This is a genomic window from uncultured Flavobacterium sp. (assembly GCF_963974175.1).
Lineage (GTDB): Bacteria > Bacteroidota > Bacteroidia > Flavobacteriales > Flavobacteriaceae > Flavobacterium.
This window is the reverse complement of sequence record NZ_CAXBBR010000016.1, coordinates 1-57,671: the sequence shown is the minus strand read 5'-3', so window position 1 is coordinate 57,671 and position 57,671 is coordinate 1. Positions and strand designations below refer to the sequence as shown.

Here is a 57,671-nt window from a genome sequence, read left to right as displayed (position 1 = left end):
GGCGGTGTTTCAAAGAAAGTATTTAAATGGACCAACCAATCTTTTACCAACCTATACAGCTCAGAGGTTACAAGCGAGGGTAGTTTAAGTGCGCCTGAACGTTTTAGCAGAACAATTAATTCAAAGTTTCACGAATCTACGCCAGTGTTTACAAAGGACGGGCAAACCATGTTTTTTACAAGAAACAATTATTTAGACGGTAAAAAAGGTAAAGACACCAAAAGGATTACCTTATTGAAATTGTATAAGGCAAGGTTAGAAGCAGATAAATGGGTTGATGTTACTGAATTACCATTTAACAGTGATCAATACAGTATAGCACACCCAGCACTTAGTATAGATGATAAAACCTTGTATTTTGCATCAGATATGCCCGGTACATTTGGACAATCTGATTTATTTAAGGTAAAAATAAATGATGACGGTACTTATGGTGCGCCCGAGAACCTTGGAAAGGCAATAAATACGGAGGGAAGAGAAACGTTTCCATTTATATCTGATGATAATGAATTGTATTTTGCCAGTGATGGACGTCCGGGACTTGGAGGATTAGACATCTATGTAACTAAGATAGAAAAAGACGATAATTTTAATGAAATTAAGAATATTGGAGCACCTGTAAATGGCTCCAAGGATGATTTTGGTTTTTTAATCGACAGTAAAAGTAGAGTAGGTTTTTTTACTTCAAATAGAGAGGGAGGAAAAGGGTATGACGACATTTATAAATTCTCGGAAACACGAAAATTGACATGTGAGCAAGAATTAACGGGGATAGTTACAGACGATAAATCTGGTACAAGATTATCAGAAGTTAGATTAAGTTTGTATGATGATAAATACAATATAATTAAACATACAATTGCTAATGATAATGGTGAGTATAGGTTTGAAGTTGCATGTGGAGAGAAGTATTATGTAAGATCCGAAAAAAGAGACTATGAGACAAAAGAAAATACAATTACAATCCCTAAGTCAAGTGGAGAAAGTAAATTGGCATTTGAATTAGAGAAAAGAATTAAAACAATAGGTGTAGGAGGAGATTTAGCCAAAACGTTAGGTATAGAAATTATTTATTTCGATTTAGATAAATCATTTATTAGGAAAGATGCCGCATTTGAATTAGAGAAAATTGTTGCCGTTATGAAAGCATATCCAAATTTAAAAATAGATGTGCGCTCTCATACAGATAGTCGTCAAACGGCTCAATACAATGAATCATTATCCGATAGAAGAGCTAAATCGACTCGTCAATGGCTGATAATAAATGGTATTGAAGAAGACAGATTAACTGCAAAAGGGTATGGTGAATCTCAACTTTTAAACAAATGTGCTGATGGAGTTATATGCAGTGAAACGGAACATCAGTTAAACAGACGAAGTGAATTTATTATAATTTCTATGTAATAATAAATATTTTTTCTAGGTAAAGTATTTTAAAAAAGACTAAACTACATTATAATCAAAACTGGATTGTAATGTAGTTTTTTTATTGCAAATTTTTAAAACGAAAACTATTAAAAATAGGCTCTCAATTGTACGTTACCTGTATGAATGGCTTGGCTTGTTTCACTTTTTCTTCCCTGATAATTAAAATTAATGTCCAAGAATTGGGTGATATTTTTCTGTAATAGCAGTCTCCAAGTGATGTTTTGTCCCGCTTGTAAACCTTCTAGCATCTGAAAGCCAACAGCGGAAAGTTCATTGCCATTAAATTTATTCTGATAAAAGGAAACCTCACCATTCATTGTGATTTTATTCTCGCCAGCGTAAGAAAAGGAAGTTCCAAATCTGTTTTGAATTAAATTTTCGAAATTCCCAATTTGGTTTTCTTTGTTTTGCAATTCGTAAAAAACATCCCAACTCGTATTTTTAGAAAACAGATAACTGATTTTTGGAGCTAGTTGAAGACCAGTTATTGTATAGTTCTTTTCAGGAAAATTTTCAGAGATTATAGATGTTTGAATCGTTTTTGCGGAAGCGCCAAACAGCCAGCTTTTTTTGTAAAGATGGGAATACTGCAGTTGATGGGAACTGTTGTTAGATTCCTGTGATCCTATGGAAAGTAAATTTTTTGTTTTATTTTCTAAAAATGAATAGGTGACAGAGTGCTTCTGTTTTCCTCTATTGTAAAACAAGCTATTTCTAAAACTGGAACTTAGTCCCAATACATTTTCTTGTGAGGAATTAAAAGGATTCAATTCAAAGTTGCCACCTTCATTTTTCGTTTTACGATCAATAATAAAGGACGTCTGATTGTAAAAAAACGAGCTAAATTTTTTAAATCCTTTTTCGTTTTGCCATTGATTTGGATTTAAAATAATCGATTGAGAGAACTTAGTCTGATGCGTTTTTATATAGACACGATTGGGTAAATACACTCTAATGTATTTTGCCTGATCGATAAATGGAGCCACTTCAAATTCCTGTAATTCTTGAATTCCGTTTGCATTGTAATCATTCCAAGTGTAAATACCTTGTCCCGTGGGAACTTCAAGGTAGGTAAATTCTTGTTGTGGTAGTGTCCCCGAATTAGTTTCATAAGCACTTGTTCCCTGAATCAATTGATTGAAAAAACGGTCATTGTATACGATTCTAGAATTCAGCGAAGGCTCTTTTCTTTTCGAAGAATCTACAAAATCTAAAACGCGATAATTAACATAAACAGATAAGTCGCTTTTTGCTGTTTGAATTAATTTTGACTTCAAATAGTACGTTTGAGAATTATTTACCCTTTGTAATATGCCATTTTGAATACTGTCATTGGTTCTTTTTAGCAAACCCAATTCAATAAATACCTTTGTACTATCCCCTCGACCAGCGAATAATCCATATTCAGAAAAGCGCTGACTTACGTTCGAAAATTGATTGGTGGATTTATTTTTCTCCTGATTGTCCTCAAAACGCTGACTAGTACCAATCCAGTTTTTATCAAAGTGATATCGAATTTGCGATTGGTTTCTAATGAAATTTGAAGTAGTGAGTGCGCCGTCACTTTTTAAATAACTTCCATGGTTTTGAAAACTCCAGTTTTTCAGATTGAAATACCCATTTAGACTATGTCTGTTCCCAGAAAAACTTTCAGAGAAATCTAGCTTTTCAAATTGGTAGTTTAAAACTCCATTCGAATTTGATTTTGAGGACGGTTTTAATTTAAAGTTTAAACCAGAAATTAGTAAACTTTGATTTCCAACTGCTGTCGTACCCAGATTCCAATCTCTATCAAATTCAATGGTGTAGAGCCTTTCGATGGTTCTGAATTCTTTTTGGGTAAATTGATAATTGGCGAAAGCATCAACAATCCATTTCTTTGAAAATAGTCGTTGTTTGGCATTTATTTTTCCGCTTATTCCCTGATTGTTCGAGTCGTCGCTATTTGAGAAAAGATTAGCGTCATTGTTGCTGACTCCTATTTCGAAATCAACAGCCGTTTTTTCGGAAGGGGAATACTTTCCTAAAAAGGTAGCTACTTGAATTTTTGTAGGAGCCACCAGCTGGATAGTTGGGGCATAACTCCCTTGAGGAACGGTGTTTATTGGGGCAGTATATTCATAGATCCTACTGATGCCGGCGGCGTTTTTCAAAATGTAATTTCCCTTATTAGGTGCAACTAGACTAAACCGGACGTTGAACAGCTCTTCTTCAGGATCATTTGAGTATTCGAAAATTTCAATCCCATTCACGATCGTTTTTCTGTAAAGTACTTTGTTGTCAGAGTAAGAATCTGGATATGCAGATGGAGCGATCATTAATTCTGGATTGTCTCCAGCCTCAATCAGTATTTGTGCTTGTTCTTTGGTAAGGTTTTGCTGTAAGGGTTGGTTTTTGATGTCGTTTTCAGAATAGAGGTAACTTCCAAAACTCCATTTTTCATTTTGATGTGTGGCACCTGCATAAGTCACAAGTCGCGTGTAATTTCTGTCGGAGTACTGGTATTCAATTGCGATACGCATTTCAGAAGTTATGGTAAACAAAGGTGTAAATGTGATTTCACCTGCGTTGTAGTCAATCGTATAGTCATTGTTCTCCCCTCTTTCTAAAAGTAATCCGTTTACATATACTCGCTCTGAGCCTGATATTACAAGTACGTATAATTCGCCATTTTGACCTTTTAATTTATAAGGTCCTTGGCTGCCTTCAACTCCCGTGAAATTACTTTTGGCATATTGCCCTCTGACTAAAGCTACGGCAGCGAAGACATTCGTTTTATTTTTAGGGGTGCCAAAATCAAAATTGGCTGAAAGACCTTGAACCTTTTTATTAAAGTTTAAAAATTGGCTAGAATGATTTTCAAGAAAGAGATCTCCTGCCCGTATGTTCCATTTATCACTAAAAAGCTCCATAAAAATGTTGTCAAACTGGTCTAGCTTCTGCGAATAACCGCCGTCTTGTAACGGAATATTACTGTCTTGCAATGAGGCTCTTAAACTAACTTTTTCAGATAGTTTTCCCGTGATTTGCAAGTCCAGGTTGGAGTTTAGAACTGTGTTTTGATTGTTTCCTATTGTTACTCCCCGGGTAATACTTCCTGAAGTTGTTAAACCATCAAAAGGGATATTTTTTTCAGCAGATTTGGTATTGATTTGATATAATTTATCAGAATTAATATCATTGCTTACCACCCGACTGGGGTCGTAAATGCGGTATTCCTTAGTTAGAAAATCAGGAAATTTGAGGTATTGCACCGTAATAGAATCGGAGGCAAGAAGAAGATTATTTTTTAAGATTAAAGTTCCTCTTAGAAAATCTACTTTATAGAAAGCACTGTCTATTGGAGTGCTATTGGCGTCAAGCAATTTGAAAAAAGACGTATTTATGCTTACATTTTCAAGATGTATGGTATCACGAGAAAACGGAATTTTTTTGATTTTGTATAATGAATTGTTTTCCTGGGCATGTAGCCCAGAAAAACATATAATCATCACCAAAAGCAATATTTTTTTTACCATAAAGAGAATAACGTCTATCAGTCAAAAGTAGTGTATTCTATATAATTATGGGCAATGGGTTGCTAAAGCGAGCAAACAATAAATTTAATTTTCGCTAGTCACAATTTGCATTGTTTCAGTACTGATCTGTTTTAAAATCACATTCTTACCTTGTTCTACTGTTTCTGCAGCGGCGTCGTTAAAATGTCTAATGGTATACAAAGTCACATTTTGGCTAAAGTCAACTTTGAATTTTTTTGATAAAATAGCATTCAACTCATTGAAATTATCAAATTTATCTTCGACGCATACGGAGAAGCTAATAGCAGTATTCTGAATTAAATTCACTTTCAATTTAAACTCATGGAATAAAGAGAATATTTCACTGATATTCTCTTCCATAATAAACGAAAAATCAATAGAGGACAGCGAAATCAACAATTGGTTTCTTTTAACGATAAAGCACGGTAAATAGGGTTCTAAGTTTACCCCTTTTGAAACGCTTGTTCCTTTTAGTAAAGGGTTAATAAAGGATTTTACATACAAAGGAATTTCCTTTTTTTGTAAAGGTTGTAATGTTTTTGGATGGATTACTGTTGCTCCATAAAATGCTAATTCAATGGCTTCACGATAAGAAATTTGATTTAGCAAACTAGCATTCTCAAAATAACGCGGATCAGCATTCATAACTCCTGGAACATCTTTCCAGATGGTCACGCTTTCGGCATTCAAACAATAAGCAAAAATTGCTGCTGTGTAATCAGAACCTTCACGTCCTAATGTTGTTGTGAAATTATTTTCATCAGAACCCAGGAACCCTTGGGTAATGTTCAACATTTTTCTTTTTACATTTTTCGAAATATTCTTTTGGGTAAGATCCCAATCTACTGTGGCATCTCTATAATTAGCATCTGTTTTGATGAAATTTCTAACATCTATCCACTCTGTTTTTATACCCATATGGTTCATGAAATGAGCAAGAATAGTGGTCGATATCAACTCACCATAACTCACAACCTGATCATAAACAAAATTATAGTTTGGAGATTTGTTATGCGCTAAAAAATATTCTAGATCAGAAAACTGTGCTTTTACAGCAGTAAAAACAGTATTCTTATCATCTTCAAACAAATCTAATAAGATTTGATTGTGGTATTTTTTCACTTCTTGAACAGAGGACTGAAGAGCTGATGACTTATCAAAATAGTCTTTTATAACTACTTCAAGAGCATTAGTAGTTTTTCCCATTGCAGAGACTACTAATAAAACATCCTCATATCCTACCTTTTGTAAAACGTCATAAACATTTTTAATTCCCTCGGCATCTTTTACTGATGCACCTCCAAATTTGAATACTCTCATAATAATAAAAATTCCAATATTTTAAATTCTAAATCCCACTGTTTAAATGGAAGTTTAGTTCCTTATTTTATTCTCAACAAAATTTTCAACACCTGCCTCGTCCATTTGTACTACATACCAATCTCTAAGTACTTTGGCGCCTGATTTTTCATAAAAATCAATTGCAGGAGTATTCCAGTCAAGGACATTCCATTCCACTCTGCGAACTTGATCTTTTTTACCTTTTTTTATAATTTCTGAATACAAAGCATATCCAGCTCCTGTGCCGCGCATTTTTTCTTTGACTACAAGATCTTCTAAATGTAAAGTCTTGCCTTTCCAAGTAGAGTAGCGATAATAATACAAAGCAATTCCAACAATCTCCGATTCTACTTCAGCTACAAAAACATGAAATAAAGGGTTTGGACCAAATCCATCGCGAATTAAATCATCAACATTAATTAACACGGCATCTGGTTCCTTCTCAAAATCAGCTAATTCTTGAATTAATTCGAGAACAGAGGTCATATCTTCGGCGATTCCTTTTCTAATAATCATAAATTCTTGTTTTAAAGGGTGAAAAATTAAAATATAGTTTTTTCAACCCGTAATTTAGGCATTATATCAGCAAATATACAATAGTGACAAACTAAGTAAATTTTATTCAATTCATTTTCACAAAAAAGCCGATATTTGTGACTTCAATTTAACTACAACGATGTCGTAATGGAAGAACGCAATAAAACCTTAGGGGAATTTATCATTGAGAACCAAAATGCCTTTCAATATTCGTCTGGCGAATTATCCAGAATTATCAATTCTATTCGATTGGCCGCTAAGGTGGTCAACTATAAAGTGAATAAAGCGGGGCTGGTGGACATAACAGGGGCTGCTGGAGCACAAAATATTCAGGGCGAAGACCAACAGAAACTAGATGTTTACGCTAATGAAGTTTTTATTCAAACATTAATAAATCGTGAAATTGTGTGCGGAATTGCATCCGAAGAAAATGATGATTTTATTACAGTCGAAGGAAGTGATAATAGCCATAATAATAAATATGTAGTATTAATGGACCCACTAGATGGATCCTCAAATATAGATGTAAACGTTTCTGTGGGGACTATTTTTTCTGTTTATAGAAGAATAACTCCAATAGGAAGTCCGGTAACTATAGACGATTTTTTACAACCTGGAACGAGTCAAGTTGCTGCGGGTTATGTAATTTACGGAACATCAACTATGATTGTTTATACAACAGGGCATGGGGTAAATGGTTTTACGCTAAACCCCGCTATTGGAACATTTTATTTATCACATCCTAATATGCAGTTTTCTGAAGACGGAAATATTTATTCAATAAATGAAGGGAATTACACTCATTTTCCACAAGGTGTAAAGAATTATTTAAAATATTGCCAATCTGAGGAAGGAGATAGACCTTATACGTCTCGTTATATAGGTAGTTTAGTCTCTGATATTCATAGAAACATGATTAAGGGTGGGATTTATATTTATCCAACAAGTTCTAAAGCTCCAAAAGGAAAATTGAGATTGTTGTATGAATGTAATCCAATGGCTTTTATTGTAGAACAGGCAGGAGGTAAAGCTTCAGACGGGTTTAATAGAATAATGGAATTACAACCTACAGAACTTCATGAAAGAGTTCCTTTTTTCTGTGGTAGCTATAATATGGTAGAGAAAGCAGAAGAATTTATGCTTGAGGCCAAACTGAGTAAATACTAAAATAATAAAAAAAGAGCCCTAAATTTTTAGGGCTCTTTATATTTTATAGATGTTTTTCCATTTCTGAAAGGAAATCATCAATGTCTGCATTTTTGTCTACTAATACAAGTGCTTTAGCTACAACCAAGTCTACGTTTTCTGGAGTGAATCCAATTCCCAGACAAAGTTTTTTCAACATAACTTCTTGTTGGTCTCCCAAAATATGGTCAACATGTACTATTCTGGCTAGGTCGTACAAACGCTCTAACCTCATTGAATTTAAGTAAGGAGGGTTGATTGGGTACTTTGAAGGGTTTTCTAAAATCTCTACATATTCTGCAGGAGAAATTTCAAGCCTAATGGCTAATTTATCTAAAAACTCTTTTTCTTCAGGGGCAAAAACCCCATCTGCTAATGCTAATCTAACAATCGAAGAAAAGTGACCTTTGTTTCTTTGCTTGAATTCGCTATCAAATAAATCTGAAAATGACATAATTAATTGTATTTTTTTATGCTACAAATATAAATCAATTTTTAAACTATTAATTTAATTTCGTTTTAAATTTTATTTAATAATTATTGGGCCTTTTAATTGAAATATAAATGTACGATTTGAGTATTCGATTCTACCGTTTTCAAAATAAATCGTAAGTTTACAAACCCTTTATCAACTATAATTATATTACCTATGTCAGAATTTTTGATTTATTTTCAAATAGGATTAAAACACGTCTTGGATATTTATGCTTACGATCATGTTTTGTTTCTAATAGCTTTGGCTGTACCGTTTTCTTTTAATGATTGGAAACGAATAGTCCTCTTAATAACACTTTTTACGATAGGTCACACTATGGCTTTATTGCTTTCTGTTTTTGGTATTATTGCCATTAAAGTAAATGTTGTCGAGCTATTAATCCCGATTACGATATTAATCACCGCCTTTTTTAATTTGTTTACTGCCGGTAAATCAAATAAAAAAGAAAGTGTAAATCTGATTTTTTTCGTCACTCTGTTCTTTGGAATTATACATGGATTAGGATTTTCTAATTATTTTAAAGCAATACTTGGCGGAAACGCGACATCAAAATTACTGCCTTTAGCTGAATTTGCGTTAGGAATTGAAGCAGCACAAATTGTTGTAGTTTTTGTAGTTTTGATTCTGGCGTATATTGTACAAACGGTTTTTAGATTCTCGAAAAGGGATTGGACTTTGGTGATGTCAGCGTTTATAATAGGTGTAGTATTACCAATGATAATTGAAAATGAAATTTGGACGAGATAAAATGGAAGCAAAAAAATTAAATAAATACGATAAGGCTTATCTAAGAATTGCAACTGAATGGGGCAGTTTGTCTTATTGTAAGCGGAAACAAGTAGGTGCAATCATCGTTCGCGATCGGATGATAATTTCGGATGGATATAATGGAACACCTACCGGCTTTGAAAACTGCTGTGAAGATAATGAAGGGCTCACTCGATGGGATGTCTTACATGCGGAAGCAAATGCCATTCTAAAAGTAGCTAGATCCACGCAATCCTGCGAAGGCTCTACTTTATATATTACACTGTCACCCTGCAAAGAGTGCAGTAAATTAATACATCAATCTGGAATAAAACGAGTGGTATATCATAAAGGGTACCGTGATGATGCAGGAATTCAGTTTTTAATAAAAGCTGGTGTGATTGTTGAGCATATATCGATATTAGAGGAATAGATGAAAACTGAAATTAAATACCTGCCAATACTTATTGGCGCAACTCTTGCGCTTGGAATCGTTATTGGTGGGTGGTTAAATGGTTTCGGCGGCGATCATTTTTTGGTCGAAAACAGTTCTAAAACTAAAATCAATAAACTCATTGATTTTATCGACAATGAATATGTAGATAATGTAAATACAGATTCTATAGTAAACATTACGGTTGACAACATTCTGAGTCAGCTGGATCCACATTCTGTTTATATATCACCTAGTGAGCAAGTGGAAGTTGCTGAGAGTATGAAAGGTGATTTTGTGGGCATTGGAGTTAATTTCTATATGTATAAAGATTCTGTGGCTATAATTAGACCCATTGAAAATGGTCCCTCGGCTAAAGCGGGAATACTGGCTGGGGATAGAATTTTATATGCTGATAAAACAAAATTATTTGGACGTAAATTGCCTAGTGACAGTCTTTTTTCTAAGTTAAAAGGAGAGCAGGGCTCTGTAGTGGAGCTTACTATTTATAGGAAATCAGTTAAGAAACAAATAAAACTAAAAATAAAACGAGGTGTTATTCCTTTAAAAAGTGTCGATGTGGCAGTTCTTTTGAACGATAGTACAGGATATATAAAAATCAATCGTTTTGCAGAAACTACCTTTGAAGAATTTAAAAAAGGCTTGACCAAATTAAAAAAAGATGGAGCAAAAACACTTGTGATCGATCTTCGGGATAATGGAGGTGGGTATATGGAAGAAGCAATTGACATTGCAGATGAATTGTTAAAAGACAAGCAATTAATCGTTTTTACCAAAAATAAAAAAGGCAGCATACAAAAAACATATGCGACTAAAAAAGGTGATTTTCAAACGGGTAAAGTGTTTGTCCTACAAAATGAGAATAGTGCTTCAGCGAGTGAAATTCTAGCGGGAGCGATTCAAGATAATGACCGAGGTACGATTGTAGGGCGTCGTTCTTTTGGGAAAGGATTAGTACAACGAGAAATGGATTTTGCAGATGGTTCTGCAGTGAGATTGACGGTAGCGAGGTATTATACACCTACAGGAAGGTCGATACAGAGGCCATACAATAAAGGCAGTGAAGAATATTTTAAAGAGTCGGAAGAACGTTTTGAGAACGGTGAACTATATGAAAAAGATAGTATAAAAGTTGCCGACAGTTTAAAATTCAAAACGCCAAAAGGGAAAATTGTTTATGGTGGTGGCGGAATTGTTCCGGATATTTTTGTTCCTCTCGAAGTAGAACATGGCAATGAAAATACAGTGTATTTAATGAAATCCGGAATCGTAGGAAATTTTGTTTTCGAACAACTGGATAGAAACAGAATTGCTTTTAAAGGGCTCTCTTTTGAGCAGTTTAAGGGAAAAATGGATAAAACCAATTTGTATTTTAGTGCTTTTCAAAAATACCTTTTGAGAAGTGGATTAGATATAGATTTATCGAAAAACAAAGACATTGTAAAGCGATATCTGGCAGCTGAATTTGCCCGACAATTGTATGGAGAAAGCAAGTATTACGAAATTATTTTAAAAGAGGATGCCATGGTTAAGGCAGTGCTAAAATAGGGTTTTCAATATCAACAGTAAAAATCAATATACCGGCTAATGTTTAGTAAGCTTAGCTCTTGCTTTTAATTTGAAGCCTTTATTCTCTATTTTCTAGTCTCTCCTTCAATCTTCCTTTGCTAGATTGTCCCAGTCTTCCCTGTAGCGAATAAGCTCTTTGTCGATCATCTCTTTCGATGTTTTTAATAGATATTCTACATCATCAGAATATAGAGGAGGGAAATACGTCATTTTTATCTCAGTGGTCCGTTTTCCAAAACATTTTAAAAAATGAGGAATGAAGGTGTCGTTGTCAACAAACGCATCTGTTTTTTCTTTATAATCGATTGCGATAGGAATTACAGCTGCTTTTATCTTAGTAGCCATTGCAAATGAGCCGTAATTAAAGGCAATCGTAGTAGGTAAAACATGTGTTGTTCCTTCCGGAAAATTAATAACTGAATGCCCTTGGTTTAATGCTTCTTTAATGCTTTCGCAAGTATTCTGTCTACTTTCAGGGTCTTTTCTGTCAACAAAAATCACTCCTGATATTTTACAAATATATCCAATAAGTGGCCATGATTCCACTTCCTTTTTTCCTACGGGAAAGGTCTGTCTGTGGTTTAGCATGATTATTGGGTCAAAATATGAGCGGTGATTAGCGACAATCAGTCCTTGAACTACTGGAGGGTTTCCATAAATTTGTAGCCGTATGCCGAGCAATGAGTTGAGTATGCTGATTATAAAATCACGGAATATAAGTGCATTTCGTGAAGTGGTTTCTTTACTCCAAAACAAACTTACTATATAGAAAAGGATAGAGAAGAAGGAAATAAAGAGTATGAAAAGAATCAATCTTGTTAGTCCTAGTAAATATGATAGCATAATGAGTTTTGTAAAAAAGGTAAAACTAACATTATTTTCTAATAATCAAATGGTTTTTATCTAATGCTGTCGTGAACATGTGTTTGAGTACCGTTATTCCAAAGAGTAAGGATATCTGTAGCAACTGCAGCACCACTTCCTGCGGCAATGGTAAGTTGGCTTCTCCATCCTGCAAGAGTTCCTGCTACGTATATGCCGTCGGCAACTTTATGATCGGTATTGTGTAATTGGATTCTTTGTTTTTCGGGTAATGATTTTTGATGCGGCTCGACAAATTGCATTAGACCTTCAATTGAAAAAGTATTTGATGCGCCAATAGTGACTACAATTACTTTAGTTTTATAAGTGTTTTTGTTTGTTGTAATGGTAAAGTCAGGAGATTGTCCTTCAATTTTCAAGACTTTTTCGTCTGGTATTTGAGTGACATGAGGATAGAGTTGGGATAGCTGTTGAGTGCTTTGTGACAATAAATCCGAGCCCAATGTTTCGGCAGGAATTCCATAGGCGTTATTAAAAATAGCTTCCTGGAGAGATGATGATTTTTGATGAGTGAAAATTCCGATTGTTTTTTCAGTTGCAAATTTTTTATTTTTTGCAGAGCCCAATACTAGAGCACATGACATTCCGGAAACGCCACCACCAATAATTAAAACGTCAAACATATTATATGTTGTCGTTCATTTTTTCTTCTATTTTTTTAGACATTCTAAAAATCAAAAGGATTAGAACTGCACAGAATGAAGCTCCGATTCCAACGAATGCTACCATACTGTCTCCTTGAAACGGATGACTAAAATCTAGCAATGTGATATTGAAAATTATAAGCGCCAATGCTAGAAACACTAATATGTTAGTAAAGATTTTCATAAGATGGTATTTAATGCCTGAGTCGTAAAAAACGATTAAAGGAGTGTTTTAATTTAAAACATATCCTAGAAAAATCAGATTATATTTACAGGCTACATTAGGGGGTAAATTTATAAAAAAAAATATTAGAGAAACAAACCTTTAACATTAGCAGCGAATAATTTAACAGCGATTGCTAGAAGAACGACACCAAAAGTCTTGCGAACTACGCCTAGACCGTCTTTCCCTAGCATTCTCTCGATTTTAGAAGATGACTTTAGCACAATGTAAACTAATAAGATGTTTAAAATTATCGCGATAATTATGTTTACGGTATGGAATTGAGATTTAAGCGACAATAAAGTGGTCATCGTTCCGGCTCCAGCAATTAATGGAAATGCAAGAGGGACAATAGAGGCTGAGCTAGCTTCTTCGTCGCGGTAAATTCGAATTCCTAAAATCATTTCTAATGCTAAAAAGAATAAAACAAAGGAACCGGCGACTGCAAATGAGTTGACATCGATACCAATCAGTTTTAAAAGCTCTTCACCCACAAATAGGAATACAATCATGATAAATCCGGATGCTAAAGAAGCTTTTTCAGATTCAATATGTCCAAATTTTGATCTTAGGTCAACGATAATCGGAATGGAACCCACGATATCAATCACGGCAAAAAGCACCATCCCAACAGTAATTATCTCCCTTATATCTAGTTCCATAACGTATTTTTTTATTTGCAAAGGTAAACTAATCAATGGATATCTTAGTAAAGCTAGAAGTTTGTTCGAATATAATTATTTCTCTAATTATGGATTCAATTAAGCTGTTTTTTGATATCTACGCTGCTGCAAATGATTGTAATAAAACTAAAAAACGTATGTTGGGTTTGTGTTAGCTTATATAAAAAGCAACATTTAACAGATAGGCTTTGTCTTAGTTTGACTATCTTTGCACTTTATAATCTCAGTATACCACAATAATGTTTCAACTAGGAAAAACCATCGTTTCAGAAGATATTTTAAGTAAAGATTTTGTTTGCAATTTAACAGCCTGCAAGGGGGCTTGTTGCGTTAACGGAGATGCCGGTGCGCCACTAAGTCTAGAGGAAACAAAAATTTTAGAAAAAATATATCCAAAGGTAAAGCCGTTCCTTCGTAAGGAGGGAATTGCAGTTATTGAGGCGCAAGGAACTTCGATAGTAGGTACAGATGGTGATCTTGAAACGCCACTTATTGACGACAAAGATTGCGCTTATGTAATCTATGATGGTAAAACAGCACTCTGTGGTATTGAGCAAGCTTATAATCAAGGAATAATAGACTGGAAAAAACCTGTTTCCTGTCATTTATATCCTATTCGTGTAAAAGATTTCACTGAATTTGCTGCTGTCAATTATGACAGATGGGATATTTGTGATCCAGCCTGTTCGTTAGGTCAGGAACTTGAGGTTCCAATCTATAAATTTGTCAAAGAAGCCTTGGTTAGAAGGTTTGGCGAAGACTGGTACATGGAACTTGAAAAAGTGGCTGAAGAGCTGAAAAAATAATTCTGAAATAATGCCATTTTTTTATCGCGCCCTATTTTTAAATTTCTATAGTTCACGGTGCTTTAGCGGGTTTTACAAAACTTAAAACCCTGAATAATAAGCACTTGTGGTTTTGTGAAAAACGTTCTGTTTTTCCGTCTTTGTTAAAAACTATGGCCGATTGTGGATAAGTTTGGCTTTTAATTATCGCAATATTTTACAATCTTTGTAAAACACGAAATACTTAAAAATTCGTTAAAATATCAAAAAAACAAACAACAACAATGTCACAAATTGAACCAATATTACAAGAGAATAAAAATCGTTTCGTAATTTTTCCTATCAAGCATCATGATATATGGGAATGGTATAAGAAGATGGAAGCTAGTTTTTGGACTGCGGAAGAAATCGATTTATCGCAAGATTTGAATGACTGGAACAATAAGTTGAATGATGATGAGAGGTATTTTGTGAAACATATTCTTGCTTTTTTTGCAGCTTCAGACGGAATTGTAAATGAAAACTTGGCGGAAAATTTTGTGAATGAAGTGCAATATGCTGAGGCAAAATTCTTTTATGGTTTCCAAATCATGATGGAGAATATTCATAGTGAAACATATTCATTATTGATTGACACCTATGTGAAAGATGAAGCTGAAAAAGATAGACTGTTTAATGCATTGGAAGTTTTTCCAGCTATTAAGAAAAAAGCAGACTGGGCTTTACAATGGATCGAATCTGATTCGTTTGCAGAGCGACTAATTGCTTTTGCAGCTGTTGAAGGGATTTTCTTCTCAGGAGCGTTTTGTTCTATTTACTGGTTGAAAAAACGTGGATTAATGCCGGGATTGACATTTTCTAATGAATTGATTTCTCGTGACGAAGGAGTTCATTGCGACTTTGCAGTGCATTTACACAATCATCACTTGATTAACAAAGTACCAAAAGAACGAATCAGAAGCATTATTGTTGATGCTTTGAATATTGAAAGAGAATTCATTACAGAATCACTTCCAGTAAGTTTAATAGGGATGAATGCTGTCTTGATGACGCAATATTTAGAATTTGTTGCCGATAGATTATTAGTTGAATTGGGTTGCAACAGAGAATATAACACTACAAATCCATTTGATTTTATGGATATGATTTCGCTTCAAGGGAAAACAAATTTCTTTGAAAAGAAAGTAGCCGAATATCAAAAATCAGGGGTTATGAATACTGATGGAGATGCTCAAAAAATATCTTTTGACGCTGACTTTTAATTTTTAGAAGCAAAAAAGTTAAGCTGTAAAGTAAATTGAAAGCTTAGTTTTAGCAGAAAAATTATAATAATAAAAACTTTGAGTCTTTGCGTCTATAGGGGTTAGCGGAGATACATTCCTAAAGCATAAATACATTGTGCCTTAGCGCCCTAGTGGCAAAAAATAAATTACAAATAACAAGAAACAGCGAAGGGATTTTCTGTTTTAAAAACAAACAAAAGTATGTACGTAGTAAAAAGGGACGGCCACAAAGAGCCGGTAATGTTCGACAAAATCACAGATAGAATTAAAAAACTATGTTATGGTTTAAATGATTTAGTAGATGCTGTGAAAGTGGCAATGCGAGTAATTGAAGGACTTTATGATGGAGTTTCTACGTCAGAATTAGATAACTTAGCAGCTGAAACTGCAGCTTCGATGACTATTGCGCATCCGGATTATGCACAATTAGCAGCGAGAATTGCGATTTCAAATTTGCATTCGAATACAACAAAATCATTTTCGGAAACAATGACCGAAATGTTTGAATATGTAAACCCAAGAAATGGACAATATGCTCCATTAATTGCTGATGATGTATACAAAGTAATTCAGGAAAATGCTGAGTTTTTAGACTCGCATATCATTTACAATAGAGATTTCAACTACGATTATTTCGGATTCAAAACATTAGAGCGTTCTTATTTGCTTAAAATAAACGGGAAAATTGTTGAGAGACCACAACATATGTTAATGCGTGTTTCTGTAGGGATTCACTTAGATGATTTAGAGTCGGTTTTAGAGACTTATGACTTAATGTCTAAAAAATTCTTTACGCATGCAACACCAACATTATTTAATTCAGGAACTCCAAAACCTCAAATGTCTTCTTGTTTCCTTTTAGCAATGCAAGATGATAGTATTGACGGGATATACGATACGTTGAAACAAACGGCAAAAATCTCGCAATCAGCAGGTGGAGTAGGACTTTCTATTCACAATGTACGTGCAACAGGTTCTTACATTCGCGGAACAAACGGTACCTCAAACGGAATTGTTCCTATGTTGAGAGTATTTAACGATACAGCGCGTTATGTTGATCAAGGTGGTGGAAAGCGTAAAGGTAGTTTTGCTATTTATATCGAAACTTGGCATGCAGATATTTTTGATTTCTTGGATTTGAAGAAAAATACAGGAAAAGAAGAGATGCGTGCGAGAGATTTATTCTTTGCGATGTGGACTTCTGATTTGTTTATGAAAAGAGTTCAGGAAGACGGTAATTGGACGTTGATGTGTCCTAACGAATGTCCTGGTTTGTACGATGTATATGGTGAAGAATTTGAGAAAATGTACACCGATTATGAAAAAGCAGGTAAAGGAAGAAAAACCATCAAAGCACATGAATTGTGGGAGAAAATTCTAGAATCTCAAATAGAGACTGGAACTCCTTATATGCTATATAAAGATGCAGCTAACCGTAAATCAAATCAAAAGAATTTAGGAACAATACGTTCTTCAAACTTGTGTACTGAAATTATGGAGTATACTTCTCCTGATGAAGTGGCGGTTTGTAACCTTGCGTCGCTTTCATTACCAATGTTTGTTGATAACGGTAAGTTTGATCACGAAGCATTTTATAATGTAACAAAACGTGTAACGAAAAACTTGAATAAAGTTATTGATAGAAATTACTATCCTGTAAAAGAGGCAGAAAATTCTAACCTACGTCACAGGCCAATTGGTCTTGGAGTACAGGGACTAGCAGATGCATTTATTATGTTGCGTTTGCCTTTTACATCTGATGAAGCTAAAAAGCTGAATCAAGAAATTTTTGAAACATTATACTTTGCTGCTGTAACCGCTTCTATGGAAATGGCAAAAGTAGAAGGAGCTTATTCAACATTTAAAGGATCACCAATCTCTCAGGGAGAATTTCAACACAATCTTTGGAATATTAAAGATGAAGAATTGTCAGGCCGTTGGGACTGGGCTTCATTGAGAAAAGAAGTAATGGAGCACGGAGTTCGTAATTCATTATTAGTTGCGCCAATGCCTACTGCTTCAACTTCTCAAATTCTTGGAAATAACGAAGCATTCGAACCTTATACTTCTAATATTTACACACGTCGTGTATTGTCAGGAGAGTTCATTGTGGTAAACAAACATTTATTACATGATTTAGTGGAGCGTGGTTTGTGGAATGAAACCATGAAACAAGAATTAATGAGAAATAATGGTTCTGTTCAAGACCTAGATATTCCTCAAGATTTGAAAGAATTGTACAAAACAGTTTGGGAAATGTCGATGAAAGATATTATCGATATGTCACGTCATCGCGGTTATTTTGTAGATCAATCGCAATCATTGAACTTGTTTATGCAAAATGCCAATTATTCAAAACTAACTTCTATGCACTTTTATGCGTGGCAGTCTGGATTGAAAACGGGAATGTATTACTTGAGAACAAAAGCGGCAGTTGATGCGATTAAATTTACATTGAACAACGATAAAAAAGCAGAGCCAATCGAAGTGATGTCTAAACCGGCTCCGGTAGCAGCTCCAGTAGCTGTGGAAGCGGCAGTAGAGATGACTGCTGATGAATACAAAGCAATGATTGAGCTGGCTAAAAATGCTGGTCCAGATGATTGCGAAATGTGTGGTTCATAAATACAAATAGAATGATAAAGGCCTCTTAATTGAGGCCTTTTATAAGAATAGTAATTTTAAATCATTTGCCTGAGTAGTAAAAAAATAATGCGCATAAAAAAAGGGACATCTATGACATCCCTAGCTTGGTAAACTTAATAATAACGCCCTCGGAAGCTTTTTTATTTAAGTTATATAAAGATGATGAGGTTATCTCACCTACTTTTTTAATACATCAAAAGTATAAAATCGAAGTCTTTCTACCAAGTTTTTTTTGCATAGAATTAGCACTGTTGATATTTTAATTATTTACACCATATAAAATAAGGGGGTAGAGAAGTTATCAACATTTTTTTAATTTTTAAATCAAAAACAAACATGGTGAATTTAAGTATTTACAGATTTACGCTTTCAAATAAAGCAAAAGAACAACAAGTTTTAAACCTTTTTAATGAAGAGGAAGACTTATTAGAAACAATGAATGACTTCTGTAGTCATATATATATAAACATCAAATCGTATACTGATGTCCAAGGGAAGTATAGAACGCTTTCTCTTGCTAATAATCAAATCAAAGATGATACTAAGAGAATCATTACAGGTTATTTAGCTTCTGCATACACCGGTGAATATGGAAAAATAAAAGATCGAAAAACTTCTGATCTTAAGTATGATATTTTAAAAGGGGACTTGTTTAGTAAAGATTTCTTCTACCTTATTCATGTACCTAAAAATTCAAAATATGGCTTCTTTATTTTTCAAAAAAAAGAAAACCATGGAGTGAAAGTAGCTTTTGAAAGTGCTTTTAATGCTTTTATGAGGTCTAAAGGAATTTCAAACTATTATTTCGAATTAAAACATGCACCTGCAAGATATTTGATTAGGAACATTCTGGAATTTGGAAAATTAAAAGAATTTAGACTTATTGATGCTACAGAAAAATCATTAAATATGAATTTAGGTAGGGAGGAACGCGTGGTGAAGCTGAATAATTCAGCAAATAATTTAGCTATTAAAAATGTTCTAATAGAGTTGTTCGATAATTTTTCTTCAGAAAATAAAATTCCTTTTTTAAATCATGGCGAATTTGACGAAATTACATTTGTAATTAATCATGATGGTGTTTCTAAAACTTTTTATATTAAGGATAAAGATAAAATTAGGACGAGCATAAATGTTAGTACAATGGTTGAATTTGAAGATGGTGAGGCTACATTTGAGTCATTAATTAGAGTTTCATTAGAGTTGATTAATTCTGCAGCATAGATTTTTAATTATTATGTTTTCAGGAGTTCTTTAGATGTAATCTAGAGAACTCCTTTTGTTTTGTGGATTTTTTAAATTCAAAATTTGTTTAGTGAAGACAAACCTTGTGTGAATAGAGAACATGTTTATTGATATTTAAAATACTGATTCCTTGAATTTCATAAAACTATCAAAAAATTCTATAAAGGCCAACTGCCTCGTGCAGAGCACATTTGTAATATCAAATGAAATAATTATCGGAGCAGTCTATAATATTAAGAAAATAAGGAATGGAATAATACAATTATTATATGCTACTTGTACTAATGACTTGATTGTATATTCAAAACAAGCCAGTAATATTGAGATATTTATTCTAGCCTTTTTCATAGAATCCAATCGTCATTTTATCGCTGACACTCTTTTTATGGATGTGTTAATGAAATATTTGTAGTGTACTATAGGTTGTCAAACATCTAGTATAGAAGCCAAATAAAATTCAAAATCCAAACAATTCTCAAGTATATAGAATAAGATCAGCAATCAATTATGGTTGTTTTTTTGGGGAGTTGTCTCCTGCTTTTCATTTCAATCTTTTTATTCCTGAAAAAAATTAGAGATAAAATGGATTTCCATTGTAATCGGGGCTAGAGAATTGATGTTTGAATTGGTTTTAGGGTTGTTAAGTTGATTGGGTTTTCAGTTCGTTTAAATGTTAAAAAGCAGTTGTGAAACTAGCATAATAATGAAAATTCTTAATAATAATTTAAGAATAAATCACTATATTTGAGTAGGTTGAGATTATTTATGAGACTTTTTTTAAATTTAAAAAATAGTAAATATGAAAAGCAAAACATTTAAAATTACTGATCATGTACTCGCTTCGCAAGGACAGCGTTTCTTAAACGTAATAATTGACTCACTCTTTATTTACATCCTTGTTTTGAGTGCAGGAACCACTATTGTTTTAATAGCTGAAGCTACAAGTAACTTTGCGGTTTCTGGTTGGGTTGAAACTATGAATGTAGTAGAAATTATGGGTTACGGATTGCTAATATTGTTTTTGTATTACTTTTTGACCGAAGTTTATTTCTCTAGAACGCTAGCGAAATTAGTTACCGGAACTGTTGTTGTTAGAAGTGATGGTTCAAAACCCACAATCAAAATGATTTTTATTAGAACCTTAAGTCGGTTTATAATTTTCGATGCCTTGTCTTATTTAGGCGCAGTTTCTAGAGGCTGGCATGATAGCCTTTCAGGTACTTATGTGGTTAAGAAAAAGAGGCTTGCTAAAGGCATACGGTTTTTTAATAACCCAGAAGAATTTGGAAAAGCAGAATAATAGAAAAACCTAGTGCGTATGTAGACACTAGGTTTTTTCGTTTTCTATTATATTGTTGCGGTATTGCTAACCGCAATTCGCATTTGTTTAGCTGCAGTTACCATTTCGATTAATGCTTTTTTAGTTTCATCCCAATGACGCGTTTTTAAACCGCAATCAGGATTTACCCACAGTTGGTCTATTGGAATTACAGCAGTTGCTTTTTCTAATAAATCAACCATTTCTTGACTAGAAGGAACACGAGGTGAGTGAATATCATACACTCCAGGTCCAATCTCATTTGGATATTTAAAATCAGCGAAAGCGTCTAGTAGTTCCATTTGCGAACGCGAGCATTCTATTGTAATCACATCAGCATCCATATCAGCAATATTCTGAATGATGTCATTAAACTCGCTATAGCACATGTGCGTGTGGATTTGGGTGTCGTCACTCACGCCACTTGCCGAAATTCGAAATGCTTTTGTAGCCCAGTCTAGGTATGCTGCCCATTCTTCTTTGCGCAATGGCAATCCTTCTCTAATTGCTGGCTCATCAATTTGGATGATTTTAATTCCTGCTTTTTCAAGATCTATTACTTCATCACGAATCGCTAAGGCAATTTGCGTACAGGTTTCTGACCTTGGTTGATCATTACGTACAAACGACCATTGCAAGATAGTTACCGGACCAGTTAGCATTCCTTTTACCCATTTTGGAGTAAGCGATTGTGCAAACTCGGCCCATTTTACAGTCATTGGTTTTGGTCGAGAAACATCACCATAAATAACGGGTGGCTTCACACAACGGCTTCCATAGCTTTGAACCCAACCATTTTTGGTAAAAGTAAATCCGTCCAATTGTTCTCCAAAGTATTCTACCATATCGTTACGTTCAAATTCGCCGTGAACTAAAACATCAATCCCAGACTCTTCCTGAAAGCGAATCGTTTCTTCGGTTTCTTTTCGAATAAGGGTATCGTATTCTGATTGTGATAGTTCTCCTTTTTTAAACTTTGCTCTCCAGCTACGTACTTCTGCTGTTTGAGGAAAAGAACCAATAGTTGTAGTTGGGAATAAAGGCAGTTTTAGCGCGTCAATTTGAAGTGGTCTTCTCACGGAGAAAGGATTTTCTCTTCTGGAATCTTTGTCTACAATACTAGAAACTCTATTTTTAACTTCATCATTGTGAATGATGGTCGCTTTTTTTCTATTGCTGTTTGCAATTGTATTTTCTTCAAAATGAGCTTGGTCGCTCTCAGTGATTTCATTCGAAGCTAGATTTCGTAGGACCACGACCTCTTCGATTTTTTGTTTGGCGAAAGCCAGCCATTGCTTAATTTCAGGAGTTAATGTTTCTTCGTTAGTTTCTAAATCCAAGTCACAAGGCGAATGAATTAAAGAACACGATGGAGCGATAAAAACGCGGTCGGTACCAAGAGCGTCAGTTGCTTTCTGGATTAATGCCAGCGATTTTTTGAAATCATTTTTCCAGATATTTCTTCCGTCAATTACTCCGAGTGAAAGTGAAGTAGTTTTTGATAGTAAATTAGATTCTAAAATATCATCTAACTGTAACGAGCAACGTACTAAATCTAAATGAAAAGTATGAACTGGAAGAGATAAGGCTGTCGCCAAATTTTCTCCAAAACAATCAAAATATTTGGCAAGTATGATTTTGATATTTGGGAATTTCTCATTGATTTTAGTGTAAGTATGCACTAATGCCGCTCTTTCAATATCAGAAAGATTTAAGGCTAGAAAAGGTTCGTCAAACTGGACGTATTCTACTTTCTCATCTTGTAGTTTTTGTAGAATGTCAAAATAAACAGGAAGTAGTTTATTGATTAGCTCAATTCTATGAAAACCTTCTTGCTTTTCTTTTCCCAAAAGTAAATAAGAAACTGGACCTATAATTACTGGTTTTGTTTGGAAACCAGCTGCTTTTGCTTCTTTGTATTCGTCAATTATTTTTTCTGAAAACAAACTGAATTCTTGGTCTTTTGTAAATTCAGGTACAATGTAATGGTAATTAGTGTCAAACCATTTGGTCATTTCCATGGCAACAACATCTTGCGCCCCTTTTTGTGCGCCTCTTGCCATTGTAAAATACAAATCGAGAACCGAATTCTCTTTGGCGAAAGCCGTATACTGCTCTGGAATAACGCCAAGTGTCAAGGATAAATCGAGTACTTGATCGTAAAAAGAGAAGTCATTTGACGGGATTAAATCAATTCCAGCATTGTATTGAAGTGCCCAGTTTTCTTTTCTGATGTTTTTTCCAGTTGCTAATAGTTCTTCGGCTGTGATTTTACCAGACCAATACAATTCACTCGCTTTTTTTAATTCTCTGTTGCTGCCTATTCGTGGATAACCTAAATTGTTCGTTTTCATTTTTAGTGTTTTTTTCTAGGCAAAGGTATAGGCTTAGTATTAATTACGTAATTTTGTCTTATACTTAAGTAATAATACTTGTATTGTGTGATTGATGCAGTAATTTATTTTGCACGACATTAATAAAAATAACTTTAGCAGTAAAATTCACTATGGAAAATTTAGATTCAACCGACTTACAGATTCTGAGACACCTTCAAGAAGACTCAAATATCAATATAAAAGACCTCGCGAGTAAGTTATTTTTAACAGCGACCCCCATTTATGAACGTATAAAAAGACTGGAAAGAGAAGGCTACATAATGAAATATGTCGCTTTATTAGATAAGAAAAAGATGAATCTGGGAATGATTGTTTTTTGTAATGTGCGGTTAAAAGAGCACGCAAGAAATGTAGGAAGCAATTTTGTTAGAGATATCGTGGCGCTTCCTGAAATTATAGAATCGTATAATATTGCGGGAGACTATGATTTTATGCTGAAAATATTAGTTAAAGACATGGAGAGCTACCAAGATTTTGTAATGAATAAATTGTCAACGATTGAAAACATAGGTAACACCCAGACTATTTTTGTAATGGGAGAAATTAAACACAGCACCGCATTGAATTTTTAGATTTAGAGTGAATAAGACATAAAAAAAAGGAAACAATAACTGTTTCCTTTTTTAGCTAGTAGCGTTTTTATAAAACTTATAATTCAGTAAACGGATCTACTCCGTTATTGATTTCTTGAATGGACTGTGCTGTTTTAACGTTTTCTAGTTTTAAATCGAGTAGTCCTTTATGGCTTGTAGCGATTTTAAGACCGTTAGCAAAGGCTTGCCACTTTTCCCAACTGGTTTCTAGTCCGCCTACGGGAATAATACTAACCCACATTCTCCATGCTTTTGGCACGTAATTTTCATCGACTAACCATACATAAGAATCTCCGGGTGTGCTTCCGCCAGAAGCGTAGGTAACCATTAATGCTTCTTCATTATCCTGCATCACGATACTTCTGGTAGTTCCGGCGTCTCGCAATTTAAACGGAGCTATAAGCCAGAATGAATCATTATTAAAGTAATCATTAGCTTTTTTTATAGCGTCCGTTTTTTGCGAGTCGCTTAGCTTTATGTTGTTTTCATAAGCAAGCCCTTCTAGAGTTTGGTTGTTGTAAAGTACTTTTTTAGCATCCCATTCTACCTGAACTAAATTTCGTTTTTTGTCCCAGAGGTAATGATGACCTCCTCTAAATGTAAAAGAAACAACGGCAGTCGTATCCCAAGCTTTTTGATTGATTGCTGTCTGGATTTTATCAGTAAGTTCTTCGGCTTTTATTCCTTCTTGTCCAACTGGCAAAGGCTTGCTTGAAAAATACAAGAAAGCGGCAATCGAGATAATTAGGATAAGAATGATAGAGCCTGCTATTTTGAATATTTTTTTCATTTTTTATAATTGGTTTATTTTGAAAAGCATCTCAAATGTAGCAAAATAAGACCATTTGTGCAGGACGTTTCTAAAATTGTTAGTAAACAACACAGGGTTCAGCTATTTAAAGCCAAACCCTGTGTGTCCTAATTTGTGATGGTATATAGATGTGGTATTTATTATTTAATCAAAGACCATTTTTTGTCAATGATACTGATGTATCTAGCTTCGTCTTTATTCCAGATATCTAGCGTGTTTACTTGCGTTCCGTTGAAATCTCCATTAAAAAACAAATACAATTTATTATCTACAATTTTAAAAGTTTCAGGATTGATAGAAAATTTAGAATCTTTTTCGGCTATACCCCAAGCGCAGTATCCGTTAACTTCAGGCAGGTATTTTTTAGGATTTGCTTTAAAAGCTTTTGCGTTTTCTTTTGATGCAAAATAATACGTTGTTCCTTCAATTTTGGCTGCGTTTGCAGAAGATCCTTTCGTCGCTTTATTTTCTTTGTGGTAAGCCACGACATCATATCCTCCAATGGCTAAACCTGATTTGTCAATGGCATCTACTTGCGCAAAAATTCCGTTTGAAAATAAAGTAATGAATGCTACTAGTAATGCTGATTTTAAATTTTTCATTTGTTTTAATTTAGATTATTTGTAATGGTTGTACTTTGTAACTATGTTAAGCGGTGACCGCTTCGGTTATTAATTCCTGTGCGCTTTCAATATTCCAATCGCCTTCAATCATGCGGTGTACATAACACGCATCGGCTTGTTTTAGTAACTCCGTTTTTTGCTCTGCAGTTAAGTCGCCTTCAATTTTGATTTTGGCAGTAACATGAGTAGAAAGTTTGCCGGCTTCGCCTCGTTTTACATTAAGCTCAAACTCGCCATCGACTTCACCAATTGTCCAGTTGTTTTTTCTAGCAATGTAGCGTACTGTTGCCACTTTGCACATCGCGATACTTGACAAGATTAAATCTTCAGGAGAAAACCCTAAGTCAGTTCCTTTGCTTGCCGTAGGTTCGTCACCCACAATGGCATGTCTACCGTTTGTAATTAAAGATTGGTATCCCGTAGGCAGGTTTTTTATGTTTATTTTCTTTCCCATGATATTAGCTTTTTATAATACTTGTTAAGTGATTTGTCATTACTGATTTACTTTGTACTCCGTTTTGAGTACCTACAATTTCCCCGTTTTTAAAGTAGAATATTGCTGGAATACTGCGCACTTTAAATTGTGCTGCAAGCTCTGGGTTTTTGTCTACGTTAATTTTCGAGATCACCGCTCTACCATCAAAGTCGTTTGCTAGTTCCTCAAGTGCAGGATGTAGAGCTTTACAAGGTCCGCACCAGTCAGCGAAAAAATCTACTAGTACTACTTCATTAGTATTTATCGTTGTGTCAAAATTTGATTTGTCTAAATGTTGTATCATTTTTTTTAAGTTTTAAATTGTAAAAAGAGATTTTAATGTCCCTTTTTGCAAAGTTGTTAATTACAATTCTACTGCTACTGGAAAGTCAATTGCCACATCAGTAACATTATGAAACAAGTTGGTAACAGTAATAATCCCAATAGCCATAACTAAATCAACTACGTTTTCTTTAGTGTAACCTGCAGCGTAGAACTCTTCTAAAGCCACTGTTCCTACTTTACCTTTGTTAGCAGCAATACCTACCGCAGTTTGTGCCAAAACATTGATTTTATTATCCCAGCTTGCTCCACCTCTTCTAAGTTCGATAATTTGTTCGTCTGTAAATCCGGTCATTTTACCAGTGATGGTATGAGCTGACTGGCAATATCTACATTCGTTTAATTGGCTTACGGCCAAGTCAACTACTTCTTTTTCTTTTTTGCTCAATGAACTCGCAGCTCCCGAAAATTGTAAATAGCTTCCCAGAGCATTTTTAGAATGCCCCATTGCGGCATAAATATTAGGAACAAAGCCCACAGCTTTTTTAAGGTTATCAAAAATGGCTTGATTGTTTTCAGAAACTTCTTCTCTTGTTGGTACGTTGAAATTTGACATGATTTTATTTTTTGTTTGAATTAATAATTATATAAATAAATTGTTTTCGTCACAGTAGTAATCGGTGATTGCCATATTTTGACAAAAATTTTCTTGACTAATTGCAATTAATTGCGGTGTTTCTTTTATAGTATTCAGCCTTAAAATATTCCTAAAGCTTCCGATTATTGTTTGTATTGTTTTCATAATTCCTGTTGTTTCAGTTTGATGGTACAAAGGTGCGACCAAAGCAAGCCTTGAAGTTAGACCACATTTCCCGAGGAGTTGTTCATTCTTCCTTTCTAGTCCTTTTTTTAGGTAAAAAGCGTGTGTTTGTAGTTTTAGGAGCAGAAAACAGTGTGGTTTTAAGAAGATTCGTCCCGCTTTCCGCTATATCTTTTGTGTTTGCTATCGCTAACCCAAAAGGATGCCACTTCAATCGGGGCTAGGAGATAACGTTTAGTGTTTTACAGAAACAGTATACGGAAGAGTGCAACGACATAAATTATTGGAAGGGTACACTTTAGTTGTGTAATGAAATTATCAAAAACGTCAGTTCGAGTGTTTTTTGTGAAATGCAGTGAAATAAAAAAAGTATCGAGAACCATTTAGGATATTATTATCAATCGAGAAATACAAGTAGATACAATTGAATCCTATAATCGCTCTAGCCCAGATAGTCAATTACGCTCGCAATTACCTTTTATACTGGGGTTCAGGATAAAAGATATAGCGGATAGCTGGATTAGCTCCTAAAAAAAAGAATTAAATTATCTTCTTAAAATCAGATGGGGAAACACCTTCCGCTTTCTTAAAAAATCTACTAAAAGACTGGATGTCTTCGTAGCCTATTTCGTAAGCGATTTCTTTGATGCTCTTGTCAGAATAGCGTAAAAGACGGCGTGCTTCAAGGATGGTGCGGTCTTGAATAATTTGTAAAGGCGATTTTTCGTTGTATTTTTTGAATAAATTTGATAACGTCTTCGGACTTTTATTCAGCATTTCGGCGTAGTCCGCAACTTGGTGTTTGGTTTTAAAATTGCTTTCAACCAAATAATTGTATTCTCGTACAATATCTAATTGCTTTTTATCAAATGTGGTCAATTCCGTTTGTTCTTTGTACACACGCGTGCATAAGATAAGCAGGCGTTTCAACATCATTTGCAACATATCGTTTTGCAAATCGTCTTTAGAAACCATTTCGATAGCAAACATTTTCCACAGAATCTCGAATTTCTCCAGTTCTTCATCAGGAATAGAAATCTTAGGAAATTGGGAGGCGCCAAAAAACAAAATTCCTTTACAACCCACTTCACTATCATGGTCTGCAATGCAGTAAAATGCCCTGTTGAACCGAATTAATCTCGCACTGTTTACGCTTAAAACTTCCACTTTATGGTACTCAGTTAAAAACAAAACCGAATTTGCTGGAAAAACATGTTCGCTGCCGTCAACTTTAATTTTTAATTCGTCCAGAGACCAAATGACAATCAAGCCATCAGTGATTTTTTCTTTTAGTAAATCACAATTTGTAGCGTCAATTTCGGCTAATCGTATGAATTCATTGAGTTGACCTGTATACAGCATAGTTATTTTTTATTTGAAACTTTTAGTCTTTTTTTTATCCAAACGGTTCTGTGATAAGACGCAAAATATATTGATTCCTGACTGAAAATGGTCTGTAATTGTGTTTTTAGTTTTTCTAAACACTATTCTTGGAGTTGCATCTCTGTTTCTGAACTGATAAAATTACAAATCACAAACGTATTTATACAACTTTTGAAGGGGCAAATAAATCCGTTATGTGATTCACGCTCCTAAATGAAAGATGTTTTCAAGAAGTAAAATAAATTGCTCTTTTGATATAAATTTTGTTTTCTTGTATCATTTCAGAAATCAACCGAAAGCTATTTTATGTTATCGCTATTTCTTTATCTTTGAAAAATAATCCAATTATTCAAATTCGAAAAATACAGTATGAACTGGGAACAACTTTTATCACTAAAGCGCCAAGGCGACACAAGTAAACGATTACGTATTGAACAAGATGATACCCGTTTGGGATTTGAAGTAGATTATGATCGTATTATTTTTTCGGCTGCTTTTAGAAGTTTGCAGGATAAGACCCAGGTTATTCCGTTATCCAAAACTGATTTTGTACATACACGTTTGACGCACAGTTTAGAGGTTTCGGTAGTGGGACGTTCGTTGGGGCGTTTAGTTGGAAAGAAAATCATTGAGAAATATCCGCATTTAAAGGAAGTGCACGGTTTTCATATGAATGATTTTGGTGCCATAGTCGCTGCGGCTTCATTGGCTCATGATATTGGAAATCCGCCATTTGGGCATTCGGGTGAGAAAGCGATAGGGGAGTATTTTTCCATTGGAAACGGAAAAAAACACCAGGATAAATTGTCTAAGAAACAATGGCAGGATTTAATCGATTTTGAAGGGAATGCCAATGGTTTTGCGGTCTTGACTGCAAGTCGTCCTGGAATTGAGGGTGGGCTTCGAATTTCGTATGCTACACTGGGCGCTTTCATGAAATACCCAAAAGAGAGCTTGCCTAAAAAACCAACCAAAAATATATCAGATAAAAAATATGGTTTTTTTCAAACGGACAAAAAGTTCTTTGAAGAAGCTGCAAAAGATATGGGCTTAATCCCAAATAAAACAGGAGACGATATTGGTTTTGAAAGACATCCACTTGCTTATTTAGTAGAAGCAGCAGATGATATTTGTTACACTATAATTGATTTTGAAGATGGAATCAACCTTGGATTAGTCTCCGAAGATTTTGCTTTAGAATATTTGATTAAATTGGTGAAAGATAGTATTGATACTTCTAAATATAAAACACTTACTACTAAGGAAGACCGCATCAGTTATTTGCGAGCTTTGGCAATTGGTAGTTTGATTAATGATGCGGTAAAAGTTTTCATTGAAAACGAAGAGGCAATTTTAAACGGAAAATTCCCTTTCGCTTTAACGGATAAAAGCAAGTATAAAGCACAAATGGATGATATCATTAGTATTAGTGTGAATAATATTTATCAGAGCAGGGAAGTTATCGAGAAAGAGATTGTGGGTTACCAAATTATACAAACGTTATTGGATAAATTCATTACGGCATACGATAACAAGTTCAATGGAAATGCATCTAACTATGATGCGCTAATATTAAAATTACTACCGGAGAAGCACCATTTCGAAAAAGCGGACCTATATGAAAGATTGCTTCATATCTGTCATTTTGTTTCGTTGCTTACGGACGGAAATGCTTTGGAGTTATTTGAAACGATAAATGGGAAGAAGAAGGATTAATGAGTTTTGACGTTAAAAATTAAACATATCAACTCTTAATTGTTAAATCAGATATTAATAATTAAGTTTGCTGCGCTAATAAAATAACAAACAAACCGCAGCTTATGAAAAAAATTACCTTCCTAACTTTTTTATTGATCTCCTTTATATCTTATTCTCAATCAAATAAGGAAGTTATTCAAAGATATTTAAACACGAATAGTGCTAAAATTGGGCTTTCTAAAATGGACGTTCAGGATTGGGTAATTCAAAGCGAAGGGAGTCTTACAACTACAGCGATTAATAATTGTTATGTAATTCAAAGATATAATGGAATTGAAATTTATAGAGCAATCTCTAATTTCTCTATTAAAGAAGGTCAAGTAATTAGTGCGCAAAAACGATTTGTCGCTAATTTATCTCGAAAAGTAAATACAACAAAACCATCTCTTTCAGTAACAAACGCCTTAGTTAAGGCTTATGCTTTATTAGGTATTACCTCCTCAGTTCCCTTCACTATTATAGAAACTATTGAACAAAATAAATTTAAAATCAGCAATGGTTTTGGTAGTGAGGAGCCTGTTTCTGCTAATTTAGTTTATCACATTTCTAATGAAAATGAATTGATATTGGCTTGGGACTTCACAATTGAAACACCCTCGCACGATCATGTTTGGAGTGTGAGACTTGACGCGGTAAGTGGGAAAATGTTGGAGAAAAAGGATTTTATTATTTCTTGTAAATTTGATCAGCAAGATAGTAATTCTGTAATAGGTGAAAAGACAGCTGTGTCAACTGATTTTTTTGATAATACGTACAAACAATTATTTTCAGCTGTTTCATCGACTCTATTGGCGGGCTCCTACCGCGTAATTCCTTTTAATTATGAAAGTCCAAATCATAGTGCTAGACAATTAATATCAAATCCTGCAGATGGTGTGGCTTCGCCTTACGGTTGGCATGACGTTAATGGTGTTGTGGGTGCAGAATATACTTATACAAGAGGAAATAACGTATGGACAAAGGCTGATTTTGGCGGAGAGAATTTTAATAGTGGATCTAGTCCTGACGGAGGGGCATCTTTACTATTTGACTTTCCTTATGGAGGTGTAAATGTTGATGCATCAAGCTATATTGATGCGGCCAATACAAATTTATTCTATATGAATAACGTCATGCATGACATTTGGTATCAATATGGTTTTGATGAGACGAGCGGGAACTTTCAACAAAATAATTACGGAAAAGGCGGAAAAGCTACAGATTTTGTTTATTCTGATGCTCAAGATGGGTCTAAAGCTACGCCTCAAAGCGTAAATAATGCAAATTTCTATGCACCAGTTGATGGAACAAAACCAAGAATGCAAATGTTTTTATGGGATTATTCTGCTGAAAACAGACCTGTTATAATAAATTCTCCGAGCTCTATTGCCGGAGATTACCCTGCGAGACAAAATTCATTTGATCCAGGTCATGTGGGATTGCCAATTGTCCCTGCTTTTATACAATCAGATTTAGTGCTTTATCTTGATGCTACAGGACAGTCTGACGGTTGCGCAGCCCCTGTAAATGCGGCTGACATGAATGGTGAAATTGTTATTTTGAGAAGAGGTACTTGCACTTTTGTTGCTAAATCAAAAGCAGCGCAAGATGCAGGTGCTGTAGCATTAATTATTGTGAATAATGTGGAAGGAACTATCGGGATGTCTGGCGCGGACGCGACAATCACTATTCCTGTTGTCAGTATGACAAGGGTAATTGGGGAAAAAATTATTGACGAAATGAAAACACAAGCCGTTAATGTTAAATTACAATTACCGCAATCTTCATTTATAAATACAGACGGGGATTTCGATAATGGAATTATTGCACATGAATATGGGCATGGTATTTCAATACGATTATCTGGAGGGGCAAGTAACTCCAGCTGTTTAGACAATACCGATCAAATGGGGGAAGGTTGGTCTGACTGGTTCGCTCTGATGTTGCAAATTAAGGCGGGTGATTCAGGTAAGGCTAAAAAAGGTATTGGAACGTTTGTTTCAAATCAAGCTATCGATGGTATTGGAATAAGAAATTATCCATATTCTACAGATAGGGCTATAAACCCAATGACGTATGCTAATACCAATAACTACCAATATACGGATAAAGATGGGGTGATACAGACAGAAATTCACGGTACAGGTTCGGTATGGACTACTGTTTTATGGGATTTAACATGGGCGTATATCAATAAATATGGATATGATGATAATAAATATTCGGGTATTGGAGGAAACAATAAATTAATGAGAATTGTTCTTGATGGTATAAAATTACAGCCATGTAGTCCAACTTTCGTAAGTGCCCGTGACGCAATTATAGCAGCTGATCAAGCAATTACAGGCGGTAAGGATTACTGTATGATTTGGGAAGTGTTTGCTGCGAGGGGTTTAGGGGCGAAGGCTTCTGCTGGTCATGGAAATGTAGGGGATGATCAAGTGGAAGATTTCACTATGCCAGTTGCAGGATCTAATTGCGTTTTAGGAGTCAATGATTTTGATAGTGATGATGTGATGACAGTTTTTCCAAACCCATCTAATGGGCAAATAAATGTTCGGATAAGTAATTACTTTGGTAAAGTAGATATTCAAGTAATAGATATCACTGGAAGGGAAGTTTTCAACGCTAAAAACGAAGAATTCAACAGTCAAAAGAGTATTGATTTAAGTCGTCTTAAAGCGGGGATTTATATTTTGAAAATCAGTGGAGATTCTTTAAATTATGTTGAAAAGCTCATTTTAAATTAAATTTAATTATTTAAAAAAAGTCGGTTTGTATGAAATACAAACCGACTTTTTTTAAAAGTTATAGACAATTCCCACTCCTAGAACTTGTTTTAATTGTGTTTTTGGTCCTACTGTGACTTGCTTGCCATTGACTTCCTCTTTGGCTTTAATATCATCATCATAGATAACATGAACTCCAATGTTTGTTTTGACATATTCATTTACCACTAACTCTAAAGTTAGGTCATAATCGACATCAATGTTGCCAAATTTATTTATATAATCAGAGTACAAACTAAGTCTGTTTTCAACAGTGATGTTTTTGAATATTTCTTTTTTATAAAATCCAGTTAATAGAAAACCAAGTTCCACTTTTGATTTTTCTCCTTCAGCAATTAGATTTCCATCTAAATCATATAGCGCTTTTTTAACACCAAAAGCACCCTGATTAGCTAACCTCTGGTCTAATACCATTGTTATTTTGGAAGTAAAAGGAGATAGGTAAAGCAATTCGTGTTTGTCTTTTGAAGCATATTCCGCTCCAAGTCCCAAGAATATATAAGCGGGTGCAAATGGTCTGGATACTGAAATATCCTTATTTGGATACGCATATCCATCTGTGAATTGGGTAGCGAAATTAAATTTTGCAGTATGGAACCAGTTTGATAATGTGTCCTTGCGATATCCTAAAGCAGAACTTAACTGCAGTACATCTTCTGTTTTTCGCAATTCAATTCCATCTTGTTTGTTCAAGCCATAACGTACAATCAATTCATTAGTCCAGTTGTAATTGTCTTTGGTATATACGCGATTAAATTTCCCTTTTAGTAATCCTGAAATGGAGCTAGTTCCACCGGCATTCCAATTGACAAAGGCAATTTCAGAAATGTCAAATCCAATTCGGTTTTTATTTACCCAGTGAGAAAGAGTGTCTATCTCGACTTTTTTAGGGCTATCTATAGAAGTAATAATTTTCTGAGAAAACATATTTACAGATAATAGCAATGTGAAAAATAGGAGGGACGAAGACAGTAATTTCATTATAAGCTGATGATATTTAGGGGCGCAAAATAATTATTTTCAATCAATTGAAAAAACTATTTCTAAACTTTTAACGTCAATATTGTAATATTGTTGTAGTTCTAGTACAGTTCCGTGTTCTACGAATTCGTCAGGAATTCCCAGTAATTGTATTTTTGAAGTATACTTGTTTTTGGCTGCAAACTCAAGAATTGCACTTCCAAAGCCCCCTTTTATAACACCGTCTTCGATTGTAATAATCTTTTTAAAGGTTTTTAAAATAGTATGTAATTCTTTTTCATCCAATGGTTTTACGAATGCAAAATCGTAATGAGCAATAGTTTCTGGATTGTTTAAATTGGCTAATGCCATAGTGACATTTTTGCCTATTGGGCCATTCGATAAAACAGCAGTTTCAGTTCCGTGTTTTAAGTAAGTAGCAAGCCCGATTTCAATTTTCTCATAGTTACCGAAGTTTTTTGATTGCCAGTCTGCGAGAACGCCACGACCACGAGGGTAACGTATTGCTATAGGGTGGTCCAAGCCTAATTGGGCAGTATACAGTATGTTTTGCAGTCCAATTTCGTTCAGTGGAGAGTAGATGATCATATTGGGAATACATCGCAAATAAGCCAAGTCAAAAACGCCATGATGAGTTGCTCCGTCTTCTCCTACGAGTCCTGCTCTATCCAAGCAAAAAATAACCGGTAAGTTTTGTAGGGCGACGTCGTGGATCACTTGGTCGTATGCCCTTTGTAAAAAAGTGGAATAGATGTTGCAAAAAACTACCATTCCCTGCGTTGCCATTCCGGCAGAAAGGGTAACGGCGTGCTGCTCGGCAATCCCCACGTCAAAGGCGCGCTCTGGTAAAGCATCCATCATGAATTTCAAGGAACTTCCTGAGGGCATAGCGGGTGTGATCCCTATTATTTTTTCGTTTTTTCGCGCTAGATCCAATAGCGTTAAACCAAAAACATCTTGATATTTTGGAGGAAGGTTTTCTTCTTGTTTTTTATGGATTTCTCCAGATTTAGCATCAAACTTACCTGGTGCATGGTATTTTACCTGATCTTCTTCAGCTTGTTTTAATCCTTTACCTTTTGTGGTAATCACATGAAGGAATTTAGGTCCTTTTATTTTTTGTAAACGTTTCAGTTCTTTAATTACGGCAAAAATATCATGTCCGTCAATAGGACCGGAGTAGTCGATATTTAAGGATTTGATCATGTTGTTTTGCCTCGGATTTTTCCCGTTTTTCACTGCAGTCAGGTAATTTTTCAAGGCACCTACACTCGGATCAATTCCGATAGCGTTGTCGTTTAAAATTACCAATAAATTTGCATCAGTGACTCCGGCATGATTTAATCCCTCAAAAGCCATCCCAGAAGCTATAGAAGCATCTCCTATCACTGCGATGTGTTGTTTGTCGAAGTCTCCTTTCAGGTTAGATGCAATAGCCATTCCTAAAGCAGCAGAAATGGAAGTGGAGGAGTGGCCTACGCCAAAAGCGTCGTAAATACTCTCGCTTCTTTTTGGGAAACCGGATATCCCACCCAATTGTCTGTTCGTGTGAAAATTATCTCTTCTTCCGGTCAGTATTTTATGCCCGTATGCTTGATGCCCCACGTCCCAAATCAATAAATCATCGGGTGTGTTAAACACATAGTGTAAGGCAATCGTGAGTTCCATCACGCCTAAACTAGCACCAAGATGCCCTTCTTTTACAGAAACAACATCAATTATAAAATTGCGTAATTCTTGAGCTAGCTGTGGAAGTTGATCTTCGTCGAGTTGGCGCAAATCATAGGGAGAATCAATGTTTAAAAGTAAATTGTCTGGCATAAAGCAAATGTACGATTTGAAATTGTATTTTTACATTCGATAAAATAACTTGTTTCACAAAGATTCACAAAAAAAGCGAAGATTCACAGAGATTTTAAAATTTGCGAATTCGCATTCGACACTATGATAAACCCTTTCACTGACGAGTACTTCATGAAGAAAGCTTTGCAGGAAGCTGAAATGGCTTTCGATAAAGGCGAAATTCCTGTTGGATCCATTGTTGTCGTTAACAATGTTGTTATCGCGCGAAGTCATAATTTAACTGAATTGCTAAACGATGTCACTGCTCATGCTGAAATGCAGACAATTACCGCAGCTGCAAATTATCTTGGAGGTAAATATTTAAAGGATTGCACGATGTATGTTACACTGGAGCCTTGCCAGATGTGTGCTGGAGCCTTATATTGGAGTCAGATTTCTAAAATTGTTTTTGGGGCAAGCGATGAAAGTCGCGGTTTTTTAAAAATGGGTACGCAACTCCATCCAAAAACTGTTGTAAAACGAGGTGTTTTAGCAGAGGAAGCTTCAGACTTGATGAAGCGGTTTTTTGCTACGAAAAGGAAGTGAATTTATCCAATCAGTTTAGTTGTTTGTATTCATTATTATTTCATGATTGTAACTTCCACAATTAAGGTCAGTCCATTCCCATCCGTCATCTTTAAGGAGGGACAATAATAATCGGCGTCTAGTTCTTAGTTTTTCATATTCTAAATCTACAATTTCACCAGATATTATTTTTATTCCTTTATTTTCAAGGGCCGTAAGAATTAATATAGGAGGCGTTTTTTTTCCAGGAGTTATAAAAGTGGCCGGTAGCGTTACCAGGTAGCTGGATATAGCTTTTCTCAATCTGATAAGTACATTGAAGGAAGGCCGTTGCTCTGTAGGAATGCTGTGCAGCAGAACAGTAAGCGCCTCATCGAGGTTGGTGATATTGAGGACAAAGGCTTCTTTCTTGTCTGAGGAGTGAAAAAAGTGCAAGACAGAGTATGCTTTATGATTTTGGGCATGTAAAATGATAGAATCAATCAGGGAGATAAAAGGTTGTTCTAATTCTTTAAAATCTTTTCCGTTCCAATGATTCAAAAGGATCTCTTCTACAGAACCGCCAAGTGTATTGATATAAACACTTATTTTTCTTTTTGTTATTTCAGCTGAAACGACTGGAATTAAATAAGTAATAGCGATTGAAATTAGTATCAGTCCGGTAAATGAAAGCACAGCGGTAAGTATATCCCAGAAATTACCTTCGGGTTCTATGTCTCCTAATCCCAAAGTGGATAAAGTATAACCGGTAAAAAATATTTTATTTACTACGGTCGTGGAAGTGTTGGTCTCGACATTCATCAGAGAATTGGGTTGACTGATGAACAATAGGCTTGCAGAAATCCATATGAGCAGCAGCCAGTTAATCAAAATGGAAACCAATATGACGGCTCCGCCAATTTCTAGTACTTTTCTGCGCCCCATTTTTTTATTAATGACTAACAGTACACTCCAGATAAATTTTGATAATCGTTTTGAGATAAAACCTGCTCCACGAACAGATAGGGAGGTATTGATTAAATCAGTGGCAGTAATAAGAAGGATTATGACTCCTAGGAAAAACACAAAATAGTTCATGGTATTGATATTTATCTGGAGCAACAAAATAACTTTAGTACGAGATACTCTAGGTAACTTTGTATTGGGTTTTGTCGCGCGGTCAGTTGGCTAATATAGTAAATAAACGGCGATGTAAATGAATGCTCTAGGCAGTCTTTAAATGTGTAAAGTATATTTTGAGGCTATTATGCAGGATCATATGTGTTCTAATTTCTACGTACCGCTAATTGGTGAGTCGAAAATACCAACGGCGAGTTCTGTCCAAATGAGGGATAGAATTATCAGCAAAGCTACACAGATGACGATACGGTAACGGGTTTTAGAAACCTTTCTTAATACAAATTCGCATAGGAGGCTTGTGCCGAAGAGTAGTACTCCAGCCGCAACAAAATCAATCAGAGTCCAATTTACTTCAGTTGTAAATTGCATTGCTATTAATGGTATTAGCAATAGAATTGCAGTTGTAATCACTATGGTAATTAGCCTTTTATTTTGCACAAACAGTTGCTCTTTTAGGTTTGACATTGTATACTATATTTTTTGTTTTGGGTCTTATCATTTGCTAATTTATAAAAATTTATTGCAAAAAATCCAGTAAGTGCTCAACGGTGAGTGTTGTTATAAACCAAATCCCTTAGCCCGGATAGTAGTGAAAATCCTTTTTATCCTGAATTTAGTTCAGGACTCTGCACTAAATTCAGGATAAAAAGATTGTAGCGTATAGCCGGATTAGCTCCTAAAAAAGACAATTATTTGCTTAAAAAAAGGCAAAAAAAAACTCCTCAATTTCTTGAGGAGTTTCTGATTTATTCTTTTATAACATTTCCCGTTTTGTCGTAGAAATGATATTCTAAATACGTGTAAGCGTCACGCGGTATGATTTTTACCCACTTTTTATGTTCAAAAAACCATTTTGAACGTAATGATGGAAAACCTTTTGTAAGGTATGCTGCCACAAATGGATGTACGTTAAGTACAACGTCCTTGTTGGTTTTTAATATTCCTTCTAAATCAGAATTGATTCGGTCAATGATTAAAATTGGCGCTTCAATTTCGCCATTCACATCGTTCGGATCTTCTTCTCTAGTTTTAATGTTTACTTCAGGTCTTACTCTTTGTCTTGTAATCTGGACAAGTCCAAATTTACTAGGAGGTAAGATCTTGTGTTTCGCTTTATCATCGTTCATTTCTTCTCTCAAGAAGTCGAACAATATTTTACGGTTTTCAGGATTAGACAAGTCGATAAAATCAATTACGATAATACCACCCATATCACGTAGACGCAATTGTCTAGCGATTTCAGCAGCTGCAATCATGTTGACTTCCATGGCAGTATCTTCCTGGTTAGATGCTTTATTAGAACGGTTTCCGCTGTTTACGTCAATGACGTGTAAGGCTTCAGTATGTTCGATAATAAGATAAGCACCTTTACTCATGGACACTGTTTTCCCGAATGAAGTCTTGATTTGTCTCTCTATGTTGTATTTCTCAAAAATGGGCGTATCATTTGATTGATAAAACTTAACAATTGATTGTTTTGAAGGTGCAATTTCTTGCAAATAGTCCTTCGTTTGGTTGTACAACTCTTCATCATCAATTTGTATACTAGTAAAAGTATCATTAAAAACGTCTCTTAAGATAGAGGAAGCTCTATTGAGTTCTCCTAAAATTTTTGACGGATGATGAGCGGTCGGTAATTTTTTACACATTGCATCCCATCTGCTAAGCAGATTCTGCATGTCTTTTTCTAATTCGGCTGTATTTTTGCCTTCTGCTACTGTACGAACAATAACACCAAATCCTTTTGGCTTGATAGATTGTACAAGTTTTTTTAATCTGTCTTTTTCTTTCTTGTCTTCTATCTTTTGAGAAATAGAAACTCGGTCAGAAAACGGGACTAAAACAATAAATCTTCCGGCAAGAGAAAGCTCAGCGCTTATTCTTGGACCTTTGGTAGATATTGGTTCTTTTACAACTTGTACTAAGATAGATTGATTAGCATTTATTACATCTGTAATAATACCGTCTTTGTCTATCTCTTTATCAAACTGGAAGTTTTTTAGGGAGAAATCTTTTATTTTACCTGCGCTTACAAGTTTTATGAATTTCAGTTGGGAAGCTAAATTTGGACCTAAGTCATGATAATGTAAAAAAGCATCTTTTTCGAAGCCTACATTTACAAAAGCAGCATTAAGACCTGCAACTGGTTTTCGTATTTTGGCGATAAAAATATCACCTACTTGAAAGTTGCTTTTTTCTTCTTCCTTGTGTAATTCAATTAGTTTTCCATCTTTTAATAAGGCAAAATCTACAAAATCAGAACTAGATCGAATGATTAATTCTTTATTCACGTTGTAAATTTTTATCCAAACTTTTAATAAAGAGTAAAGAATGTCGAATGAAGAATTTAAAGTAAAGAATATAGATTCTGAAAGCTAGAGTTAGAATTTCTATTCTCTATTTTCTGAAATCTTTTTTCTGTCTTCTATTTTCTGTCTTCTATTTTCTAACCTCACACTTAAAGCTAGGATGGATTAAACAATAATTTTAACAGGTATTGAACCCGGGGAAAACTAGCTAGCAGTCCTCAAATTAAGGTAATCAGTATACTGAATGCTTAAATTTGAGGACTGAGGACTAATTTTCAATTTCAATGAACTTTTAAAAAGGAAAAAGTAGTTAAAAACTACTTTTTCTTTTTGTGACGGTTAGCTCTCGCTCTTTTTTTACGTTTGTGAGTTGCTACCTTATGTCTCTTTCTTTTTTTACCACTTGGCATATCTTGTCGATTTTATGATTAATTAATATTTTTATTTTGCTTCGTTATTGATCTTTACTCCTTCAACAAAAACTTTTGCAGGTTTGAATGCAGGTATGTTATGTGCAGGAATTTTTATTGTTGTATTTTTGGAAATATTTCTTCCAGTTTTTTCAGCTCTAGTTTTCACTATAAAACTTCCGAAACCTCTTAAATAAACATTGTCTCCAGTTTCTAATGAATTTTTAACTTCATTCATAAAAGTCTCTACAGTTGCTTGCACATCACCTTTTTCAAGACCTAATTTTTCTGAAATTTTTGCTACGATATCTGCTTTCGTCATTTTCTTTCCTTATTTATTATATTGTAATCATTTTTTTGAGTGTGCAAATATATGAATTTAAAAAACAATTATTCAAGCTAATTCATTAAAATTTAATCACATAAACTTTTACTTTTGCTAACAAATATTTAATAATGAAATTTTCTAACTTGCTTATAAAGTGGTATTTACAAAATAAAAGAGATTTACCCTGGCGAAGTACTACAAATCCATACCCAATTTGGCTCTCCGAAATCATGCTTCAGCAGACTCGTGTTGCTCAAGGAACGCCTTATTTTTTGGCATTTACGACTGCATTTCCCACTGTTTTTGATCTTGCCGCAGCGAGTGAAGAAGAAGTGCTAAAGCTTTGGCAAGGACTTGGGTATTACTCGCGTGCTAGAAACTTGCATAAAACTGCTCAATATGTGGCTTCGGAATTATCAGGTGCTTTTCCTCCTACTTATAATGAGCTATTAAAATTAAAAGGAGTGGGTGAATATACCGCCGCTGCCATTGCCTCTTTTTCCTACAATGAGGTGGTTCCTGTTGTAGACGGAAATGTGTTTCGGGTTTTATCCCGTTATTTTGATGTAGAAACTGATATTGCTTTGGCTTCCGCCAAAAAAGAATTTGCTGCGCTAGCTTTCGAGTTAATGCCAAAAGATAATCCTGCGACTTTTAATCAGGCAATTATGGAATTTGGTGCTTTGCAATGTGTTCCCAAAAGTCCGAATTGTAGTATTTGTGTATTTAATGATAGCTGTGCTGCGCTACAGAAGAATAAAGTTGATCAACTTCCAGTAAAGTCTAAGAAGGTGAAAGTGCGCAATCGCTACTTTAATTACTTGGTTGTGGAGGATGAAAATGAAAATACTGTGATTCAAAAGAGAACATCAAAGGGAATTTGGCAAAATTTATATGAATTCCCGGTGATAGAGACTGATAAGGTGGAAGATTTTGAATATGTTTATGGACAAGTTCAGGAGAACTTTTTTAAAGATAATGAGTTGGTTGGTTTTATAGGATATAATGAAGAAAGTATCATTCATAAACTATCGCATCAACACCTATATATAAAGTTCTGGAAAGTAAGTCTAAAAGGCGTGGTTGAAAACGGAATAAATAATGAACATTTAAAAACGTTTCCGTTCCCAATCGTGATTCATAATTTTATTGAAAAGGAATAAAAACAAGATGTAAAAAATGTACCTTTGAGTTAAACAGACAAACAATACCATGAACGGAACGTTAAATAAGGTTATGCTGATTGGGCACCTTGGAGATGAAATAAAAATGCATTATTTTGATGGAGGAAACTGCATTGGCAGATTCCAATTGGCCACCAATGAGGTCTATATTAACAAAACTACGAACGAAAAAATCACTTCTACAGAGTGGCATAACTTAGTGGTGCGCAATAAAGCGGCTGAAATTTGTGAAAAACATTTGTCGAAAGGGGATAAAATATATGTTGAGGGACGTATTAAGTCACGCCAATGGCAGACAGAGGACGGAACGACAAAACATACCACTGAAATTCAAGTTACAGAGTTCACTTTTTTGTCCACCAAGAAAGCTAGCGAAAACAACAAACAAATTGACAGCCCGGAATCCGTAAAAAACACTAACTTTGACCCACAAAATAATGGCTTGCCTATCAATGATTTGCCATTCTGATTGTTTAACTAATCTTTTTTAATTTGGACCCAGAGCCCAGTTTAAATTTCGCATATACATTAGATACAGATCTAGTGTATGGTTTTACCGGAATATTTGTATTGCTTCTTTGCTCTGCATTAGTTTCCGGGGCCGAAGTAGCCTTGTTTTCTTTGTCGCAAAAAGACATTGACGAAACAATACAAGGGGATGATTCCAAAGGAAGAATTCTTGCCGATCTTATAGATAGGCCCAAAAAACTTTTGGCGACACTTCTTGTGGCTAATAACTTCATCAATATCGGAGTGGTAATTTTATTCTCATTTATTGGGAAAAACTTGTTCGCTGCGATTAGTTCACCAGCTTTAAAGTTCACCGTCGAGGTAATCGTGGTTACCTTTTTACTTTTGTTGTTTGGTGAAGTGCTACCTAAAGTATATGCTAGCCGAAACAATATTAAGTTTGCAAAAATGATTGCGTACCCAATTTCAATATTAGATAAATTGCTTTCGCCTATTAGTGTTCCTATGCGGGAAACAACCATTTATTTACACAATAAACTAGGGAAACAAAAAACAAATTTTTCAGTTGATCAGCTGTCGCAAGCTTTAGAACTTACTTCGTCAGATGAAACTTCTTTAGAAGAGCAGAAGATATTGATGGGTATTGTGACTTTTGGTAATACAGATACCAAGCAGGTTATGAGTCCGAGGATTGATATTTTTGCTTTGGAAATAACAGAATCATTTTCTGAGATTTATTCTAAAATTATCGAAAAAGGATATTCTAGAATTCCTGTTTATAGAGACAATATTGACCAGATAGAAGGCGTTTTATTTGTTAAGGATTTATTGCGTCATCTTGATGAAAAAGATTTTGAGTGGAATACCTTAATAAGAGAACCGTTTTTTATTCCGGAGAATAAGAAACTGGATAACCTACTAAAAGATTTTCAAAGAATGAAAAGCCATCTTGCTATTGTGGTAGATGAATACGGAGGAACCTCCGGTTTAGTTTCTCTCGAAGATGTAATTGAAGAAATTGTTGGAGATATCAGTGATGAGTTTGATGATGATAATGTCAATTTTACTAAAATTGATGAAAAAAACTATCTTTTTGAGGGTAAAATAAACCTGAAAGATTTCTATAGAATTATAGATGTTAATGAGGACGTCTTTGAGATAAAAAAAGGAGAAGCCGAAACCCTAGCGGGATTTATTCTTGAAATATCAGGGAATTTCCCAATGAAAGGGCAAAAAATCTCTTATGAAAATTGCCTGTTCACAATTGAGACGGTGGATAAGAAACGTATAAAACAGATAAAAGTAACGGTTGATGTGTAATTTTCAGCAGGATAACAAAAAATATTTTTCTAGTATTACAGTTGTAATTGCATTTATGGGATTGTTCTTGTTCTCAAGTTGTAAAGAGGACGTTTTTCCTAAACCTGCGAGTTATTTGCGCTTGGATTATCCGGTTGCAACCTATGCTAATTTTGAAAATGAATGTCCGTTTACTTTCGAAATGAATTCAGAAGCGGTTATAAAAGGAGAAAAGGATTGCGGATTTACAATTACGTATCCAAAAATGAAAGCGACTATTTATTTGACTTATAAGCCTGTAAATAATGATATCAATGCTTTGTTGAGAGATGCTCAGAAATTAACTTACGAGCACGTTATAAAAGCCGATGATATACTAGAGCAGCCTTATAGAAACCCTGCCAAAAAAGTGTATGGTATGTTTTATCAGGTAGATGGAAATGCGGCAACTAATTCACAATTTTATGCCACCGATAGTACGAAGCATTTCGTTACTGGTTCTGTTTATTTCTATGCCAAACCTAATTTTGATTCTATTATGCCGGCGGCCAGTTATATTAAAAATGATATGCAACGTTTGATGGAAACCTTAAAGTGGAAGTAAGTTGAAATTTTAAATGGATATGAAAACAAAGTTAATTGCACTTCCTATTTTTAGTCTTGTACTAATATACTTTTATTTGAATGACTTTTTTTTAACAGTAAATATTGGAGATACGTATTTCTTGATCAATTATTTTTTTGTCATAGTAGCAATTGTATTTTTGTCTTTGATGGTATTTGTTCTAAGAAAAGCAATCAAAAAGTAAGGGTCATTATAAAATGAAATTTCCATTCATAAAAAAAGCTTCTCATTGAGAAGCTTTTTTTATGAATGGAAATTTGTTAATTATGATTTCATATTCGAAACGGTGTATGTTTTTCCGTCTCCGGTTGCTTGAACGACTTTAGTTAAGCTTTCAGGTGTTTGTACTGTTTTATCAAAAGTTACTGTTGCTAATTTTGTATCAAAATCTACCGTTGCGGTTTGTACTCCGTCAAGTTCTGTTAATTCTTCCTGAATTGTTTTGGCACAGCCTACCGCACACACCATTCCTTCGACAGAAAAGTTGGCAGTTTGTACATTTTCGGCAGCGATTACTTTTTTTACTTTTGGAGCTGCCGTTTCTGTTTTTGCTGTTTCTTTTGGAGCTTCCTCAGTGTTTTTTTTGCAGCTTACAAACAAAAGACCAGTTAATGCTATAAAAGCAATTGATTTTTTAATGTTCATTATGATGTGATTTTAAGTGCTTTAAGTATTTTTTTTGACGAAAACAAAATTACTTAAAAAAGCAGAGGTAATTCATAAAATTATTACAATTTTGGGGTAAACTAGCAATTATGGAATCGAAACAATTAAAATGGATTTATTTAATGGGACTTGCCTTAATTTGGGGAAGCTCATTTATTTTAATTAAAAAAGGATTGATAGGATTATCTGCTTTGCAAGTAGGTTCCTTACGAATCATTTTTGCTGCGATTTTTTTATTGTTGATTGGTTTCAAAAGCTTGTCAAAGATTCCAAAAGAAAAATGGAAATTCATTGCCATGACTTCTATGTTTGGGACGTTTGTTCCGGCTTTTCTTTTTGCTTTAGCGCAGACAGAAATTGATAGTTCTGTTAGTTCTATTTTAAACTCTTTGACTCCGTTAAACACCTTGATTTTGGGTGCGCTAGTCTTTGGGGTTAGTTTTGAAAGAAGACAGATTTGGGGTGTTTTTATTGGACTTGTGGGAAGTGTGCTTTTAGTTTTAAATGGAGCAATGAATCATCCAGATCAGAATTACTATTATGCTATATTAGTTATTATTGCCTCGGTTTGTTATGCGATAAACGTGAATCTGATCAAAAGGTTTTTGTCAGACTTGAGTCCGCTTAGTATTACAACTGGTAACTTCCTAGTGTTACTTTTTCCATCTTTGACTATATTGTATTTGAGCGGTTTTTCAGATGTTGTGCATGTTGAAAAAGTACGACAAGCAGTTGTGTTTATCATGATCTTAGGAGTTTTGGGAACTGGAATTGCCAATATTCTTTTCTTTAAACTAATACAGATGTCATCGCCTGTTTTTGCCACTTCGGTGACGTATTTGATTCCGGTAGTTGCCTTCTTCTGGGGACTATTAGATAATGAAATGCTAACTCCGGTACAGTTTTTTGGTGCTTTTATAATCTTGATTGGGGTTTACTTATCGGCTAAAAAGTGACGCTTAACATAAACTGGATGTTTTGTAAAATAACAAAGGCTGTCGTTTAAGACAGCCTTTGTTGTTATTCTAGAATTTGATTATTTAAAATCAGCATCTGTAACTCCTTCGTTGATTTTTACGTCAGCTATTTTGATGTCTAATTCAAAGCCTACGTTCTGGATGATGTTAAAAGGGACTTTCACTCCTTTAACTTCTCTATAATCTCCAAAATTAGTCACTTGAGTAATAGACTTACCTCCTTGATCCATTGTTTTTGAGTCAGCCAGTTTTAAACCGCTGGTCACATCATAATAGAGTGTGGTTTTACCATCTTTAATTGCGTAAGTATCTTTACCGTTAATGGTTTCGATACCAGTAAGTGTTACACCGTCTTTTTTAGCCAATAGTAATTCTTCGAATAAGATTGCACTATTTTTCATTTCGGCTAACTCAGCTCCTTCAAAGTTTTTTCGTTGTCCTTGTTGTAGTACATAAGCGCTAGTTTCATTAACCACTTGTTTCATGATACTCATGGTTCCCATTGCTAGCTCGACATTTAATTTACCTTTTGCATCTGCTTTTGATGTAAAAGTTAAAGGTGATGGAGCTTGAGGTATTACTGTTGAGCCTACCATAGAGATTGTTTTTACAGCTTTTACAGCTTTTTCTCCACCTATAGCAACAATGTAGTTGTCTAAGACGCTTTTAATGGTTACGCCTACTGGCATGTCTTTTTTGAAAACTGGTTTTTCAATCTCCGTTCCGTATTTATCAAAATAAAACATAGGGATTTTTAGTTTCTCCAGTGCAGGAGCTACTTCAGATCCTTTACCCACAACAACTATTCTGATGTTGTCAGCTAGGAAAAAGCGGTTTGCTACGCTTTTAATATCTTCTACTGTTACTGCATTTATATTTTTAATATAATTTTCGTAAAAATCAGCAGGTAGATTTTGTGTCTCCGTATTTAAAGCATAACGCGCTACTGTAGCGGGTTTTTGGATTTGCATTACGAAGTTACCTATGTATTTTGCTTTTGCATTTTTTAAATCATCAGCAGATACTAATTCTGTTCTGATTTTTTTTAATTCGCTTAAAATTTCAACTACAGAACTATCAGTTACTGCATTTCTTACTGACGTTGAAGAGCGAAATTTCTCTACGTATTTACCGAATCCTACGTTAGAGTAAGCTCCGTATGTCCAACCATGTTTTTCACGTAAGTTTAAAAACAATCTACCTTCTCCACCACCACCAAGAATTTGATTTGCCAAGATAGCAGCAAAATATTGTTTATCGGTAATTTTTAAATTGATTGTATTTACCACAGCGATTTCAGACTGAACAGCGTTTGGCATATCTACAAAATCAATCTGAGTTTGTTGAACGTTTTTAGGGTCAGGATAAGTAACCTGAGGAGCTATACCTTTGGCCCAAGAGCCAAAAAGTTTTTCAACCAGTTTTTTTACTTCTTTCGTATTGACATCTCCTACAACAACTAGGTAAGCATTTCCAGGAACGAAATTAGTTTTGTAGTTTGCAACGGCATCTTGTAAAGTAACTTTGTTAATGGTTTCGGCGCTTAAAAACTCCCCGGAAGGATGATTTACTCCAAAAGCCAATACATCTTCAACTCGTCCTGCAACAGCACTAACGCTTTTTTCTTGTGTTTTTATTCCTTCTAAAAGCTTTGCTTTTATTTTGTCAAATTCTTCGGCAGCGAATACAGTATTTAATGCGCCATCAGCCATTAATTCTAATATTCTTCCAGAGTATTTAGACAATCCGCTACCAGAAGCGCCATTTGAATCAAAATTTATATTTGCGCCTAAGAAATCAATTTCTTCATTAAAGGCATCTTTTGATGTTTTTGTAGTTCCACTTCCGATAAGCATACCGGTAATGTCTGCTACTCCTTTTTTGTCTCCTTCAGCATAAGGCATGTTGTCCAAACTAAGTCTATAGGCAACTCTAGGCAGTTTATGGTTTTCTACGACCATTACTTTTAGTCCGTTCTTAAGTACAAAATTATTGGATTTACCAATCTTAATTGTAGGAGGAGCTGCAGGCGTTGGCTGCGGGATTATTTGTCCCTGTAATGCTAAAGTCAAAAATAGACTTGATAGTATATATATTGTTTTTTTCATGATAGTTCTGAATTATTTTTTGGCTTTGTCTGATGATGGAACATAATCTAATACTAATCGTTGGTTAGGATTTAGATATTTTTTAGCAACAGTTCTAATCTCTTCCGGAGTAATGGTGCGGTACATATCAATTTCTGTATTGATTAAGTTTACGTCTTTGTAAAGCATGTAGAAGGTAGCAAGATTATCCGCTACACCTTCAATAGAGGCATTACTGTTCACGTATTGATTCTCATACTTGTTTTGAAGTTTTTGCAATTCCTTATCAGAAATTAATTCCGTCTGTAGTTTTACGATTTCAGAATCAATTTCAGTAAGTATGTTCTCAGATGTGCTTGGTGCTTGAGGTAAACCATAAAGGATATACGTTCCGTAATCTTCTTGACTATAACTAAATGCACCAATTTGCAAGGCCATTTTTTTGTCGTCCACTATTTTTTTGTATAATCTAGAGCTTTTACCGTCACTTAATATTGTTGAGATAAAATCTAAAACTCTAGCATCACGGGTTTTCATTGATGGAGTTCTGTATGCCGCAACAACCATAGGGATTTGAATGTTTGTATCCTCAAATCTTGCCTTGATGGTTTCGGTAATCGGTGCCTCTACGAAAGTTTCTCTTTCAATTGCGGCTCCTTTTTTTATGGCACCAAAGTATTTTTGGATCCATTCTTTTGTTTGAGCGGCGTTAAAGTCTCCCGCTACTACAAGGACTGCGTTGTTTGGGATGTAGAATTTCTTGTTAAAGTCTTTGAATTCCTCCAATTTTGCGGCATCTAAATGATCCATCGAACCAATAGTCGTCCAGCGATAAGGATGGTTTGTGAACATTTTTTTCTTTACCTCTGGAATCATTTGTCCATAAGGGCTGTTGTCGTAACGCAATCTTTTTTCCTCTTTTACAACCTCATTTTGGGTATCTACACCAATTTGGTTGATTACAGGATGCAGCATTCTTTCAGCTTCCATCCATAATCCTAATTCAAGATTGTTAGAAGGAAATACTTCGTAATAGTACGTGCGGTCTTCGGTCGTATTGGCGTTATTTGTACCTCCGTTTCCGGTAACAATTTTAAACCACTCTCCGCGCTTGATGTTCTCAGTACCTTCAAATAATAAATGTTCAAAAAAGTGAGCAAAACCAGTTCTTTCTGGATTTTCATTTTTAGCGCCTACATGATACATTACTGATGTTATCACAACTGGGGCTGAAGGGTCATTTTGTAAAATAACATGTAGACCATTGTCTAAATTGTATTCTTCGAAAGACACTTTTTGTGCCGAAACGGCTCCGCCAAGCAAAAGTGTGGCGCTTAATGCCATTATTGATTTTTTCATAGGTGTTAATAGGTTAATTTAATATATAGGTCGTATTGTTGATTGTATTGTTACAGTAAAAACAACTTTTTTTATAAGAATTTACGTCTATTTTGGTTAATGTTAAATAATTATTGGGTGTATTTGTTTGTCAAACCAATAAAAAAAGGCTCTCTATCAGTAAATTTGATGGAGAGCCTTTGTAATAATATAGTCTGCTGTAGCTGTTTTTATTTTATCGCAGGTTTTTCTGTTGGTTGCCCAAATTTATTGAAATAAAATAATGGGATATTTAGTTTTTCTAATCCCGGAATAATATCCGCAGCTTTTCCTGCGATTATAATTCGGGTATTGTCAATCAAGAAATATTTATTGGCTGCATTCAAAATATCGTCTGCCGTTACTGCATTTATTGTTTTAATGTAGTTTTCGTAAAAGTCAGGAGCTAGTCCTTCAGTTTCTACATTTAAGGCATATCGTGCAATAGCCGATGGTTTTTCCACTTGCATCACAAAACGCCCAATATATCCCGCTTTCACATCTTTTAGTAGTTCTTCAGATACTTTTTCGGTTCTGATTCTTTTTATTTCTTTTATGAATTCTACCACAGCGCTATCTGTTGCCGTACTTCTTATTGATGAGGTCGATTTTAATTTCGAAACATATTTTCCTGCTCCTATATTAGTATTGGCGCCGTAAGTCCAGCCGTGTTCTTCTCTCAAGTTCATATTTAAGTAGCTGTTAAAGTCTCCTCCAAGTATGTAGGCTGCGATAACTGCTGGGAAAAAGTCTGTATCTCCCATTTTTAAATCAATGGTATTGACCAATGAGATCTCGGACTGAACAGCATTAGGAACGTCTACAAAATTAATTTGTGTGAATGGAACATTTTGCGGGACGTCATAATTTACTTGAGGCGTGTTTGCCTTTTCCCAGGATCCAAAAAGTTTTTCAACAATGGGTTTTACCTCTTTGTATTTGATGTCTCCAATAATTACTAAATAGGCATTTTCTGGCGCGAAATGAGCAGCGTAATTCGCCTTTACATCGTCGAGGGTAACATTATTAAGTGTTTCTTCGGTTGTGTATTCTCCTGCAGGATGATCCGTCCCAAAGGCTAAAGCGTTAACAACTCTACTCGCAATTGCGGGAACGTTTTTTTCCTGTGCCTTTATGCCTTCAAGCAACTTTGCTTTTTCTTTGTCAAATTCTTCCTGAGTAAAATTAGGATACAGCGCGCCGTAAGTTAATAGTTGCAGTACGCGACCAGAATATTTAGAAAGGGCACTTGCATAAGCGCCGTGTGAGTTAAAACCAATGTTCGCTCCTAAGAAATCTACTTCTTCATTAAAATCATCTTTTGTGATTTTGATGTTTCCGTTTCCTATTAAGTTGCTGCAAAGTTCGTCTACTCCCTTTTTACTGTGCTCTGCAAAAGGAGGATTGTCTATAGTCAGGTTAAAAGTGACACGGGGTAATTTATGATTTTCTACAACCATTACTTTTAGCCCGTTGGCTAAGAAAAATGTCTGTGGTTTTTTAAGATTTACAACTGGTGGTTTTCCAGGCTTGGGTTGGGTGCGATTTTCTGCTTGCATAATTCCTGTTACAAATAATAGGATGAATAGAATACTTGTTTTTTCGTAGTTACGAAGGCGTTAATTCAGAGCTGTTTCTATAGTAGGAATGTAATCCAAGATCAATCTCTGATTCGGGTTTAGATATTTTTTTGCCACTTCCCTAATTTCTTCTCTACTGATAGAGTGGTAAAGATCAATCTCGGTATTAATTAAATTGATGTCTCCATAAAGTAAATAATACTTTGCCAGATTCTCAGCAATTCCTTCCACAGTGGAGTTGTTGCTTACATATTGGTTCTCAAACTGATTTTGTAATTTCTGATAATCTTTCTCAGAGATCAAATCCGTTTGGATTTTCACGATTTCCTCGTCAATTTCATGCAGCAAATCTTCGGCAGTATGAGTTCCCATCGGTAAGCCATATAGAATATACATTCCGTAATCTTCCTGACTAAAACCTACGGCGCCTATTTGCAAGGCTATCTTTTTTTCATCTACAACTTTCTTGTAGAGCTTCGAGCTCTTACCGTCACTTAAATACGATGATATGAAGTCCAGTACGCGAGCGTCTCTGGTTTTCATTGAAGGTGTTCTGTAAGAAGCAACCACCATAGGAATTTGAATATTGGGATCTATATAAGTAGCTTTAATCGTTTGTGTTATCGGTTCTTCAACAAACGTTTGTCTTTTAAAGACTTCGCCTTTTTCTATTGGGCCAAAATATTTTTCTATCCATTCTTTTGTTTGATTTTTTTCGAAATCTCCGGCGACTACTAAAACAGCGTTGTTGGGCGTATAGAATTTTTTGTGAAAAGCTTTGAAATCTTCTAAAGTTGCGGTGTCTAAATGTTCCATAGATCCAATAGTAGACCAGTTGTACGGATGGTTTTTAAACATATTTTCCTTGACAATAGGTAAAATTTTGCCGTAAGGCTGGTTGTCGTAACGTGAGTTTTTCTCTTCTTTAATTACCCCGTTTTGGGTATCGACTCCAATTTGATTGATTACAGGATGCATTAGTCTTTCAGATTCCATCCAAAGAGCTAGTTCTAAATTATTGGAAGGAAATACTTCATAGTAATAGGTGCGATCATCAGAAGTATTGGCATTGTTAACTCCTCCATTAGAACTTACAATTTTAAACCATTCGCCTCTTTTAATGTTCTTAGTCCCTTCAAATAGTAGGTGTTCGAAAAAGTGGGCAAAACCAGTTTTGTCCGGGTTTTCATCTTTGGAGCCTACATGATACATCACGGAGGTTATTACGACAGGTGCTGTAGCATCATGGTGCAGAATAACATGCATACCATTATCCAGATTGTATTCTTCAAAAACTATTTTTTGAGCAGTAGCGACTCCGCCAAGGAGAAGGGCATTAGTTAATCCCATTATTGATTTTTTCATAAAGATTAATAAAAATGCATTTTCAGTGGATGAAAACACAAATTATTGTAACTTCAAAAATACCTTTTTTTAATGATGTATGTCCAGTATTCTGTTTTTTTAGGAAAATGATTGGGATTTTGGAAAGGCAAACCCCTGAAAACATGGTAAAAAGCAAAGAAATCATATTTTAACTTTTAAGGGATTGCACAGTAAAAATTAATTTGTATATTTGCAACCTTAAAAATCAATAAATCAATTTGGTATGTATGCAATCGTAGAGATAGCAGGGCAACAATTCAAAGTAAGCAAAGACCTAAAGGTTTACGTTCACCGTTTGGCAAATGAAGAAGGAACTACAGTTTCTTTCGACAAAGTTTATTTGTTAGACGACAATGGCGTAATCACAATAGGCGCCCCCGCTATAGAAGGTGCTTCAGTAGAAGCTAAAGTGTTACAACACTTAAAAGGAGATAAAGTTATCGTTTTCAAAAAGAAAAGAAGAAAAGGATACAAAAAGAGAAATGGTCACAGACAATATCTTACTCAAATTGTAATTGAAGGTATTACTGCATCAGGTGCTAAAAAAGCGGCTCCTAAAAAAGAAGCAGCTCCTAAGAAAGCAGCGGTAGAAGCAAGTACTGAAGAAGCTCCGGCTGCTAAAGTAAAAAAAGCTCCTAAAGCTAAAAAAGAAGATACTAAAGAATAATAACAATATTAAACTAATACGTCATGGCTCACAAGAAAGGTGTCGGTAGTTCCAAGAATGGTAGAGAATCAGAATCAAAACGTTTAGGTGTTAAGATTTTTGGTGGACAAGCTGCTATTGCAGGGAACATCATCGTAAGACAAAGAGGTTCAAAACACAATCCAGGTGCAAATGTTTACATCAGTAAAGATCACACACTACACGCAAGAGTAGATGGAGTTGTACACTTCCAAAAGAAAAGAGATAACAAATCATACGTTTCAATACTTCCATTTGAAGTTGAAGCATAATTGATTTAATCAATTTATTAAAAAACCCGTCCCGATTTATTTTGGGACGGGTTTTCTATTTTATAAATAATACGGATTGATTAATAAAAAAAGGTTAAAAAATGCTTGTTTGACATATCACTTATGTTTTACTAAATTTATAACCCCGCCCTTTAAGATAATTTCAGCTTGCCTTTCGCTTATAGTATAGGTGAGTATGATTTTAATGTTTTTCCCAGCTACAGTAGCGGTTATAGAATCGTTATTTTTGATTGCCGCTCTCAGGCCTTCTATTTGTAAAATATCACCCTGTTCCAGTTTATCCCAGTCTGCAGCATTCTTAAATTCAAACGGAACAATACCAAAGTTAATCAAGTTCTGCCAGCCGATGCGTGCATACGATTTGGCTATGGCAAATTTTTGACCGAGATATTTAGGAGCTAAAGCTGCATGTTCCCTGCTTGAGCCTTGAGCATAATTATTGCCCGCTATAACACAATAACCTTCGTATGTTTTTTGGTTTTCAATGGCTCGATCATAGAAAGTTGGGTCTACGGCGTAATAGGAGTATTTGCTTATTTCAGGTATGTTAGAGCGCAATGGCAATACTTCTGCTCCCGCTTTTAGAATACCATCGGTAGAAATATCATCTCCCATTTTCAATAGAATTGGGACTTCCAGCGTATCGGGGAGTTCGTCAAATAAAGGGAGAGATTTGATGTTTGGCCCTTTTATCAATTCAGTAGTGCCGCCATTTGGGGCGATTAGCATCTCTTTGATTATCTTAATTTTAGCGGGTTCTTTCCATTGCGGATAGGAGATGTTTAATATCGTTTCGAGATCTCTTGGATCGGTTATTTTTCCCGTCAATGCTGCTGCTGCCGCTGTTTCGGGGCTACATAAATATATTTTATCGTCTAATGTGCCGGAGCGTCCTGGGAAATTACGAGGCATTGTTCTAAGGCTAATGGTGTTTGTGGCAGGAGCTTGTCCCATACCGATGCATCCCATGCATCCAGATTGGTGAAGACGTGCGCCGGCAGCAATCAAAGGTCCTAGAGCTCCCATTTCCATCAAATTTTCCAATACTTGTCGTGACGAAGGATTGACATCAAAGGAAATCTCAGGAGAAACAGCGTTCCCTTTTACAATCTGAGAAACGATCCAAAAATCACGTAATCCAGGATTTGCAGATGAACCGATTACAACTTGGTTTACGGTAAGCCCGCTGACTTCTCTAACAGTAACGACATCGCCTGGACTTCCGGGAAGTGCAATCAAAGGTTCTACAGCAGATAAATCGATTTCTATTTCTTTGTCGTAGGTAGCGCCCGAATCAGCTTCCAGATTTATCCATTGGTCTTCCCTCTCTTCTTGTTTTAGGAATTCACGAGTAATCTCATCTGATGGAAAGACAGAGGTTGTTGCACCTAGCTCTGTACCCATATTAGCGATGACGTGACGATCCCAGGCGCTTAACGTTTTCAGGCCGGGACCATAATATTCTAATATATAACCGCGTCCGCCAGTCACATCGTATCTGCGAAGCATTTCTAAAACAACATCTTTGGCACTCACCCAGTCGGGTAATTTTCCAATTAGTTTAATACCCATAATTTTGGGCATTTTAACATAATACGGTTCACCTGCAGCTGCAAGAGCAACATCTAAACCGCCTGTTCCAATGGCTAGCATTCCAATGCCACCTCCTGCTGGCGTATGGCTGTCAGAACCCAAAAGTGTTTTGCCTGGTCTGCCAAATCGTTCCATGTGCACAACATGACTAATCCCGTTTCCAGTTCTGCTGAACCAGAATCCAAAACGTGCTGCCGCCGATTGCAGGAACAGGTGGTCGTCCATATTCTTGTAATCCGTTTGAAGCAGGTTGTGATCGACATACTGAACGGCAATTTCTGGTTTTGCTTTTTTTAGATTAAAAGCTTCCAATTCCAGCATGACTAATGTACCAGTAGCATCTTGCAGTAATACTTGATCAATTTTTAACCCGATTTCGATTCCGGGAATCATCTCGCCCGAAATAAGATGGGCACTGATTAATTTTTGACTGACATTTTGTGTTTTCATTATAAGAAGTGTTAGCAACGGTTATAGACAATAGCGAGATTTTTAATTATCAGAAAAATACTTAACTCGTGTTTATTTAATCATATGCGTTTATCATTCTGAAAACCAGTATGTAAGTTAGTTAAAGTAATCGGTTTAAACGACTAAAAAGGGAATCTTAATTGAGACAATAAGGTAAATGGCTATCTAACTGAAAATGTTTACATCAGTAAAGATCACTCGCTACACACAAGAGTAGAAGGAGTTGTGCAATTCCAAAAGAAGAGAGATAGTAAATCGTAGGTTTCAATCCTTCTATTTGAAGTTGAAGCAGAATTGATTTTCTGAATTTACAAAAAAACCCGTTTCGAAAGAAACGGGTTTTTTTGTAAAAATTTGTGTAAGGAAACTTATTGTATTGGTAAATTCATTGTTTGATCAATGAATTTCAGAAAATCTATTTCAGTATTCCATTGTTTTCCCTTTAAAGATCCTTGAGTTATTATTTTCGGGTTTTTAAACTCAGTTATTGCGGTCTCTCCGTAACCGTTTTTCGTATTGTCTAACGGGTGACGTTCACTGAAATTAAATTTAACTTCATAAGAGATAGCGTGTATTATTTTATTGCAAACTTCCCTATATGACAATTTTATTGTTTCGCCAGTTTCTTTCTTTAGTACCCCAAAGCTATTGTCTTCAATTTCAATGATTAAAGGTTCGCTGTCTAGTAAGGCTCTGAGTAGTCCAGCTAATTCAATTAATTCCTTAAAAAAAACAGTTGTAAAAGATTCTTTAAATTTATTTTCAAAAATGCACCAATATTCATTTGCGGGATGTGATAGATACTGAAAGTCATATTGGGATAAAATATAGGCACTTAATTTCCAACATTTTTCTTCGATTGAGTTTTGGATTTCAAATCCGTTTAATTTTATCATCTTTCTACAAGTTATTAAATTATTGCGAGGCTTATTTGTATTTCTTGAAATTCAAGTCAAAATTAAGAAGTTTTTTGGTGAGATTAATTTTAATTAAAAGTGAATGTATTCAATAATATCTGATTCCTATTTTTTATATGATATACTACGAATTAAGGAAGTGAGTTTGTGTCTAGATAGTGTCGGTTTAAAAAAATATTGCGAGAGGGATGGTAGCGGCATCCTTTTATGGGAATCCCGATATTTATCAGGACTTTCATAAAAGATACAGCGAATAGCCCGACCCGCAGGGTCTCGCCCAAAAACAAAAAACCCTCGCATTAAAACTGAATTTAGTTCAGTTTCTTGCAAGGGTTTATATAAATCATAAATCAGCAATCGCTAATCTACAATCATTTAGTATCTGTAATATTCTGGTTTGAACGGCCCATCAACTGGAACACCAATGTAAGCGGCTTGATCATCACGTAAAGTTTCCAATTCAACTCCTAATTTAGCCAAGTGAAGCATTGCTACTTTCTCGTCTAAGTGTTTTGGTAACATGTAAACGTCATTATCGTAGTTTGCGCTGTTTTTCCACAATTCGATTTGAGCCAAAGTTTGGTTTGTAAATGAGTTACTCATTACAAAACTTGGGTGACCTGTAGCACAACCAAGGTTCACTAAACGACCTTCAGCCAAAAGGATGATGTCTTTACCGTCAATAGTATATTTGTCAACCTGAGGTTTGATTTCTACTTTAGAAGCTCCGTGGTTAGTGTTTAACCAAGCAACTGCAATTTCGTTATCAAAATGTCCGATGTTACAAACGATAGTTTTATCTTTCATTTGCTCAAAGTGAGAACCAAGAACGATATCTTTATTTCCTGTAGTTGTGATGATGATATCAGCATTTCCAACAACAGTATTTAATTTTTTAACTTCAAAACCGTCCATTGCAGCTTGTAAAGCACAAATTGGATCGATTTCAGTAACTGTAACAATAGATCCAGCACCTCTAAAAGAAGCAGCAGTACCTTTTCCTACGTCACCGTATCCACATACAACAACTCTTTTACCAGCAAGCATAATATCAGTTGCACGACGAACTGCATCAACTGCAGATTCTTTACAACCGTATTTGTTGTCAAATTTCGATTTAGTAACCGAGTCATTAACATTGATAGCAGGCATTGGTAAAGTTCCAGCTTTTACTCTTTCATATAATCTGTGAACTCCAGTTGTAGTCTCTTCAGACAAACCTTTGATTCCAGCAACTAATTCTGGGTAACGGTCAATAACCATGTTTGTCAAATCTCCACCGTCATCAAGAATCATGTTCAATGGTTTTCTATCTTCACCAAAGAATAATGTTTGCTCGATACACCAGTCAAAATCAACTTCATTAAGACCTTTCCAAGCGTAAACTTGAATTCCAGCAGCAGCCATAGCAGCAGCAGCTTGATCTTGAGTAGAGAAAATATTACAAGAAGACCAAGTAACTTCAGCACCAAGAGCAATTAAAGTCTCGATTAAAACTGCAGTTTGAATTGTCATGTGAAGACATCCAGCAATACGAGAACCAGCAAGTGGTTGTTCGTCTTTATATTCAGAACGAAGTGCCATTAAACCTGGCATTTCAGCTTCTGCTAATTCAATTTCTTTTCTTCCCCA

General features: G+C 35.0%; 49 protein-coding genes and 1 pseudogene (1 of these 50 running past the window's edge). 22 read left to right on the top strand and 28 right to left on the bottom strand.

The window, feature by feature from the left end:
- A protein-coding gene (locus AAC069_RS16735) for an OmpA family protein (RefSeq protein WP_339921578.1) crosses the window boundary here: on the top strand, window positions 1-1,404 show its 3' portion. Its footprint begins 534 nt before the window's first position; only the last 1,404 of its 1,938 coding nucleotides appear in the window; its start codon lies beyond the left edge, outside the window; its stop codon occupies window positions 1,402-1,404.
- 110 nt (window positions 1,405-1,514) lie between these two features.
- On the opposite strand, the gene AAC069_RS16730 is transcribed toward AAC069_RS16735, so the two are convergent.
- The 3 genes from AAC069_RS16730 to AAC069_RS16720 all read right to left on the bottom strand — a co-directional run bounded on the left by AAC069_RS16730 (window position 1,515) and on the right by AAC069_RS16720 (window position 6,824).
- Window positions 1,515-4,946 (bottom strand): hypothetical protein, encoded by a 3,432-nt coding sequence (locus tag AAC069_RS16730; protein ID WP_339921577.1) that lies wholly within the window; start codon window positions 4,944-4,946, stop codon window positions 1,515-1,517.
- A gap of 84 nt (window positions 4,947-5,030) precedes the next feature.
- Window positions 5,031-6,287 carry an aspartate kinase gene (locus tag AAC069_RS16725; protein WP_339921576.1) on the bottom strand — a complete coding sequence of 419 codons (1,257 nt, stop codon included), beginning with the start codon at window positions 6,285-6,287 and terminating at the stop codon, window positions 5,031-5,033.
- Window positions 6,288-6,341: 54 nt separating this feature from the next.
- The gene (locus AAC069_RS16720; RefSeq protein WP_339921575.1) at window positions 6,342-6,824 is read right to left on the bottom strand and encodes a GNAT family N-acetyltransferase; all 483 of its coding nucleotides are present in this window, start codon (window positions 6,822-6,824) and stop codon (window positions 6,342-6,344) included.
- A 168-nt stretch (window positions 6,825-6,992) separates the two neighbouring features.
- On the opposite strand from AAC069_RS16720, the gene fbp reads away from it, so the two are divergent.
- On the top strand, window positions 6,993-8,012 hold the full coding sequence (gene fbp, locus AAC069_RS16715) for a class 1 fructose-bisphosphatase (protein WP_339921574.1): 1,020 nt from the start codon (window positions 6,993-6,995) through the stop codon (window positions 8,010-8,012).
- Between the two features lie 43 nt (window positions 8,013-8,055).
- On the opposite strand, the gene AAC069_RS16710 is transcribed toward fbp, so the two are convergent.
- Entirely contained in the window at window positions 8,056-8,484 is a 429-nt protein-coding gene (locus tag AAC069_RS16710) for a fructose 1,6-bisphosphatase (RefSeq protein ID WP_091082835.1), read from the bottom strand.
- Window positions 8,485-8,679: 195 nt separating this feature from the next.
- Here AAC069_RS16710 and AAC069_RS16705 point away from each other — a divergent pair, with 195 nt between their 5' ends.
- From AAC069_RS16705 to AAC069_RS16695, 3 genes are read left to right on the top strand one after another with little or no spacing between them, the layout of a single operon-like run.
- Window positions 8,680-9,273, top strand: coding sequence for a HupE/UreJ family protein (locus AAC069_RS16705; protein WP_091082838.1), 594 nt, complete (start codon window positions 8,680-8,682; stop codon window positions 9,271-9,273).
- Window position 9,274: 1 nt separating this feature from the next.
- Entirely contained in the window at window positions 9,275-9,706 is a 432-nt protein-coding gene (locus tag AAC069_RS16700; RefSeq protein ID WP_339921581.1) for a dCMP deaminase family protein, read from the top strand.
- Entirely contained in the window at window positions 9,707-11,275 is a 1,569-nt protein-coding gene (locus AAC069_RS16695) for a S41 family peptidase (RefSeq protein ID WP_339921573.1), read from the top strand.
- Between the two features lie 105 nt (window positions 11,276-11,380).
- On the opposite strand, the gene AAC069_RS16690 is transcribed toward AAC069_RS16695, so the two are convergent.
- From AAC069_RS16690 to AAC069_RS16675, 4 genes are all read right to left on the bottom strand, one after another.
- Window positions 11,381-12,139, bottom strand: a complete 759-nt coding sequence (locus tag AAC069_RS16690; RefSeq protein ID WP_339921572.1) for a lysophospholipid acyltransferase family protein — start codon at window positions 12,137-12,139, stop codon at window positions 11,381-11,383.
- Between the two features lie 56 nt (window positions 12,140-12,195).
- The gene (locus AAC069_RS16685) at window positions 12,196-12,801 is read right to left on the bottom strand and encodes an FAD-dependent oxidoreductase (protein ID WP_339921571.1); all 606 of its coding nucleotides are present in this window, start codon (window positions 12,799-12,801) and stop codon (window positions 12,196-12,198) included.
- A 1-nt stretch (window position 12,802) separates the two neighbouring features.
- Window positions 12,803-13,006, bottom strand: coding sequence for a hypothetical protein (locus AAC069_RS16680; RefSeq protein WP_339921570.1), 204 nt, complete (start codon window positions 13,004-13,006; stop codon window positions 12,803-12,805).
- A 125-nt stretch (window positions 13,007-13,131) separates the two neighbouring features.
- Window positions 13,132-13,707 (bottom strand): MarC family protein, encoded by a 576-nt coding sequence (locus AAC069_RS16675; protein WP_339921568.1) that lies wholly within the window; start codon window positions 13,705-13,707, stop codon window positions 13,132-13,134.
- A 260-nt stretch (window positions 13,708-13,967) separates the two neighbouring features.
- On the opposite strand from AAC069_RS16675, the gene AAC069_RS16670 reads away from it, so the two are divergent.
- The 5 genes from AAC069_RS16670 (at window position 13,968) to AAC069_RS16650 (ending at window position 20,987) form a co-directional block, all read left to right on the top strand.
- Complete coding sequence (locus AAC069_RS16670; protein WP_339921567.1) at window positions 13,968-14,534, top strand: DUF3109 family protein; 567 nt, start codon at window positions 13,968-13,970, stop codon at window positions 14,532-14,534.
- Between the two features lie 263 nt (window positions 14,535-14,797).
- Window positions 14,798-15,775 (top strand): ribonucleotide-diphosphate reductase subunit beta, encoded by a 978-nt coding sequence (locus tag AAC069_RS16665; protein ID WP_339921566.1) that lies wholly within the window; start codon window positions 14,798-14,800, stop codon window positions 15,773-15,775.
- A 222-nt stretch (window positions 15,776-15,997) separates the two neighbouring features.
- On the top strand, window positions 15,998-18,421 hold the full coding sequence (locus AAC069_RS16660; protein WP_339921565.1) for a ribonucleoside-diphosphate reductase subunit alpha: 2,424 nt from the start codon (window positions 15,998-16,000) through the stop codon (window positions 18,419-18,421).
- A gap of 357 nt (window positions 18,422-18,778) precedes the next feature.
- The gene (locus tag AAC069_RS16655) at window positions 18,779-19,666 is read left to right on the top strand and encodes a hypothetical protein (RefSeq protein ID WP_339921564.1); all 888 of its coding nucleotides are present in this window, start codon (window positions 18,779-18,781) and stop codon (window positions 19,664-19,666) included.
- Between the two features lie 820 nt (window positions 19,667-20,486).
- Window positions 20,487-20,987, top strand: coding sequence for an RDD family protein (locus AAC069_RS16650; RefSeq protein ID WP_339921563.1), 501 nt, complete (start codon window positions 20,487-20,489; stop codon window positions 20,985-20,987).
- A gap of 47 nt (window positions 20,988-21,034) precedes the next feature.
- Here the strand turns inward: AAC069_RS16650 and metE are convergent, their stop codons facing one another.
- Window positions 21,035-23,359, bottom strand: coding sequence for a 5-methyltetrahydropteroyltriglutamate--homocysteine S-methyltransferase (gene metE, locus AAC069_RS16645; protein ID WP_339921562.1), 2,325 nt, complete (start codon window positions 23,357-23,359; stop codon window positions 21,035-21,037).
- A 152-nt stretch (window positions 23,360-23,511) separates the two neighbouring features.
- Between metE and AAC069_RS16640 the strand changes: the two genes are divergently transcribed.
- Window positions 23,512-23,973 carry an Lrp/AsnC family transcriptional regulator gene (locus AAC069_RS16640; protein ID WP_339921561.1) on the top strand — a complete coding sequence of 154 codons (462 nt, stop codon included), beginning with the start codon at window positions 23,512-23,514 and terminating at the stop codon, window positions 23,971-23,973.
- A gap of 76 nt (window positions 23,974-24,049) precedes the next feature.
- Here the strand turns inward: AAC069_RS16640 and AAC069_RS16635 are convergent, their stop codons facing one another.
- The 6 genes from AAC069_RS16635 to AAC069_RS16610 all read right to left on the bottom strand — a co-directional run bounded on the left by AAC069_RS16635 (window position 24,050) and on the right by AAC069_RS16610 (window position 28,367).
- Window positions 24,050-24,784: a hypothetical protein gene (locus AAC069_RS16635; protein WP_339921560.1), complete on the bottom strand. Its 735-nt coding sequence runs from the start codon at window positions 24,782-24,784 to the stop codon at window positions 24,050-24,052.
- A gap of 161 nt (window positions 24,785-24,945) precedes the next feature.
- Entirely contained in the window at window positions 24,946-25,407 is a 462-nt protein-coding gene (locus AAC069_RS16630) for a YHS domain-containing (seleno)protein (protein WP_339921559.1), read from the bottom strand.
- A gap of 46 nt (window positions 25,408-25,453) precedes the next feature.
- Window positions 25,454-25,882, bottom strand: a complete 429-nt coding sequence (locus AAC069_RS16625; protein ID WP_339921558.1) for an OsmC family protein — start codon at window positions 25,880-25,882, stop codon at window positions 25,454-25,456.
- A gap of 4 nt (window positions 25,883-25,886) precedes the next feature.
- Window positions 25,887-26,207, bottom strand: coding sequence for a thioredoxin (gene trxA, locus AAC069_RS16620; protein ID WP_339921557.1), 321 nt, complete (start codon window positions 26,205-26,207; stop codon window positions 25,887-25,889).
- Between the two features lie 60 nt (window positions 26,208-26,267).
- Window positions 26,268-26,801, bottom strand: a complete 534-nt coding sequence (locus tag AAC069_RS16615; protein ID WP_339921556.1) for a carboxymuconolactone decarboxylase family protein — start codon at window positions 26,799-26,801, stop codon at window positions 26,268-26,270.
- 744 nt (window positions 26,802-27,545) lie between these two features.
- A complete protein-coding gene (locus tag AAC069_RS16610; protein ID WP_339921555.1) occupies window positions 27,546-28,367 on the bottom strand; it encodes a helix-turn-helix domain-containing protein in 822 nt (273 codons plus the stop codon).
- Window positions 28,368-28,757: 390 nt separating this feature from the next.
- Here AAC069_RS16610 and dgt point away from each other — a divergent pair, with 390 nt between their 5' ends.
- Together dgt and AAC069_RS16600 are read left to right on the top strand one after the other, a co-directional pair.
- Window positions 28,758-30,104 (top strand): dGTP triphosphohydrolase, encoded by a 1,347-nt coding sequence (gene dgt, locus AAC069_RS16605; RefSeq protein ID WP_339921554.1) that lies wholly within the window; start codon window positions 28,758-28,760, stop codon window positions 30,102-30,104.
- A 104-nt stretch (window positions 30,105-30,208) separates the two neighbouring features.
- Window positions 30,209-32,875 carry a T9SS-dependent M36 family metallopeptidase gene (locus tag AAC069_RS16600; protein ID WP_339921553.1) on the top strand — a complete coding sequence of 889 codons (2,667 nt, stop codon included), beginning with the start codon at window positions 30,209-30,211 and terminating at the stop codon, window positions 32,873-32,875.
- A 51-nt stretch (window positions 32,876-32,926) separates the two neighbouring features.
- On the opposite strand, the gene AAC069_RS16595 is transcribed toward AAC069_RS16600, so the two are convergent.
- Together AAC069_RS16595 and AAC069_RS16590 are read right to left on the bottom strand one after the other, a co-directional pair.
- On the bottom strand, window positions 32,927-33,895 hold the full coding sequence (locus AAC069_RS16595) for a DUF3078 domain-containing protein (protein ID WP_091082920.1): 969 nt from the start codon (window positions 33,893-33,895) through the stop codon (window positions 32,927-32,929).
- A 39-nt stretch (window positions 33,896-33,934) separates the two neighbouring features.
- Window positions 33,935-35,716: a 1-deoxy-D-xylulose-5-phosphate synthase gene (locus AAC069_RS16590; RefSeq protein ID WP_339921552.1), complete on the bottom strand. Its 1,782-nt coding sequence runs from the start codon at window positions 35,714-35,716 to the stop codon at window positions 33,935-33,937.
- A 123-nt stretch (window positions 35,717-35,839) separates the two neighbouring features.
- On the opposite strand from AAC069_RS16590, the gene AAC069_RS16585 reads away from it, so the two are divergent.
- Window positions 35,840-36,283 carry a nucleoside deaminase gene (locus AAC069_RS16585; RefSeq protein ID WP_339921551.1) on the top strand — a complete coding sequence of 148 codons (444 nt, stop codon included), beginning with the start codon at window positions 35,840-35,842 and terminating at the stop codon, window positions 36,281-36,283.
- Window positions 36,284-36,298: 15 nt separating this feature from the next.
- On the opposite strand, the gene AAC069_RS16580 is transcribed toward AAC069_RS16585, so the two are convergent.
- From AAC069_RS16580 to AAC069_RS16570, 3 genes are all read right to left on the bottom strand, one after another.
- Window positions 36,299-37,339, bottom strand: coding sequence for a potassium channel family protein (locus AAC069_RS16580; protein WP_339921550.1), 1,041 nt, complete (start codon window positions 37,337-37,339; stop codon window positions 36,299-36,301).
- A 788-nt stretch (window positions 37,340-38,127) separates the two neighbouring features.
- Window positions 38,128-39,672: a ribonuclease E/G gene (locus tag AAC069_RS16575; protein WP_091082935.1), complete on the bottom strand. Its 1,545-nt coding sequence runs from the start codon at window positions 39,670-39,672 to the stop codon at window positions 38,128-38,130.
- Between the two features lie 459 nt (window positions 39,673-40,131).
- Window positions 40,132-40,422, bottom strand: a complete 291-nt coding sequence (locus AAC069_RS16570) for an HU family DNA-binding protein (protein WP_016989051.1) — start codon at window positions 40,420-40,422, stop codon at window positions 40,132-40,134.
- A gap of 134 nt (window positions 40,423-40,556) precedes the next feature.
- Between AAC069_RS16570 and mutY the strand changes: the two genes are divergently transcribed.
- From mutY to gldD, 4 genes are read left to right on the top strand one after another with little or no spacing between them, the layout of a single operon-like run.
- The gene (gene mutY, locus AAC069_RS16565; protein ID WP_339921549.1) at window positions 40,557-41,591 is read left to right on the top strand and encodes an A/G-specific adenine glycosylase; all 1,035 of its coding nucleotides are present in this window, start codon (window positions 40,557-40,559) and stop codon (window positions 41,589-41,591) included.
- 49 nt (window positions 41,592-41,640) lie between these two features.
- A complete protein-coding gene (gene ssb / locus AAC069_RS16560; protein ID WP_091082942.1) occupies window positions 41,641-42,081 on the top strand; it encodes a single-stranded DNA-binding protein in 441 nt (146 codons plus the stop codon).
- 23 nt (window positions 42,082-42,104) lie between these two features.
- On the top strand, window positions 42,105-43,403 hold the full coding sequence (locus AAC069_RS16555) for a gliding motility-associated protein GldE (protein ID WP_339921548.1): 1,299 nt from the start codon (window positions 42,105-42,107) through the stop codon (window positions 43,401-43,403).
- Window positions 43,396-43,986, top strand: a complete 591-nt coding sequence (gene gldD, locus AAC069_RS16550; protein WP_339921547.1) for a gliding motility lipoprotein GldD — start codon at window positions 43,396-43,398, stop codon at window positions 43,984-43,986. The genes AAC069_RS16555 and gldD overlap by 8 nt, the downstream gene beginning before the upstream one ends.
- Before the next feature lie 285 nt (window positions 43,987-44,271).
- Here the strand turns inward: gldD and AAC069_RS16545 are convergent, their stop codons facing one another.
- The gene (locus AAC069_RS16545; protein WP_339921546.1) at window positions 44,272-44,652 is read right to left on the bottom strand and encodes a heavy metal-associated domain-containing protein; all 381 of its coding nucleotides are present in this window, start codon (window positions 44,650-44,652) and stop codon (window positions 44,272-44,274) included.
- 110 nt (window positions 44,653-44,762) lie between these two features.
- Here AAC069_RS16545 and AAC069_RS16540 point away from each other — a divergent pair, with 110 nt between their 5' ends.
- The gene (locus AAC069_RS16540) at window positions 44,763-45,629 is read left to right on the top strand and encodes a DMT family transporter (RefSeq protein ID WP_339921545.1); all 867 of its coding nucleotides are present in this window, start codon (window positions 44,763-44,765) and stop codon (window positions 45,627-45,629) included.
- An 80-nt stretch (window positions 45,630-45,709) separates the two neighbouring features.
- On the opposite strand, the gene AAC069_RS16535 is transcribed toward AAC069_RS16540, so the two are convergent.
- The 4 genes from AAC069_RS16535 to AAC069_RS16520 form a co-directional block, all read right to left on the bottom strand.
- Complete coding sequence (locus tag AAC069_RS16535; RefSeq protein WP_339921544.1) at window positions 45,710-47,758, bottom strand: pitrilysin family protein; 2,049 nt, start codon at window positions 47,756-47,758, stop codon at window positions 45,710-45,712.
- A gap of 12 nt (window positions 47,759-47,770) precedes the next feature.
- The gene (locus AAC069_RS16530; RefSeq protein ID WP_339921543.1) at window positions 47,771-49,096 is read right to left on the bottom strand and encodes a pitrilysin family protein; all 1,326 of its coding nucleotides are present in this window, start codon (window positions 49,094-49,096) and stop codon (window positions 47,771-47,773) included.
- Window positions 49,097-49,305: 209 nt separating this feature from the next.
- On the bottom strand, window positions 49,306-50,673 hold the full coding sequence (locus AAC069_RS16525; RefSeq protein WP_339921542.1) for a pitrilysin family protein: 1,368 nt from the start codon (window positions 50,671-50,673) through the stop codon (window positions 49,306-49,308).
- A 60-nt stretch (window positions 50,674-50,733) separates the two neighbouring features.
- On the bottom strand, window positions 50,734-52,059 hold the full coding sequence (locus AAC069_RS16520) for a pitrilysin family protein (protein WP_339921541.1): 1,326 nt from the start codon (window positions 52,057-52,059) through the stop codon (window positions 50,734-50,736).
- A gap of 244 nt (window positions 52,060-52,303) precedes the next feature.
- Between AAC069_RS16520 and rplU the strand changes: the two genes are divergently transcribed.
- Both rplU and rpmA read left to right on the top strand, forming a co-directional pair.
- Complete coding sequence (gene rplU, locus AAC069_RS16515; RefSeq protein ID WP_339921540.1) at window positions 52,304-52,747, top strand: 50S ribosomal protein L21; 444 nt, start codon at window positions 52,304-52,306, stop codon at window positions 52,745-52,747.
- 23 nt (window positions 52,748-52,770) lie between these two features.
- On the top strand, window positions 52,771-53,037 hold the full coding sequence (rpmA, locus tag AAC069_RS16510; RefSeq protein ID WP_091082981.1) for a 50S ribosomal protein L27: 267 nt from the start codon (window positions 52,771-52,773) through the stop codon (window positions 53,035-53,037).
- Between the two features lie 117 nt (window positions 53,038-53,154).
- On the opposite strand, the gene AAC069_RS16505 is transcribed toward rpmA, so the two are convergent.
- On the bottom strand, window positions 53,155-55,101 hold the full coding sequence (locus AAC069_RS16505) for an aconitate hydratase (RefSeq protein WP_339921539.1): 1,947 nt from the start codon (window positions 55,099-55,101) through the stop codon (window positions 53,155-53,157).
- Between the two features lie 192 nt (window positions 55,102-55,293).
- On the opposite strand from AAC069_RS16505, the pseudogene AAC069_RS16500 reads away from it, so the two are divergent.
- Window positions 55,294-55,383 (top strand): annotated as a pseudogene (locus AAC069_RS16500) (50S ribosomal protein L27); the annotation flags it as partial.
- 107 nt (window positions 55,384-55,490) lie between these two features.
- On the opposite strand, the gene AAC069_RS16495 reads toward AAC069_RS16500, so the two are convergent.
- Both AAC069_RS16495 and ahcY read right to left on the bottom strand, forming a co-directional pair.
- Window positions 55,491-56,018: a hypothetical protein gene (locus tag AAC069_RS16495; protein WP_339921538.1), complete on the bottom strand. Its 528-nt coding sequence runs from the start codon at window positions 56,016-56,018 to the stop codon at window positions 55,491-55,493.
- Window positions 56,019-56,414: 396 nt separating this feature from the next.
- On the bottom strand, window positions 56,415-57,671 hold a 1,257-nt coding region (ahcY, locus tag AAC069_RS16490), incomplete at its 5' end, for an adenosylhomocysteinase (protein WP_339921537.1).

Excerpts from the sequence above, each read along its gene's own strand:
- AAC069_RS16730 (WP_339921577.1), bottom strand. The coding sequence starts at position 4,946 with ATGGTAAAAAAAATATTGCTTTTGGTGATGATTATATGTTTTTCTGGG.
- AAC069_RS16725 (WP_339921576.1), bottom strand. The coding sequence starts at position 6,287 with ATGAGAGTATTCAAATTTGGAGGTGCATCAGTAAAAGATGCCGAGGGA.
- AAC069_RS16720 (WP_339921575.1), bottom strand. The coding sequence starts at position 6,824 with ATGATTATTAGAAAAGGAATCGCCGAAGATATGACCTCTGTTCTCGAA.
- fbp (WP_339921574.1), top strand. The coding sequence starts at position 6,993 with ATGGAAGAACGCAATAAAACCTTAGGGGAATTTATCATTGAGAACCAA.
- AAC069_RS16710 (WP_091082835.1), bottom strand. The coding sequence starts at position 8,484 with ATGTCATTTTCAGATTTATTTGATAGCGAATTCAAGCAAAGAAACAAA.
- AAC069_RS16705 (WP_091082838.1), top strand. The coding sequence starts at position 8,680 with ATGTCAGAATTTTTGATTTATTTTCAAATAGGATTAAAACACGTCTTG.
- AAC069_RS16700 (WP_339921581.1), top strand. The coding sequence starts at position 9,275 with ATGGAAGCAAAAAAATTAAATAAATACGATAAGGCTTATCTAAGAATT.
- AAC069_RS16695 (WP_339921573.1), top strand. The coding sequence starts at position 9,707 with ATGAAAACTGAAATTAAATACCTGCCAATACTTATTGGCGCAACTCTT.
- AAC069_RS16690 (WP_339921572.1), bottom strand. The coding sequence starts at position 12,139 with ATGCTATCATATTTACTAGGACTAACAAGATTGATTCTTTTCATACTC.
- AAC069_RS16685 (WP_339921571.1), bottom strand. The coding sequence starts at position 12,801 with ATGTTTGACGTTTTAATTATTGGTGGTGGCGTTTCCGGAATGTCATGT.
- AAC069_RS16680 (WP_339921570.1), bottom strand. The coding sequence starts at position 13,006 with ATGAAAATCTTTACTAACATATTAGTGTTTCTAGCATTGGCGCTTATA.
- AAC069_RS16675 (WP_339921568.1), bottom strand. The coding sequence starts at position 13,707 with ATGGAACTAGATATAAGGGAGATAATTACTGTTGGGATGGTGCTTTTT.
- AAC069_RS16670 (WP_339921567.1), top strand. The coding sequence starts at position 13,968 with ATGTTTCAACTAGGAAAAACCATCGTTTCAGAAGATATTTTAAGTAAA.
- AAC069_RS16665 (WP_339921566.1), top strand. The coding sequence starts at position 14,798 with ATGTCACAAATTGAACCAATATTACAAGAGAATAAAAATCGTTTCGTA.
- AAC069_RS16660 (WP_339921565.1), top strand. The coding sequence starts at position 15,998 with ATGTACGTAGTAAAAAGGGACGGCCACAAAGAGCCGGTAATGTTCGAC.
- AAC069_RS16655 (WP_339921564.1), top strand. The coding sequence starts at position 18,779 with ATGGTGAATTTAAGTATTTACAGATTTACGCTTTCAAATAAAGCAAAA.
- AAC069_RS16650 (WP_339921563.1), top strand. The coding sequence starts at position 20,487 with ATGAAAAGCAAAACATTTAAAATTACTGATCATGTACTCGCTTCGCAA.
- metE (WP_339921562.1), bottom strand. The coding sequence starts at position 23,359 with ATGAAAACGAACAATTTAGGTTATCCACGAATAGGCAGCAACAGAGAA.
- AAC069_RS16640 (WP_339921561.1), top strand. The coding sequence starts at position 23,512 with ATGGAAAATTTAGATTCAACCGACTTACAGATTCTGAGACACCTTCAA.
- AAC069_RS16635 (WP_339921560.1), bottom strand. The coding sequence starts at position 24,784 with ATGAAAAAAATATTCAAAATAGCAGGCTCTATCATTCTTATCCTAATT.
- AAC069_RS16630 (WP_339921559.1), bottom strand. The coding sequence starts at position 25,407 with ATGAAAAATTTAAAATCAGCATTACTAGTAGCATTCATTACTTTATTT.
- AAC069_RS16625 (WP_339921558.1), bottom strand. The coding sequence starts at position 25,882 with ATGGGAAAGAAAATAAACATAAAAAACCTGCCTACGGGATACCAATCT.
- trxA (WP_339921557.1), bottom strand. The coding sequence starts at position 26,207 with ATGATACAACATTTAGACAAATCAAATTTTGACACAACGATAAATACT.
- AAC069_RS16615 (WP_339921556.1), bottom strand. The coding sequence starts at position 26,801 with ATGTCAAATTTCAACGTACCAACAAGAGAAGAAGTTTCTGAAAACAAT.
- AAC069_RS16610 (WP_339921555.1), bottom strand. The coding sequence starts at position 28,367 with ATGCTGTATACAGGTCAACTCAATGAATTCATACGATTAGCCGAAATT.
- dgt (WP_339921554.1), top strand. The coding sequence starts at position 28,758 with ATGAACTGGGAACAACTTTTATCACTAAAGCGCCAAGGCGACACAAGT.
- AAC069_RS16600 (WP_339921553.1), top strand. The coding sequence starts at position 30,209 with ATGAAAAAAATTACCTTCCTAACTTTTTTATTGATCTCCTTTATATCT.
- AAC069_RS16595 (WP_091082920.1), bottom strand. The coding sequence starts at position 33,895 with ATGAAATTACTGTCTTCGTCCCTCCTATTTTTCACATTGCTATTATCT.
- AAC069_RS16590 (WP_339921552.1), bottom strand. The coding sequence starts at position 35,716 with ATGCCAGACAATTTACTTTTAAACATTGATTCTCCCTATGATTTGCGC.
- AAC069_RS16585 (WP_339921551.1), top strand. The coding sequence starts at position 35,840 with ATGATAAACCCTTTCACTGACGAGTACTTCATGAAGAAAGCTTTGCAG.
- AAC069_RS16580 (WP_339921550.1), bottom strand. The coding sequence starts at position 37,339 with ATGAACTATTTTGTGTTTTTCCTAGGAGTCATAATCCTTCTTATTACT.
- AAC069_RS16570 (WP_016989051.1), bottom strand. The coding sequence starts at position 40,422 with ATGACGAAAGCAGATATCGTAGCAAAAATTTCAGAAAAATTAGGTCTT.
- mutY (WP_339921549.1), top strand. The coding sequence starts at position 40,557 with ATGAAATTTTCTAACTTGCTTATAAAGTGGTATTTACAAAATAAAAGA.
- ssb (WP_091082942.1), top strand. The coding sequence starts at position 41,641 with ATGAACGGAACGTTAAATAAGGTTATGCTGATTGGGCACCTTGGAGAT.
- gldD (WP_339921547.1), top strand. The coding sequence starts at position 43,396 with ATGTGTAATTTTCAGCAGGATAACAAAAAATATTTTTCTAGTATTACA.
- AAC069_RS16545 (WP_339921546.1), bottom strand. The coding sequence starts at position 44,652 with ATGAACATTAAAAAATCAATTGCTTTTATAGCATTAACTGGTCTTTTG.
- AAC069_RS16540 (WP_339921545.1), top strand. The coding sequence starts at position 44,763 with ATGGAATCGAAACAATTAAAATGGATTTATTTAATGGGACTTGCCTTA.
- AAC069_RS16535 (WP_339921544.1), bottom strand. The coding sequence starts at position 47,758 with ATGAAAAAAACAATATATATACTATCAAGTCTATTTTTGACTTTAGCA.
- AAC069_RS16530 (WP_339921543.1), bottom strand. The coding sequence starts at position 49,096 with ATGAAAAAATCAATAATGGCATTAAGCGCCACACTTTTGCTTGGCGGA.
- AAC069_RS16525 (WP_339921542.1), bottom strand. The coding sequence starts at position 50,673 with ATGCAAGCAGAAAATCGCACCCAACCCAAGCCTGGAAAACCACCAGTT.
- AAC069_RS16520 (WP_339921541.1), bottom strand. The coding sequence starts at position 52,059 with ATGAAAAAATCAATAATGGGATTAACTAATGCCCTTCTCCTTGGCGGA.
- rplU (WP_339921540.1), top strand. The coding sequence starts at position 52,304 with ATGTATGCAATCGTAGAGATAGCAGGGCAACAATTCAAAGTAAGCAAA.
- rpmA (WP_091082981.1), top strand. The coding sequence starts at position 52,771 with ATGGCTCACAAGAAAGGTGTCGGTAGTTCCAAGAATGGTAGAGAATCA.
- AAC069_RS16505 (WP_339921539.1), bottom strand. The coding sequence starts at position 55,101 with ATGAAAACACAAAATGTCAGTCAAAAATTAATCAGTGCCCATCTTATT.
- AAC069_RS16495 (WP_339921538.1), bottom strand. The coding sequence starts at position 56,018 with ATGATAAAATTAAACGGATTTGAAATCCAAAACTCAATCGAAGAAAAA.